Source organism: Pseudomonas lopnurensis (assembly GCF_015070855.1).
In the GTDB taxonomy this organism is placed as follows: domain Bacteria; phylum Pseudomonadota; class Gammaproteobacteria; order Pseudomonadales; family Pseudomonadaceae; genus Stutzerimonas; species Stutzerimonas lopnurensis.
This window is the reverse complement of record NZ_JADDIX010000033.1, coordinates 30,846-88,516: the sequence shown is the minus strand read 5'-3', so window position 1 is coordinate 88,516 and position 57,671 is coordinate 30,846. Positions and strand designations below refer to the sequence as shown.

Sequence of the window (57,671 nt, the reverse complement as noted above, 5' to 3'; positions counted from 1 at the left end):
CGACAGCTCAGTGAAAAAACAAAGCAGCTAGCGAAGGCGAAGCCCGCACCAGGGCAGGAAGGCAAGGCCAAGGCGATCCCGGGCCGCGCCGCTTCGATCGCGACAACAAGAGTTTTTCATTGCTCTGTCCTCCAGCCACACCGGTTGGTTCATGGCGCACCGTCCGTGTCGCCTTCGATACAACAACAGCAGTCCATCGGGAGATGTCATCCATGAACGCCCTCTGGCGCGTCTGGGACCACTTCGAGGAAGCCTTCATCGCCTTCCTGCTGGCCGCCATGACACTGGTGACCTTCGTCTACGTGATCCTCAACAATCTCTATACGCTCTTCTATGATCTCGGCGACCGGTTCGAAGGGACCGCCGATTTCTGGTTCGCCATCGGCGACTTCATCATCGGTCTGGCTCAATCGATGACCTGGAGCACCGCACTGACCAAGGCGCTGTTCGCCTGGCTGATCTTCTCCGGTCTCGCCTATGGCGTACGCACCGCCGGCCATATCGGCGTCGATGCGCTGGTCAAGCTGGCGCCACGACACATCCAGCGCGTCATCGGCATCATCGCCTGCCTGTTCTGCCTGGGCTATGCCGGCCTGCTGACCGTAGCCAGCTTCGAATGGATCCAGACCCTGTTCATCGCCAACATCGGCGCCGAGGACCTGGGCCACATCGGCATCAAGCAGTGGCACATCGGCCTGATCGTGCCGTTCGGCTTCGCCATGGTGTTCATCCGTTTCGCCGAAATCTTCGTGCGCATCCTGCGCAACGAGCAGACCGGACTCGGCCTGGCCGATGAAGCGGCCGACGCGATCAAGCTCGGCGAAGAGGAGCCCAAGTAAATGACCATCCTGTTCCTGTTCGTCGCCCTCTTCGCGCTGATGTTCATCGGCGTGCCGGTGGCCGTCTCCCTCGGTCTGGCCGGTTCGCTGACGATCATGATCTTCAGCCAGGACTCGGTGCGTTCGCTGGCGATCAAGCTGTTCGAGACCTCCGAGCACTACACCCTGCTGGCGATTCCGTTCTTCCTGCTCGCCGGCGCCTTCATGACCACCGGCGGCGTGGCCCGTCGGCTGATCGACTTCGCCAACGCCTGCGTCGGCCACATCCGTGGCGGCCTGGCGATCGGCGCGGTGCTGGCGTGCATGCTGTTCGCCGCGCTGTCCGGGTCGTCGCCGGCCACGGTGGCCGCGGTCGGCTCCATCGCCATCGCCGGCATGGTGCGCTCCGGCTACCCGCAGGCCTTCGGTGCCGGCATCGTCTGCAACGCCGGTACCCTGGGCATCCTGATCCCGCCATCGGTGGTGATGGTGGTCTATGCCGCCGCCACCGAGACTTCGGTCGGCAAGCTGTTCATGGCCGGCGTGGTGCCGGGCATCCTGCTCGGCCTGGCACTGATGGTGGCGATCTACATCATCGCGGTGAAGAAGAACCTGCCGGCCCTGCCGCGCGCATCCTTCCGCGAATGGCTCTCCGCCGCACGCAAGGCGATCTGGGGCCTGCTGCTGATGGTGATCATCCTCGGCGGCATCTACTCCGGTATGTTCACGCCGACCGAAGCGGCGGCCGTGGCGGCGGTGTACTCGGCCTTCATCGCACTGTTCGTGTACAAGGACCTGACCTGGCGTGAATGCCCGAAGGTAGTGCTGGAGTCGGGCAAACTGTCGATCATGCTGATGTTCATCATCGCCAACGCCATGCTCTTCGCCCACGTGCTGACCACCGAACAGATCCCGCAGGCGATCACCGCCTGGGTGATCGAGGCCGGCCTGCAGCCGTGGATGTTCCTGCTGGTGGTGAACATCGTGCTGCTGGTGGCCGGCGCCTTCATGGAGCCCTCGGCGATCATTCTGATCCTGGCGCCGATCCTGTTCCCGATCGCCATCCAACTGGGCATCGATCCGATCCACCTGGGCATCATCATGGTGGTGAACATGGAGATCGGCCTGATCACGCCACCGGTGGGGCTGAACCTGTTCGTCGCCTCGGCGGTGACCGGCATGCCGGTCACCCAGGTGATCCGCGCAGTATTGCCATGGCTGGCGCTGATGCTGAGCTTCCTGGTGATCATCACCTACGTGCCGTCGATTTCCCTGGCACTGCCGAACTGGCTGGGCATGTAGCCGTTCGGACTGCTCTCTTTTTTCATTTTGCCCGGCGTATGCCGGGCTTTTTTTGTCTGGGGGATTTTCACCCGGCGGCACGGACTTTCCACAGGATGCGCTTCGCGCACCACCGGGCTCCGCTGCATGTGGTGCGCATCCTGCTTTGCGCCCCTCATCACGAAGAGCAAATGTCAGGCAACTCGGACTCGAATCCTGTCAGGAGGCCGAGCGGTGCCGGATCGAAACGGAGTCCGGATACCAAAGCCCTCTTTTGGAATCAGAGCGCCAGCACATCGGCCGGGCGCCGTCGAAACCAGCCGGTCAGCGATAGCCGATCAACCTGGGTTTCCAGCACCTCATGGGGGAACTCGCCAGAAAGAAACACCACCAGATTGCCCGCCAGCGGCGGGATGTCCGACTGCGCCCCATCGGCGAAATGCATACGCAGCGCCCCACCGTGCTCTGCCTGCCAGTCCGGATTGAGATAGAGCACCGCGGTGACGCAGCGGCTGTCGTCATCGCGGAAGCGATCCAGGTGCGTCTGGTAGAACGCTCCCGGCGGATAGAAGGCGAAATGGCACTCGAATTCTTCCAGCCCGAGGAACAGCTCGCGGTTCAGCGCCTGCCGCAGCTCGTCCATCAGTTGCAGATAGTCATCGCAAACGGCTGACTGGCCGGCTTCCAGCCACTGGATCTGATCGCCCCGGATGCCTTCGCGCACCGCCTGCGCCTCGCCGCGGCCGACCCCGGCCGGCGCCAGGGCACCCTCAGCCTCGCGCCTGCGGCACTCGTCGGCCAGCTCGTGGGTCACATCACTGGAAAGGAAGGAACGCTGCAGCGACCAGCCGCGCTCGGCCAGGTCGTCGATGATCGAAGAGAACGGCAAGGAAGTGACTCCGAAGGGATACCGAACGAGTCTAGGGTCTGTTGCGACTCCGCCACAAGCTGCGTTGCTGCACTCTCAACAGACACCGGCAACAGCACTTTCGCGCCTCGACAAGCATACGTCGGGGCACTGAAAATAAACCGCCCGCCAGACAGGAGTTTCCATGCGCGCCCTCTTAGCCTGTGTACTGCTGTGCTTCAGCCTCGCCAGCTTCGCCGATATCCATGAAGAGCTCTACGAAACCGCCGGCTGGACCGAACAGCGAGCCAATTTCGCCGATGCCCTGACCGCCGCCCAGCAGCGCTACCAGGAGACCCTGCCGCCGGCGGTGTTCCAGGCGCTGGTCACCAACAGCAACCGCCGCTTCGCCTCTCACGCCATCGATCAGCGCGCGCTGCGGGCGTTACGCGAGAACCTGCAGGAGCCGCAGCCGGCGCTGGCGTTCTTCCAGTCGCCGCTGGGCCGCAAGATCGTCTCGGCCGAAGTGCTCGCCGCCCGCCGCGAGCAACTGGCGCGCCATTCCGGCGGTCTGCCGCGGATGGATGCCGGGAGCAATCGCCAGCTGCTGATCCGCCACCTGGCCCATGCCATTCCGGCCAGCGAGGCCGGCGCCGAGGTCAGCCTGGCGCTTGCCGGCGTCGCCGCCGACAGCCTCAGCCAGATGATGCCCGGCCTGCTCGGCGGGGGGCAGGCGCAGAGCCTGTTGGGCACTCAACGCCAGCGCATGATCGAGCAGATCGATGCCGATCTGGACAACACCCTGCTGTATGTCTATCGCGACCTGTCCGACGCCGAGCTGGAGCAATTCCTGCAGTTCGCGCAATCCGACGCCGGCCAGGCCTATTACCAGGCCGCCCTGCAGGCGCTGCGGGCGGGGCTGGCGGTGGGCATGAGCAGCAGCGACCTGCAGCCGCAGCAGGGCATCTGAGCCGGTGCCGCGCTACTGCAGGCGCTCGCGCAGGAAGTCGAAATAGTCCCGGCGCAGCTCTTCGCGCTCGTTCACCAGGTGATGGCGCGCGTCGGGCAGCCGAAGGATTTCCGCCGCGGCGAACTTGCTTTCCAGCACCGGCAGGTTGTATCGCCAGTCCACGGTCATGTCCGCCTCGCCCTGGATGATCAGCGGCGAGTGGGCGCTGCCCGGTGCATTCTCGATGCGCGGAATCCAGCGTGACAGGGCACCGACCCAGGCCGTGGGCAGGATGTCCGGCTGCAGCGGGTCGCGGCTCTGGATGAACTCGAGAAAGTCCGGATCGCCGGAGTTGTCGCTGAAGGTCCGGGGAATCTGCCTTACGAAACGCCGTACCAGCTCGTAGCTGAGCCGCGAGCGCAGCCAGGCCCGCGGGCGGATCAACGGCGCCAGCAGGATGGTGCGGCCCAGGTCGGGGTTGTCCGCCCGGTGCAGGAGGTGGTCGAGGGCGATGGCGCCTCCCGTGCTCTGCCCGAGCAGATGCCAGGGTCGCGGCAGATCCACCTGCCGTGCCTGTTCGAACAGCCCGGCCAGCACCGCCTGATACTCGTCGAACTCGTTGATGCTGGCCCGCGGGCCGCTGGACAGCCCGTGCCCCGGCAGGTCGCAGGCCAGCACGGCGAAGCCCATCTCTAGCCCCCAGTCCACCACGTGCCGGTACAACCCCATGTGGTCGTAATAGCCGTGCAGGATCAGCAGGCTGGCATGCGGCTGCTCCGGCCACCAGGCCTGGGCGACCACATCGTAGTCGTGCACGCGAAAGCGTCCCAGGCGACGCTGGACATTGCGCCGGCGCGGCAGGTCCAGGCCGTAGTAGGCCTGGTATTCGAGAGTTTCGGCGGATGCTTCGACAGCCTGGGACAACGAGGGCAGGCCGTTGCGCAAGCGCTCGGGCTGGATACGCGCGGGCATGGGTATTCTTTCGGGTTGCGTTGCCTCGGGATATTCAGCTCTGCGCCGCGCCATGGCAAGCTTGCGCACCCGCAAGCAGAGTTCCCCCATGAGTACCCGCCGCAAATACCTGGTCGCCGCACTGATCGCCCTGCTCTGGGCCGGCGCCATGCTGGCCGCCTTCCAGTGGTTCGAAGCGCGCTACCTGCGCACCTTCGAGGGCGAACGCGCCGAACTGTTTTCCGGCGACATGCTGATGCTCCCCAGCGAACTGCAAGGCTCGGGGCCGGTGCGCTTCGTGCATTTCTGGGACCCCGGCTGCCCCTGCAATGTCGGCAACCAGCGGCATCTGGAAGAGCTGCTGGCGCGCTTTCGCGGACAGCCGGTGGCGTTCTACGAGGTGCGCAAGCCCGGCAGCAAGGGCCGCCTGCCCGAACCACTGGCCGCGCTGAAGCCGCTCGAAGGCCTCGCCGGCGCGGAGCAGTTGCCGGCCAGCCCGGCGGTGGGGATCTGGGATACGAGCGGCGAGCTGGTCTATATCGGCCCCTACAGCGAAGGCGCGGTGTGCAGTTCGGACAACAGTTTCGTCGAGCCCATCCTCGAAGCGGTGCTCGCCGGGCGCACGGTTCGCGCCACCCATTCGCTGGCGGTGGCCTGCTTCTGCGACTGGCAGCAATGAGCGCAGCCCAGGCAGCCCTGCCTAGCAGACCCTGATTGCGGACACGTGATAATGACTGGCCAGTGCCCGGCGATCTTCACCGGCGGATGAGCGGCGATCCCGAGCGCCACGTCCACACCATCCATCTTTTCCCCCGATAACGACCAGCGCAACGACCCGTGCAAGGGCGGCGAGGCGCCATCCTGCGCTCTGCCCGTCCAGGACGAATCGAGCTCGGCGGCATACCCTCGTCGCCGGCGCATGCGGTTTCGTGGTCGGGCGCAAGGCCGTGGCGACGGCCTGAGCCAAGAACGCACGTCGGGCGGCCGGTAGCGCTGCATCACAGCTCGCCCCACGGGCGGAGCCGTACGTCGGGTCGGGCGGCGTAGCGCCGAAGCCCAACACACACGGAGGCGATGCACGACCTCCGCTCGTTGGGCTTCGCTACGCTCAGGCTAGGCGCCCCCACCCAACCTGCGACCGATGCCCTCGCGGCTCAGCTATGTGCCGAGGGCGGTACGAGCACCTTGCGGCTGTCGATTGCCTGACGCCATGTCGATACGCCGTTGCCCTCGTCCGCCGCCTGCTGCATGGCGCGGATGCGGCGCTTCTCGGCGCGGCGGGTGAGGTACCAGGCGAGGAAGGTCGCCAGCGACACGGTGAGCAGGATCAGGCTGGCGACGGCGTTGATCTCCGGCTTCACGCCCAGGCGCACGGCGGAGAAGATTTCCATCGGCAACGTGGTCGAACCCGGCCCGGAGACGAAGCTGGCCAGCACCAGGTCGTCCAGCGACAGGGCGAACGACAGCATGCCGCCGGCCGCCAGCGACGGCGCGATCATCGGCATGGTGATCAGGAAGAACACCTTCCACGGCCGCGCGCCGAGGTCCATCGCCGCTTCCTCGATGGACTGGTCCAGCTCGCGCAGGCGCGCCATCACCACCACCGCCACGTAGGCCGAGCAGAAGGTGGTATGGGCGATCCAGATGGTCACCAGCCCGCGTTGCGCCGGCCAGCCGATCAGCTGGGCCATGGCGACGAACAGCAGCAGCAGCGACAGGCCGGTGATCACCTCGGGCATCACCAGCGGCGCGGTGACCAGCCCGCCGAACAGCGTGCGACCGCGGAACACCGGAATCCGCGTGAGCACGAAGGCGGCCATGGTGCCCAGCGCCACCGCGGCGATCGCGGTGTAGGCGGCGATTTCCAGCGAGCGCATCACCGCGCCCATCAGCTGGGTGTTGTCGAGCAGGCCGGCGTACCAGCGCAGCGACCAGCCGCCCCACACCGTGACCAGCCGCGAGGCGTTGAACGAGTAGATGACCAGGATCACCATCGGCAGGTAGATGAACACCAACCCGAGCACCAGGATCAGGTTGGAAAAGCTCCAGCGTTTCATGGCGTGCCCTCGGGAGACGTCGAACGGGCAGGGGCCTCGTAGGCGCGCGCCTGCTTGCGATTGCGGGCGTTCGCGCCATCCGGGATCGCCAGCAAGCTGGTTCCTACGGTCGCGATCATAGTTTGCCCTCCAGCTCTTTGGCCATGCTTCCGGATGAAAAGCCGGTTGAAGAGGACAGGCCACGGTATGGGTCGGTCATAGCTTGCCCTCCAATTCCTTGGCTTGGTTCCGGTTGAAGAGGATGATCGGCACCAGCAGGATCGCCAGCATCACCACCGCCAGCGCCGAGGCCACCGGCCAGTCGCGGTTGTTGAAGAACTCCTGCCAGAGCACCTTGCCGATCATCAGCGTCTCCGGGCCGCCGAGCAGTTCGGGGATGACGAACTCGCCCACCACCGGGATGAACACCAGCATGCAGCCGGCGATGATGCCGTTCTTCGACAGCGGCACGGTGATCTTCCAGAAGCTGGTGATGTTGCGCGCGCCCAGGTCGGACGCGGCTTCCAGCAGGCTGGTATCGTGCTTCACCAGGTTGGCGTAAAGCGGCAAGATCATGAACGGCAGGTAGGAATAGACCACGCCGATGTACACCGCCAGGTCGGTGTTGAGGATCTGCAGCGGCGAATCGATCAGCCCGATGCCCAGCAGCAGGCTGTTGAGCAGGCCATTGCTGCTGAGGATGCCCATCCAGGCGTAGACGCGGATCAGGATCGCGGTCCAGGTCGGCATCATGATCAGCAGCAACAGCACCGTCTGCAGGTCCTTGCGCGCCCGGGCGATGGCATAGGCCATCGGGTAGCCGATCAGCAGGCACAGCAGGGTGCTGAAGAAGGCGATCTTCAGCGAGCCGGCATAGGCGGCCAGGTAGAGGTCGTCCTCGCTGAGGAAGATGTAGTTGCCCAGGTTGATCAGCACCTGCAGCTGCTGCTCGGCGTAGCTGAAGATCTCCGTGTATGGCGGGATCGCCACGTCGGCCTCGGAGAAGCTGATCTTCAGTACGATGGCGAACGGCAGCAGGAAGAACAGCATCAGCCACAGGAAGGGTACGCCGATGACCAGTCGGCGCCCGCTGTTCAGCCGTACCCGGCTCATGCCTGCAGCACCACGCCGCTGTCGCTGAGCCAGTGCAGGTAGACCTGCTCTTCCCAGGTCGGCCATTTCACGTGGCGTTCGGCATTGGCGACGAAGGCCTGCAGCAGCATCCCCGACTCCAGCTTGATGTAGTACACCGAGTGGCCGCCGAGGTAGGCGATGTCGTGCACGGTGCCCTGCACCCAGTTGTAGTCGGGCAGCTCAAGCTCCGGCCGGTCGAGGCTCATCAGCAGCTTCTCGGGGCGCAGGGCGAAGGTCACGCGCTTGTCTTCGGCCCGGGTGCTGATGCCGTGGCCGACATAGATCGGCCGTTCCAGTTGCGGGCAGGCGATCACCGCGTGGTCCTCGGCGTCCTCGATCAGCTCGCCGTCGAACAGGTTGACGTTGCCGATGAATTCGCAGACCAGGCGGCTCGCCGGGGTCTCGTAGATGTCCATCGGGCTGCCGACCTGGGCGATCCAGCCCTGGTGCATGATGGCGATGCGTTCGGCCATGGTCATGGCCTCTTCCTGGTCGTGGGTCACCATCACGCAGGTCACGCCGACGCGCTCGATGATCTGCACCAGCTCCAGCTGCATCTGCGAGCGCAATTTCTTGTCCAGCGCGCCCATCGGCTCGTCGAGCAGCAGCAGCTTCGGCCGCTTGGCCAGCGAACGCGCCAGCGCCACGCGCTGGCGCTGGCCGCCGGAGAGCTGGTGCGGCTTGCGCTTGGCGTACTGGGTCATCTGCACCAGGCCGAGCATCTCCTTGACGCGTTCGGCGATCTCGTCCTTGGCCAGGCCGTCCTGCTTGAGGCCGAAGGCGATGTTCTGCTCCACGCTCATGTGCGGGAACAGCGCATAGGACTGGAACATCATGTTGATCGGCCGCTCGTAGGGCGGCAGGTCGGTGATGTCCTGGCCGTCGAGGAAGATGCGCCCCTCGGTGGGCCGCTCGAAGCCGGCGAGCATGCGCAGCAGGGTCGACTTGCCCGAGCCCGAGCCGCCGAGCAGGGCGAATATCTCACCCTGGTGGATGCTCACCGAGACGTCGTCGACCGCCACCGTTTCGTCGAACTTCTTGGTGACGCGGTCGATCTTCAGCAGCACCTGCTTGTTCTTGCTCCCGCCGCTGAGGGCTTTCTTGTAGGCGCTGGAGGCAACGGCCATGCGCGAACTCCCGAAATGAAAGGTTGGCCCGGCCACGGCCGGATAGAGGTATAGGTTCGGGCGCGAGGCGCCCGAGGGTTCACTTGCCGGATTTGACCTTGGTCCAGCTGCGGGTCATCAGGCGCTGGGTCTTCGGCGAAAGCTCCGCCGAGACGTAGAGACGATCGAGCACGTCCTGCGGCGGATAGATCGATTCGTCCTCGCGCACCTCCTGATCCATCAGCTCGCCCGCCTTGAGGTTGGGGTTGGCGTAACCGACATAGTCGCTCACCGCGGCGATCACCTCGGGGCGCAGCAGGTAGTCGATGAACGCATGCGCTTCCTCGACGTTATCGGCGTCGGCGGGGATGGCGAGCATGTCGAACCAGAGGTTGCCGCCCTCCTTGGGAATGGCATAGGCGATCTCGATGCCCTTGCCGGCTTCCTCGGCTCGCGCGGCGGCCTGGAACACGTCGCCGGAGAATCCGGCGGCGACGCAGATGTTGCCATTGGCAAGATCGGAAATGTATTTGGACGAGTGGAAATAACGCACGTGCGGGCGCACCGCCAGCAGTTTTTCCTCGGCCTTCTGGTAATCGGCCGCATCCTCGCTGTTGGGGTCCAGCCCCAGGTAGTTGAGCATGGCCGGGATCATCTCGTCGGCCGAGTCGAGGAAGGCGATGCCGCAGCTGGCCAGCTTCGCCGCATTCTCCGGCTCGAAGATCACCGCCCAGGAGTCGATCTCGTCGACACCGAGGGCCGCCTTGACCTTCTCGACGTTGTAGCCGATGCCATTGGTGCCCCACAGGTAGGGCGCGGCATGGGCGTTGTCGGGGTCGTTCTTCTGCAACTGCTTGAGCAATGCCGAGTCGAGGTTGCTCCAGTTCGGCAGCTTGCTCTTGTCCAAGGGCTGGAAGGCCCCGGCGCGGATCTGCTTGCCGAGGAAGTGGTTGGACGGCACCACCACGTCGTAGCCGCTGCGGCCAGCCAGCAGCTTGCCCTCGAGGGTCTCGTTGGAGTCGAAGACGTCGTAGACGGGCTTGATGCCGGTCTCCTTCTCGAACTCCTCCAGCGTCGTTTCGCCGATGTAATCGGACCAGTTATAGATATGCACCGAGGCGGCCTGGGCGGTGGCGCTGCCGGCTACGGTGGCGGCGATGATCAATGACTTGAGGGTCGAGCGCATGGAAATCAGTCCTCTTGTTACAGGCCGCGCGTCATCCCGACGGGAAAGGCGGGCTGTTTATTGGAAAAACCTCTGAAAATCAATAGATTTGACACGACTGCCAACACAGTCGCGAAAGGAAAGGGCGCGCAGGAACGGCTAACGGACGGCGGGAAAGGCGTTTCCATCGTTTTTCCTCGCGGTGGCAGCCGCGGCGCGAACCGTGTCGCGCCAGGGCTGTCGGGTCGGCGCCAGGCGACTGGAGCCTGTCCGGCCATGGCCGGGCGCGCATGAAGCACGCAGCCCGGCCGCGGCAGGGTCAACGACCGGATTTGATCTTGGTCCAGCTGCGGGTCATGGTGCGCTGGGTCTTCGGATCGAGGTCCGGGAAGGTGTAGAGCTTCTGCAGTACCGCCTGGCTCGGGTAGATGCCCGGGTCGGTGCGGATCGCCTCATCCACCAGCGGGGTCGCGGCGGCGTTGCCGTTGGGGAACTGCACGTAGTCGGTGATCGATGCCATGACCTCGGGCTTCATCAGGTAGTCGAGGAAGGCGTGGGCATTGTCGACGTTCTTCGCGTCGGCCGGGATCGCCAGCATGTCGAAGAAGCTGCCGGCGCCTTCCTTGGGAATGTTGTAGCCGACGTTGACGCCGTTGGCCGCTTCCTCGGCACGCGACTTGGCCTGGTAGATGTCGCCGGAATAGCCGATGGCGACGCAGATGTTGCCGTTGGCCAGGTCGGAGATGTACTTGGAGGAATGGAAGTAGGCCACGTGCGGGCGAATCTGCATGAACAGGTCTTCGGCCTGCTTCAGCTCGTCGGCCTTGCCGCTGTCCGGCGCGTGCCCCAGGTAGTGCAGCGCCGCGGGGAGGATTTCGGTCGGCGAATCGAGGAAGGAGACGCCGCAGGATTTCAGCTTCTCGATGTTCTCCGGCTTGAACACCAGGTCCCAGGAGTCCACCGGTGCATTGTCGCCGAGCACGGCCTTGACCTTGTCGACGTTGTAGCCGATGCCGATGGTGCCCCACATGTAGGGGATCGAGTACTGGTTGCCCGGGTCGCTCGGCTCCAGCGCCTTGAGCAGGTCCTTGTCGAGATTTTCCCAGTTGGAGAGCTTGGACTTGTCCAGCTTCTGGAACACGCCGGCCTTGATCTGCTTGGCCAGGAAGGGGTTGGACGGCACCACCACGTCATAGCCCGAGCTGCCGGCCAGCAGCTTGGCTTCCAGCACTTCGTTGCTGTCGAAGACGTCGTAGACCACCTTGATGCCGGTTTCCTTGGTGAAGTTCTCCAGGGTATCTTCGGCGATGTAGTCGGACCAGTTGTAGACGTGCAGTACCTTTTCCTGGGCCTGCGCAGCCCCGGCGACGGTGCCGGCCAGCGTCATGGCGATTAGGGTCTTGGCAAAGGGATTCATCCGTGCAGCTCCTGTTGTCATCGTTAATGTCGGGGCAGTGGAACAGGCCATGAACAGCGCGGCGGCCTGGAGGTGTGCCGGCATCGACACACCCCTCGGTAGGTCTGGCCATGAGCACGCGCGCAGTCTGGCAAGGTCGGGGGCGCTTTTTCAACAAGCCGAACGCACACGGGCAGCACAACGACAACCTTAGCCCAGGGCGTCCTTGGCCGTCGCATCCAGGCAGCGCCTGACCTTGTCGATCAGCTCGTCGATCTCGCCTTCATCGATCACCAGCGGTGGCGAGATGATCATGGTGTCGCCGACCGCGCGCATCACCAGGCCATTGCGGAAGCAGTGCTCGCGACAGAGCATGCCCACGCCCGGCTCGGCGAAGCGTTCGCGGGTCCGCTTGTTCTTCACCAACTCCAGCGCGCCGAGCATGCCGACGCCACGGGCCTCGCCCACCAGCGGATGTTCGAGCAGTTCCTGCCAGCGTGACTGCAAATAAGGTGCCGTTTTCGCCTTGACCCGCTCGACGATCTTCTCCTCGCGCAGGATGCGGATGTTTTCCAACGCCACCGCGGCGGCCACCGGGTGCCCCGAGTAGGTGAAGCCGTGGTAGAACTCGCCGCCTTCGTTGAGCGTCTGCACCACTTCGTCGCGCACCACCACGCCGCCCATGGGGATGTAGCCGGAGGTCAGGCCCTTGGCGATGGGCATCAGGTCCGGCGTGAGGCCGTAGTGATCGCTGCCGAACCATTCGCCGGTACGGCCGAAGCCGCAGATCACCTCGTCGGCGATGAACAGGATGTCGTAGCGCGCGAGAATTTCCTTGATCCGCGGCCAGTAGCTGTCCGGCGGGATGATCACGCCGCCAGCGCCCTGGATCGGCTCGGCGATGAAGGCCGCCACATTGTCTTCGCCCACCTCGAGGATCTTGCGCTCCAGTTGCTCGGCGACGCGCACGCCGAATTCCTCCGGGGACAGCTCGTCGCCCTCGCCGTACCAGTAGGGCTGGTCGATGTGCTCGATGCCGGGAATGGGAAAATCGCCCTGGCCGTGCATGGCCTTCATCCCGCCGAGGCTGACGCCGGCGACGGTCGAGCCGTGGTAGCCGTTCCAGCGGCCGATGACCACCTTCTTCTGTGGCTGGCCCTTGATCGCCCAGTAATGGCGCACCATGCGCAGCACGGTGTCGTTGGCCTCCGAGCCCGAGCCGGTGAAGAACACGTGGTTCATGCCCGCCGGTGCGATGTCGGCGATGGCCTTGGCCAGCGCCACGGCCGGCGGGTGCGCGGTCTGGAAGAACAGGTTGTAATAGGGCAGCTCGCGCATCTGTTTCGCCGCCGCCTCGACCAGTTCCTCTCGGCCGTAACCGACGTTGACGCACCAGAGCCCGGCCATGGCGTCGAGGATCTTGTGCCCCTCGCTGTCCCACAGGTAGACGCCGGAGGCCCGGGTGATGATGCGCGTACCCTTGGCGTTCAGCGCCTTGTAGTCGGTAAACGGCGGCAGGTGATGGTCGCGGCTCAGGGCTTGCCAGTGCAGGGTTTGCGAATCGCTCATCGGTCGCCTCCGGGTCGTTGGTGCGGTGCGTTGAAGGTGGATGAAGAAAGCGTCATCCACCCTACGGCTGTGTGTGCTTTATCGGTGGATGGGAAAAGCGCCATCCACCCTACGGTTTTGTTCTTGCTTGCAGCTTGAAGCTTGCCGCTTGAAGCTGCTCTTCAGACCGAGAGCATCAGGAACTCGCGTTCCCAGGAGCTGATCACCCGGTGGTAGTTCTCCTGCTCGGCACGCTTGACCGCGACGTAGCCGGTGATGAATTTCGGACTCAGGTATTTTTCCAGCTCGCGGCAGTTCTCCATGCGCTCCAGCGCCGCTTCCAGGGTCAGCGGCAGGCGCAGGTTGCGCCGCTCGTAGCCGCGGCCCTTGACCGGCTGGCTCGGCGGCAGCTGCTCGACCATGCCGATGTAGCCGCACAGCAGGCTGGCCGCGATGGCCAGATAGGGGTTGGCGTCGGCGCCGGCCAGGCGGTTCTCCACCCGGCGGTTCTGCGGGTCGGAATCCGGCACGCGCAGGCCCACCGTGCGGTTCTCCTCGCCCCACTCGACGTTCACCGGCGCCGAGGTATCGGGCAGAAAGCGGCGGAACGAATTGACGTTCGGCGCGAACATCGGCAGCAGCTCGGGGATGTACTTCTGCAGGCCGCCGACGTGGTGCAGGAACAGCTGGCTCATGGAGCCGTCGGGGTTGGAGAAGATGTTGCGCCCGGTTTCCAGCTCGATCACGCTCTGGTGCAGGTGCATCGCGCTGCCCGGCTCGCCGGTCATCGGCTTGGCCATGAAGGTGGCGGCGACGTTGTGCTTGAGCGCGGCCTCACGCATGGTGCGCTTGAACACCAGGATCTGGTCGGCCAGGTGCAGCGCCTCGCCGTGACGGAAATTGATTTCCATCTGCGCGGTGCCTTCCTCGTGGATCAGCGTGTCCAGGTCCAGGCCCTGGGCCTCGCACCAGTCGTACATGTCCTCGAACAGCGGGTCGAACTCGTTGGCCGCATCGATGGAGAACGACTGGCGGCCAGTCTCCTGCCGGCCGGAACGGCCGATCGGCGGCTGGAACGGCAGGTCCGGGTCCTCGCAGCGCTTGGTCAGGTAGAACTCCATCTCCGGCGCGACGATCGGCTGCCAGCCCTTGTCGGCGTACATCTTCAGCACGCGCTTGAGAATGTTGCGCGGCGACAGCTCGATGGGGTTGCCCATCTTGTCGTAGGTATCGTGGATCACCTGGGCGGTGGGCTCGATGGCCCAGGGCACGAGGAACACCGCGTTGGGGTCCGGGCGGCAGAACATGTCGATGTCCGCCGGATCGAGCAGCTCGTAGTAGATGTCGTCCTCGACGTAGTCGCCGGTCACGGTCTGCAGCAGCACGCTTTCCGGCAGGCGCATGCCACGCTCGTCGAGGAACTTGTTGGTCGGTGAAATCTTGCCGCGGGCGATGCCGGTCAGGTCGCTGATCAGGCATTCCACTTCGGTGATCTTGCGTTCTTTCAGCCAGCCGGTGAGCTGGTCGAGCTGGATACTCATGATGACCTCGAATTGGGGATGGGGCGACCGTCAGCGTGTTCGGGCATGCTCCCGGCAGGCTTCGGCGAAGCCCTGGAACAGCGCCAGGTAGTGCGGGTGCTCATGCACCTTCCATTCCGGATGCCACTGCACGCCCAGGGCGAAGCTGCGTGCATGCTCGACGGAGAACGCCTCGATCAGCCCGTCCGGCGCCAGCGCTTCGATGCGCAGGCCGTCGCCGAGACGCGCGACGCCCTGGCCGTGTACCGAGTTGACGCGGATCTGCGCCGGCAGGCCGAGGCGCTCGAGCAGCCCGCCCGGCTGCACGTGCAAGGCATGGCTGAGGCCGTACTGCACGTCCAGCGGATCATCGGGACGCTCGCGGTGATCCTGATAGGGGCCGGCTTCGTGGACTTTCTGATGCAGGCTGCCGCCGAAGGCCACGTTCATTTCCTGGAAACCACGGCAGATGCCGAACACCGGAATGCCGGCCGCGACCGCGGCGCGGATCAGCGGCAAGGTGAGGCGATCGCGCGACGGGTCGTGTGGGGTGCCCGTCTCGCTCGCCGGCCCGCCATAATGATGGGGCTCGACGTTCGACGGCGAGCCGGTGAACAGCAGGCCGTCGAAGCTTTCCAACAGGGTGGCCGGGTCGATCAGTTCGTCCAGGGCCGGGATCACCAGCGGCACGCCGGCGATCGCCGCGGCGCGCAGGTACTTGTCGCCGGCGATATGGAAAGCGTGGGAACCGATTTGCTTGGTGCAGGCCGAGACGCCGATCAGGGGCATGCGAGGCATGGGATACTCGTTAGTCGGATGAGGCATACCGGAGAGTAGTCTTGTTCATTTTTATAGACAATAGCCCGCAGCCTCGGCTGGCATCCGCCTCTGTCGCGGCGTATCGCGCCAACCCCAGCCGCCCCAAAATAGGCCCAATGTGGGCACTCACGGGGCATCCGGGTGCCGCTATTGACAGCGCAGAGGCTTTTCGATTGACTCGCAGACAAGCATCTGATGATTGAAATTTTTAACAATTAAGGTACTTCATCATGGCCCCGCCGCCGCGTGCCGTTCAGCTCAACGAAGCGAACGCATTTCTCAAGGAACACCCGGAGGTTCAGTACGTCGACCTGCTGATCACCGACATGAACGGAGTCGTGCGCGGCAAGCGCATCGAGCGCGCCAGCCTGCACAAGGTCTACGAGAAGGGCATCAACCTCCCCGCGTCACTGTTCGCCCTGGACATCAACGGCATCACCGTGGAAAGCACCGGGCTGGGCATGGACATCGGTGACTCGGACCGCACCTGCTTCCCGATCCCCAACACGCTCTGCAAGGAGCCCTGGCAGAAGCGCCCCACCGCGCAGTTGCTGATGACCATGCACGAGCGCGACGGCGCGCCGTTCTTCGCCGACCCGCGCGAAGTGCTGCGCCAGGTGGTGAGCAAGTTCGACGAACTCGGCCTGACCATCTGCGCCGCCTTCGAGCTGGAGTTCTACCTGATCGACCAGGAGAACATCAACGGCCGGCCGCAGCCGCCACGCTCGCCGATTTCCGGCAAGCGCCCGCACTCGACCCAGGTCTACCTGATCGACGATCTCGACGAATACGTCGACTGTCTGCAGGACATCCTCGAGGGCGCCAAGGAACAGGGCATCCCCGCCGACGCCATCGTCAAGGAAAGCGCCCCGGCGCAGTTCGAGGTCAACCTCCACCACGTCGCCGATCCGATCAAGGCCTGCGACTACGCCGTGCTGCTCAAGCGGCTGATCAAGAACATCGCCTACGACCACGAGATGGACACCACCTTCATGGCCAAGCCCTACCCGGGTCAGGCCGGCAACGGGCTGCACGTGCACATCTCGCTGCTCGACAAGAATGGCAACAATATATTCGCCACCGAGAACCCGCTGGAAAGCCAGGCGCTGCGCCATGCCATCGGCGGCCTGCAGCAGACCATGCCGGCATCCATGGCCTTCCTCTGCCCCAACGTCAACTCCTACCGCCGCTTCGGCGCCCAGTTCTACGTGCCGAACGCGCCCTGCTGGGGCATGGACAACCGCACCGTGGCGCTGCGCGTACCCACCGACAGCCCCGATGCCGTGCGCATCGAACACCGCGTGGCCGGCGCGGACGCCAACCCCTACCTGCTGCTGGCGGGCATCCTCGCCGGGGTGCACCACGGCCTGACCAACCAGATCGAGCCGGACGAGCCGATCGAGGGCAACTCCTACGAGCAGGTCGAGCAGAGCCTGCCGACCAACCTGCGCGACGCCCTGCGCGAACTGGACGACAGCGAGATCATGGCGCGCTACATCAGCCCCGACTACATCGACATCTTCGTCGCCTGCAAGGAGAGCGAGCTGGCCGAATTCGAGCACTCCATCTCGGACCTGGAATACAACTGGTACCTGCATACGGTCTAAAAGCAGCTGCAAGCTGCAAGCTGCAAGCTGCAAGCTGCAAGCTGCAAGCTGCAAGCGAGTGTAGGGTGGATGTCGCTTCTTACATCCACCGGGTTCCGCTCGTCGGGTCGGTGAAGCGTGACCCGGCCAAGCGGTGGGCTGAAGCCCACCCTACGGCGCTGCAAGCAATTCAGTGCGCGGGCTGTTACCCACGCTCGCCAAGCTTTTTCTTGCGGCTTATGGCTTGCAGCTTGAAGCTGCTCTTTTCCGCTTTTACTTGAAGCTTGTGGCTTGCAGCTTATAGCTGCTCTATCACCTAGAATTCACTCCATTTCCGAAAGCCCAAATCCAGCGAGGCCGTCATGTCCCGTACCGTTACCGTCGCCGCCACCCAGATGGCCTGTTCCTGGGATCGCCAGGCGAACATCGCCAACGCCGAAAAGCTGGTGCGCGAAGCCGCCGCCAAGGGCGCGCAGATCATCCTGATCCAGGAGCTGTTCGAAACCCCCTACTTCTGCCAGAAGCCGAATCCGGAATACCTGCAACTGGCCACCTCGGTCGAGGACAACCCGGCCATCCAGCATTTCCAGAAGGTCGCCGCCGAGCTGCAGGTGGTGCTGCCGGTGAGTTTCTTCGAGCTGTCGGGGCGCGCGCGCTTCAACTCCATCGCCATCATCGACGCCGACGGCACGCTGCTCGGCGTCTATCGCAAGAGCCATATCCCGGACGGTCCGGGCTACCACGAGAAGTACTACTTCAACCCCGGCGACACCGGCTTCAAGGTCTGGAACACCCGCTACGCGAAGATCGGCGTGGCCATCTGCTGGGACCAGTGGTTCCCCGAGACCGCACGCAGCATGGCGCTGATGGGCGCCGAGCTGCTGTTCTACCCCACCGCCATCGGCAGCGAACCGCACGACCCGAACATCACCTCGCGCGACCACTGGCAGCGTGTGCAGCAGGGCCACGCCGGCGCCAACCTGATGCCGCTGATCGCCAGCAACCGCATCGGCACCGAGGAACAGGACGGCTACGACATCACCTTCTACGGCTCGTCGTTCATCGCCGACCAGTTCGGCGCCAAGGTCGAGGAAATGGACCAGACCAGCGAAGGCGTGCTGGTGCATGAATTCGATCTCGATCAGCTCGAGCACATCCGCAGCGCCTGGGGCGTATTCCGCGACCGCCGGCCGAATCTCTACGGCCCGATCAAGACCCTGGACGGCTCGCAGCCCTCCGCCTGAGCCACCGTTTTTGCAATCCTGTGGTGGAAAAGTCCTCTGCCGTTTTCCACCCTATTCACGGACATCGCCATGACTACCCTGACCACCACGCCGCGCACCGACGGCTACTTCATGCCCGCCGAATGGGCGCCGCACAGCCAGACCTGGATGGTCTGGCCACAGCGCCCGGACAACTGGCGCGAGCAGGGCGCGCCGGCGCAGGCCGCCTTCGCCGCGGTGGCAAAGGCCATCGCCCGCTTCGAGCCGGTGACCGTCTGCGCCACGGCCGAGCAGTACCACACCGCCCGCGCGGCGCTCGACGATCCTCGTATCCGCCTGGTGGAAATGAGCACCGACGACGCCTGGGTGCGCGACACCGGCCCGACCTTCGTCATCGACGGCAAGGGCGGGCTGCGCGGTGTGGACTGGACATTCAACGCCTGGGGCGGGCTGGAAGGCGGGCTCTACGCCGACTGGCAGCGCGACGACGAAGTGGCGCAGAAGATCCTCGAGATCGAACGCTGCGACCGCTATCGCACCGAGGGCTTCGTGCTCGAGGGCGGCTCGATCCACGTCGACGGCGAAGGTACCCTGATCACCACCGAGGAATGCCTGCTCAACCGCAACCGCAACCCGCATCTTTCGCGCGAACAGATCGAGCAGGTGCTGCGCGAGCACCTGGCGGTCGACACCATCATCTGGCTGCCGCACGGCCTGTACAACGACGAGACCGACGGCCACGTCGACAACTTCTGCTGTTTCGTGCGCCCCGGCGAGGTGCTGCTGGCCTGGACCGACGACCCGGCCGATCCCAACTTCGAACGCTGCCAGGCCGCCATGGCGGTGCTCGAGCAGGCCCGGGACGCCCGCGGCCGGACGCTCAGCGTACACCGGATGCCGATCCCCGGCCCGCTGCATGCCAGCGCCGCGGAATGTGCCGGCGTGGCGGCGCTGGACGGCAGCCAGCCGCGCGATCCGTCCATCCGCCTGGCCGGCAGCTACGTGAACTTCCTGATCGTCAATGGCGGCATCATCGCGCCAGTCTTCGGCGACCCGCTGGACGGCGAAGCGGAACGTATCCTCGCCGAGGTCTTCCCGCAGCATCAGGTGGTGATGGTGCCCGGCCGCGAAATCCTCCTCGGCGGCGGCAATATCCACTGCATCACCCAGCAGCAACCGGCACCGCTCGCGCGCTGACGAACCCGCGGCGCCCGCGCGCGTCCAATGCCGCATGCAGGCGCTTGCGGACGCGCAAGGGGGATGGAATGGATTTCCTGGTCAATCTCGACGTGGACGACCTGGAGCGGGCCGTCGACTTCTACAGCGCGGTGTTCGGCCTGCGGGTCGGGCGCCGCCTGGGCAGCTTCGCCGTCGAGCTGCTCGGCGGCCCGGCGCCGATTTATCTGCTGCTCAAGGAAGCCGGCACGCCAGTCTCGCCCACGGAAAATACGCAGCTGCGCAGCTATGAGCGCCACTGGACGCCGCTCCACCTGGATTTCGTCGTCGAGGATATCGACGCCACGCTGCGCAACGCGATTGCCCACGGCGCACGACTCGAACAGCCGGCGACGAGCCACGCATGGGGCAGGCTGGCGCTGCTGGCCGACCCCTTCGGCCACGGCTTGTGCCTCATCCAGTTCCTCGGCCGCGGTTACGACGAACTCGGGGTAGCCGGGATGAGGACGTAGGTTGGGTCGGGCGCGTAGCCTGAGGAGCGCAGCGACGAAGCCCAACACGTTTATGCCCATGCCTGTTGGGCTTCGCTGCGCTCAACCCAACCTACGCGGCCGATCAACCCACGCCATCCATCGTGACCCGTATCAGGCCACGATCACCTGGTTCTTGCCCAGGCGCTTGGCCTTGTACATCGCCGCATCGGCGCGGGCGAACACCGCGCTCAGCTCGGCGTCGCTGGCCTTGAGGTAGGTCAGGCCCAGGCTGGCGGTGACGCGGAAGCGCTCGCCGTTGGTGGCGGTGAACGCCACCCGTTCGATCTCGCGCTGCAGCCGCTCGGCGATCTGCTCGGCCAGGTCCGGCTGGCAGCCCGGCAGCAAGGCGGCGAACTCCTCACCGCCGATGCGGCCGAACAGGTCGCTCTGGCGCAGCACCGCGGCGCCACAGCGGGCGACCTTCTGCAGCACCTGATCGCCCATCTGGTGGCCATGGGTGTCATTGATGCGCTTGAAGTCATCGATATCCAGCAAGAGGAACGCCAGCGGCGTGGCGAACTGCCGGGCATGGTCGAATTCGCGGCGGGCGCATTCGAAGAAGTGCCGGCGGTTGCTGCTCTGGGTCAGCACGTCGGTGGTGGCCAGGCGCTGCAGCTCGCCTTCGAGCTGCTTCTTCTCGGTGATGTCCTCGGCGATGCCGACGATGATCGGACCCTGGCCCTGCTCGGCGCGGCGGCCGAGGAAGCACTTGTCACTCAGCCAGCGCAACTGGCCGTCGCCACGGATGATGCGGTACTCGCGGGTTTCCACGGCGCCTTCGTCGAGCACGGCGAGCAGGCTCTTCTGCGCGTATTCCGCATCGTCGGGATAGATCGCGTTGCGCCATTCGCCGTAGTCGGCCAGCAGCAGGGCCGGCGAGCGGCCGAAGATGCGCTCGTAGGCGGGGCTGACGTAGATCATGCGCTGGGCCTGCCAATCGAAGGCCCAGAGCACCGCATTGACCCCGCCCAGCAACGTGCTGAACAGCTGCTCGCGCTCGCCCAGGCGCGCGGCTTCGGCCCGTGCATGCATCAGCGCCAGCAAGGTCTGCGCGTCGCCGCCCGGCAGCATGCCCATTCCCGTGTCACCCCGATTGCTCGCCAACTGCATGATTTTCTTCCTGAACGACCGCCGCGCATGGGCAGCGGTACTGCATTGATTGGAATGCTGTTCAGAGAGTCGGCAAGCGGCAAAGTTCCTAGCCCCGGCCGGCAGGCGCGCCGACGGTCAGGCGGGCACGACGGACGGCCGCAGCGAATAGGTCCGCAGGTGCTCGGCGAATTCGCGCAGCGACTGGATGCCGCTGGCTTCGGCTTCATGCACCCACTGCTTGATCGCCGCCAGCATGTCATGGCCGTTGGCACTGGTGCGCGTCCAGATCTGCTGCAGCGCCAGGCGTTTCTCGTAGATCACCTTGAGCGCCTGGCTCTGCGCCAGCATGGCCTCGATATGCGCCTGCTGCTCCTGCTGCAGCAGGCTCGGTTCCCGCGCCAGCAGGCGCTTGGCGCGGCGCAGCTGATGGCGCACCGAGGCATCGGCGCGGTCGAGCTCCTGGCGCACCAGCGGCACGATGACCAGCTTGCGGTACTGCGCCATGATCTGGAAGCGGTTGTTGAGGATCGCCATGGCGCTGTCCATGTCCAGATGGTGCTTGCCCTCCACCCGATGGGCGATCGGTGCGGTACGGTTGACCCTGGCCAGACCGAGCAGGCTGAACAGGCGAATCCAGGCCCAGCCCATGTCGAATTCCCACTTGCGCACCGAGAGCTTGGCCGAATTCGGATAGGTGTGGTGGTTGTTGTGCAGCTCCTCGCCACCGATGAGGATGCCCCAGGGCACCAGGTTGGTCGCCGCGTCGCGGCATTCGAAGTTGCGGTAGCCGACGGCATGGCCGAGGCCGTTGACCACGCCGGCGGCCCAGAACGGAATCCAGATCATCTGCACCGCCCAGATGCTCAGGCCGATGACGCCGAACAGCGCCAGGTCGATCGCCAGCAGCAGCACGATGCCGAGGTTGGGAAAGCGCGCGTAGAGGTGGCGCTCGATCCAGTCGTCCGGGCAGTTCTTGCCGTAGATGCGCAGCGTCTGCTCGTTCTTCGCTTCCGCCATGTACAGCTCGGCACCCTTGCGCAGCACCGTGCCCAGGCCCTTGTGCACCGGGCTGTGGGGGTCGTCGGGGGTTTCGCACTTGGCGTGGTGCTTGCGGTGGATGGCGGTCCACTCGCGGGTGTTCATCGCCGTGGTCAGCCACAGCCAGAATCGGAAGCAATGCTTGAGCGCGGGGTGCAATTCCAGCGCGCGATGCGCCGAATAGCGATGCAGATAGACCGTGACGCTGACAATGGTGACATGCGTCAGCAACAGCGTGGTCGCGATGAGCTGCCAGATCGACAGGTCGAGTAAACCGGTGTGCCACATATACGTGTGCCTCGCGTGTGCCTCGGAAGTCTTGAACGAGGATTCATGGAAATCTTTCAAGCGTCACTCGCAGCCTAACACTCCCACATCCCGGGTCGAGCCTGCCAACCGTCGCATAACTGATGATTTTTTAGCCAGATTCGGCTGCAATCGCCAGCGCCTCGCGAAAGGCCGTGTCCTGGCTCGTTTGCTACCGACACGAGCGTCGATCGCTATCGACGGAGATGGCATAGCGCTATCATTCTTCTTTTTTCATTCCTGGAAAAATACGGCTCATGCATCCGTCGTACGTTGAGCACTGCCTTGGGCGCCTGACCCGCTGCGTACTGCCGAGCGACGCCGGGCACAGCCGCGCGAGTCGCCGATCGGCATGAACACTTCCGGTATCTCCACGCCCCACTGGACATTCGCACTCGGCAGCCTGCTGCTCGTCCTGCTGTTCGGCAGTCTGGCCTGCAACGACTTCCGCGCCCGTGATGTGGCCTGGCAACTGGAAATCGAAACCCACGGCGAACTGCAGAGCCTGGCGCTGCAGAGCGCACAGTTCAATCAGCGCCGGCAGGCCGACATGGTTGCCACCGCCCTGGCCGGTAACGCCGAAGTGCTGCGCCGGATGCGCCGCATCGACAAGGCACTGCGCGACGGTGAAGCCCTGGACGACGCCCATGTCGGCGTGCTGCGCCAGCGCCTGCGGGCCGCGCTGACCCCTGCCTGGAAGTCGATGCAGCGTCATCAGGCGCTGCAGTTGCAGGTGTTCTGGGGCACGCCGGGGATCGCCGTGCTGCGCATGCAGCAACCCGACGCCTTCGGCGACGCGGTCGCAGCGCAGCGGCCGCTGCTGCGCCGCGCGCTGGAGGAAGGCGTCGCGCAATCCGGGCTGGAAGTCGACCCGCAGGGCGCCAGCAGCCGCACCATCGTCCCGCTGCGTGCCAGCGAAGAGCCCGACAGCCCGATCATCGGTGCGCTGGAAGTCGGCTACGACGCGCTGCCGAAGCTGGACGATCTCGGCGATCAATTGGCCGCCGGGCTCGCCCTGATCGTCGATCAGCGGGCGTTGCGCGCGGCACAGGTCGACCCGCCGAGCGGTGTACGGCTGAGCAGCGACAGCAACTGGCTGCTGGTCGGTCTTTCGGCCACCCAGATCCTGCATTGGGCCGAGATGGACATGTTGCCCGCACCGGAGAGCGGCATGGCGTTGCGCCTGCTCGAAGCCGACGGGCGCACCTTCCTGCTCAACCAGATTCCGTTGCACGACAGCCGTCCCTCCGAGCCGCGCCGGCCACCCAAGGCCGCGGCGCTGGTATGGCGCGACATCAGCGCAATGCAGCACGAACATCGCCAGGCCGAACGACGGCTGCTGGTGAAATGGAGCCTGGCCTGGCTGATCGCCGAAGCCCTGCTGCTGTTGCTGGCGATCCTGCTGCAACGGCGCATCGCCGTGCACCGACAGCACCGCCTGGAACAGCGACAACAGGCCCGCCGCCGCCAGCGCCTGCTCGATCGCGCCCGGAAGATCGCCAGCCTGCTGCCGGGCATGGTGTTCCAGCTCAAACGCTTCGCCAATGGGCGCTATGCCTTTCTTTACGTCAGCGAAGGAGCCCATGAGCTCTTCGGCATTCAGCCGGCATTGCTGATCGAAGATGCCGCGCGGGCCCTGATCGACGTGCATCCGGATGACCTGCCACGCCTGCGGGCCGCCCTGCTGCGCCTGGCCGTCGCCCCCGGCAGCGGCACGATCGAGTTCCGCATCCATCATCCGCAGCGCGGCCTGCTCTGGGCCGAGGGTCGCGCCACGGCCGAACGCCTGAACGACGGCTCGGTGGTCTTGCACGGCTTCATCACTGAGATCAGCGAGTTGATGGAGGCCACCCGCGCGCTGCAGAAGAGCGAAAGCCGCTTCCGCGCGATGGTCGGCAACCTCCCGGGCGTGGTCTATCGCTGCCGCAACGACGGCCAGCGCAACATGAGCTACCTGAGCGACGGCATCGAACGGCTGACCGGCTATCCTGCCAGCGATTTCGTCGGCGACCAGATGCGCAGCTATGCCAGCCTGATCCATCCCGACGATCGCCCGCTGGCCCGGCAGAACCCGGAGCAGGACGTGTTCGAGGGCATCTACCGGCTGATCAACGCCGACGGCCAGACCGTCTGGGTGCGCGAAAAGGCCCGCGTGCTGCGCGAGCGCGACGACCCGACCGGCTGGTGCGACGGCTTCATCTGGGACATCACCGCCCAGGCGCTGGCCCAGGAGGAGATGCGCGAGCGCGAGCACTACCTGAGCATGCTGATCGCCAACGTGATCGACGCCATCGTCATCATCGACGCCCGCGGCATCATCGAGACCTTCAACCACGCCGCCGAACGGATCTTCGGCTACAGCGCGCAGGAGATGATCGGTCGCAACCTGTCGATGCTGATGCCCGAGCCGGATCGCTCCGCCCATGACGGCTACCTGGCCGCCTATGCGCAGCGCGGCACGCCGCGCGCTCTGGAACAGAACCGCGAGCTGACCGCCCTGCGGCGCAATGGCGAGACCTTCACCATCGAACTGCGCGTTTCGCAGATCACTCACCACGGCCAGCGCAAGTTCATCGGCCTGGTGCGCGATATCACCGAGCGCAAGCGCATCGAGCGGATGAAGAGCGAGCTGGTGTCCATCGTCAGCCACGAACTGCGCACACCGCTGACTTCGATATCCGGCGCCCTCGGCCTGATCGTCGGCGGCGCACTGGGCGAACCGCCGGCAGCGATGCGCCAGATGCTGGTGATCGCCCACCAGAACAGCCTGCGCCTGGGCCGGCTGATCGACGACCTGCTGGACCTGGACAAGCTGGTCGCCGGCAAGATGACGCTCGAACTCCACGCGCATTCGCTGACGGCGCAGCTGGAGCAGGCAATCGACAGCAACCAGGGTTATGCCGCGCAGCACGACGTGCGCCTGATCCTGCTGCCGGTGGCGGATCTGCAGATCGTCGCGGACGACGACCGGTTACAGCAGGTACTGGCGAACCTGATCTCCAATGCGGTCAAATTCTCGCCCAAAGGCGGGGTCGTGACGCTGAGCGGCGAACACCGAGGCGACTGGGCGCGGATCGGCGTTCGCGACCAGGGGCCGGGCATCGCGCCGGAATTCCATGCGCGCATGTTCCAGAAGTTTTCCCAGGCGGATTCCTCCGACACCCGACAGAAGGGCGGGACCGGTCTCGGCCTGGCCATCAGCAAGGAACTGGTCGAACACATGCACGGGCGCATCGGCTTCGAATCCGAGCCCGGGCATGGCGCCTGTTTCTGGTGCGAGCTGCCGCTCGCTCCCGCAGCCCCCGAACAACCTTGAACGATCCGCAAGATGCGGCCGCACGACACCACCCCGACCACGGAGAAGTAATGGCCGAGCTAAGGCGCATCCTGCATATCGAAGACGACCCCTCCATCCAGGCGGTGACCAAGCTGGCCCTGGAAGCGATCGGCGGCTACGAGGTCCTGTCCTGTTCCTCCGGCGCCCAGGCACTGGAGGAAGTCGAACGCTTCGCGCCCGATTTCATCCTGCTGGACGTGATGATGCCGGGCATGGACGGCCCGGAAACGCTGGCCAGGCTGCGTGAACGAATCGATCTGCAGCGAATTCCGGTAACATTCATGACCGCCAAGGTGCAGCCCGGCGAGATCGAGCACCTGCGCAAGCTGGGCGCGCGCGACGTGATCGTCAAGCCGTTCGATCCGATGCGGCTGCCCGAGCAGATTCGCAGCATCTGGGCCGCTGGCCGCTAGCGTTTCATTGCGGTCGCGCCGGAGCCCGGCGCACACCGAAGCGCTGACCCGGCACCCCGCTCGTCGGGCCTCGCCGGGCTCGCCCTCGGCGCCCCAGCCAACCTGCAATGCGACGAATCCGTGCCCGTCGGCCCGGGTGACATTCAACGAATCGGTAAGGCCTCACGATGGAGTCACCGCAAGCGAGTCCGGCGTCACCGCCAGCCACGTCCCAACCGCGCGAGCTGTCGCGCCTGGCCGCGCTGCTGCGCTACGAGATCCTCGACACCCCCGAGGAAGCCGACTTCGACGACTTCACCGAACTGGCCGCCCGCCTGTGCGGCACGCCCATCGCGCTGATCTCGCTGGTCGACGAGCGCCGCCAGTGGTTCAAGAGCCGTGTCGGCCTGGAAGTCAGCGAAACCCCGCGAGAAATCTCCTTCTGCACCCATACCATCCTCGGCCAGGAAATCTTCGAGGTGGCCGACGCCCGGCAGGACCCCCGCTTTCGACAAAACCCGCTGGTGACCGGCGATCCGCACATCCGCTTCTACGCCGGCACGCCGCTGACCTCGCCCGACGGCCACAATCTCGGCACCCTCTGTGTCATCGACCGCCAGCCACGCCAACTGACCGCCGAGCAGCGCGACACCCTCGAACGCCTCGCCCGCCAGGTCATCCGCCTGTTCGAGCAGCGCCTGCTGGCACGCCGCCACGCCGAACAGGCCGCACTGCAGCAGGCGATTCTCGACAGCGCCTCCAGCGCGGTGCTGGTGACCCGCCCCGACGGTATCGTCAGCAGCGTCAACCCGACCGCCGAGCGCCTGCTCGGCTACAGCGAACAGGCGTTGCTCGGCCACCCGCTGACTTCGGCGCTGTTCCAGCCGCAGGCACTACAGCGGCGCGCCGCGATTCTGTCGAGTGAACTGGGAGTGCCGGTCGAAGCCGACTTCGCGGTGCTGATCGCCCCCTTGCACCAGGGCCGCCGCGAGATGTCCGAGTGGCGCCTGCGCCACCACAACGGCAGCGAGGTACCGGTACTGCTCGGCGTGACGGCGATCCGCGACGAGCAGGAGCGGCTGCGCGGCTATCTGGTCAATGCCTACGACCTGGCCTACCAGGAACAGCTGCAACTGCGCCTGCAGCAGATCGCCGCGCAGGTGCCGGGCATGCTCTTCCAGTTCCACTGGCGGCCCGATGGCGCCGGCGGCTTCCCCTACGTCAGCGAGGGCATCGAACAGACCTACGGCCTGAGCCCGGCGCAACTGGCCAGCAGCTTCGCGCCGATCTACGCCCGGGTCCACACGACCGACCGCGCCCAGTTGCTGGCCGGCATCCGTCAGGCCGCCAACAGCCTGACGCCCTGGCACAGCGAGCATCGCGTCGAGCATCCGCGCAAGGGCCTGATCTGGGTCGAAGCCCATGCCAAGCCACTGCGCCAGCCCGACGGTTCGATACTCTGGCACGGCTTCGTCACCGACATCACCGCGCGCAAGGCCGAACAGCTGGAGCTGGACAAGCAGCAGGAAATGAACCGGCGCCTGCTCGAGGCGCTGAGCGAGGCGGTCATCGCCTGCGATGCCGACGGTTGCCTGACCCTGTTCAACGACAGAGCCAAGCAGTGGCACGGCGCCGATACCGCGCCGATCTCGCCAGCCGATTGGGCCCGGCACTATCGGCTCTACCAGCCCGATGGCGTCACCCCGCTGCAGGCCGAGCAGATTCCGCTGATGCGTGCGCTGCACGGCGAACACGTCAGCGACCATGAAATGGTGCTGCTCGGCCAGGACGCGCCGCGCTATGTGCTGACCAATGCCGACCCACTGTACACCTCGGACGGTCAGCCGATGGGCGCGGTCGCGGTGATGCACGACATCACCGAGCGCAAGCGCATCGAGCGCCTGCAGCGCGAATTCATCTCCACCGTCAGCCACGAACTGCGCACGCCGCTGACCTCGATCACCGGCGCACTGACGCTGATCTGCTCCGAAGTCATGGGCGAAGTCCCGACGCAGCTGCGCGAACTGCTGGAAATCGCCCGCCAGAACAGCCAGCGCCTCAGCGCGCTGATCGACGACCTGCTCGACATGGACAAGTTGCATGCCGGCCAGATGCGCTTCGACCTGATCCGCCAGCCGCTACGCCCGCTGCTCGAGCAGGCCCTGCATAGCAACCAGAGTTATGCCGAGCAGCACGGGGTGAGGCTGCACGTCGGCGAATGCCCACCGGTGCAGGTGGACGTCGATGCCATGCGCCTGCATCAGGTGCTGAGCAACCTGCTCTCCAACGCGGCTAAATTCTCGCCGCCAGGCGAACGGGTCGACCTGTCGGCCGAATTCGGTGACGCCCGGGTGCGCGTCAGCGTCCGAGATCAAGGACCGGGCATTGCCGCGGAATTCCATGAACGCGTCTTCCAGAAGTTCGCCCAGGCCGATTCGTCGGACAGCCGCCCGCAGGGCGGTACCGGCCTCGGCCTGGCGATCAGCAAGGAACTGGTCGAGCGCATGGGCGGGCGCATCGGCTTCGACTCCGAGCCCGGCCAAGGCGCCTGCTTCTGGTTCGAGTTGCCCTGTAGCGAGCGGCCCGTCGCGGCCAGCGAGAGTCAGCCATGAAACAGCTCAAGCGCATTCTGCATGTCGAGGACGTCCCGTCGATCCAGGTCGTGACCCGCATCGCCCTGGAAAAGCTCGGCGGCTTCGAAGTGCTCAGCTGCCCTTCCGGCCAGGCGGCGCTGGAACAGGTGCGGGCCTTCGCCCCGGACCTGATCCTGCTCGACGTGATGCTGCCGCAGATGGACGGGATCGAGCTGGTGCGCCAGCTGGCGGACGTGGTGGATCTCAAGCATATCCCGGTGGTGTTCCTCACCGGCCACCTGCAGCCCGAGCGCCTCGACGCGCTGCGCCAGCTCGGCGTGCGGCGGGTGCTGAACAAACCTTTCGACCCCCTGCAACTGGCCGACCAGTTGCGCGAAATCTGGGAGGCCGAGCATGAATGACCAGGCCCACCTCGAACTGCAGAAGCAGCTCGAACGGCTCAACCAGCAATTCGCCCAGCGGCTGCACAGCGATCTCGCCGAACTCGCCGGCCTGGCCGACGAGCTGCGCCGCAGCTGCACCGCAGACAGCCGCCGGCAGCGGATGCTGGCGCTGCGCGAGCGTCTGCACCGGCTGGCCGGTGCCGCCGGCACCTTCGGCTTCGACCCGCTCGGCGAGCGCGCAAGACGGCTGGAGCAGCGCGCCGATCGCTGGCTGGAAGCGGCCAGGCCCACGACCCGAACGCTCGAGGCCCTGGCCCGCGCGATCGAGCAGCTGGCGCGCGAGACGCCAGGCAAGGCGCTGCAGGCCGCGGTGCTGGAACCCCGGGAAAATCCGGACGAGCAGCCACCCGCCTGCCGTATCTACCTGCTGGAGACGGACCCCGAGGCCGGCGCCAACATGGCGCTGACACTGCGCAACTTCGGCTACCTGGTCAGCCCCCTGCGCGATTTCACGGCCCTGCAGGACGCCGTCGACGCCCGGTTGCCCGATGCGCTGATCGTCAGCGTGCAGCAGGACAGCGAGCTCGAGCGGGTCGCGCAGTTGCAGCAGCAACTGAAAGCTCCGCTGCCGCTCTTGGTGATTCACGACCACTTCGACTTCGCCAGCCAGCTCGCCGCGGTGCGTGCCGGCGCCCAGGGGTTCTTCGCGCGGCCACTGGACATCACCCAGCTGGAGAACAGCCTGGAACGCTGCCTGGACCGCCAGCAGGAACCCTTCCGCGTGCTGATCGTCGACGACGATGCCGAGCTGGCGGCACGCTATAGCCTGGTGCTGCGCAACTCGCAGATGCAGGTGCAGATCCTCGCCGAGCCCACCCGGCTGTTCGACACCATGCGCAGCTTCAATCCCGAGGTGCTGCTGCTCGACGTGAACATGCCCGGCTGTTCCGGCCCGGAGCTTGCGCAGATGATCCGCCTGCATGACGAGTGGTTGCGAGTGACCATCATCTACCTCTCCGCGGAAACCGACATCAAGCGGCAGATGGCGGCGCTGCTGCAGGCCGGCGACGACTTCATCACCAAACCGATCAGCGACAACGCACTGATCGCCTCGGTGTATTCCCATGCCCAGCGCGCCCGCTCGCTGAGCACGGCGCTGGCGCGCGACAGCCTGACCGGGCTACTCAAGCACGCCGACATCAAGGAGCAGCTGGCGCTGGAAGTGCAGCGGGCCACCCGCAGCGGCAAGCCGGCCAGCGTGGTGATGCTCGACCTCGACCATTTCAAGCAGGTCAACGATCGCTTCGGGCATGCCGCTGGCGACAACGTGATCCGCGCGCTGGCCAACCTGCTGCGCCAGCGCCTGCGACGGATCGACAGCCTCGGCCGCTATGGCGGCGAAGAATTCGTCGCGGTGCTGCCGGAGTGTTCGGCGTTGCAGGCCAGGCGCATCTTCGACGAGATCCGCGGGCGCTTCGCCGCGCTCAGCTTCAACAGCGGCGACGCGCGCACCTTCAGCGTCACCTTCAGCGCCGGCATCAGCGAAACCGACGGCCGCACCGCCCCCGGCATCCTGCTGGAACGCGCCGACCAGGCGCTCTACGTCGCCAAGCACAGCGGCCGCAACCAGGTGCAGGTGGCGCAGCAGTAAGCTGCAAGCTGCAAGCTGCAAGCTGCAAGCTGCAAGCTGCAAGCTGCAAGCGAGCGTAGGGTGGATGTCGTTTTTCACATCCACCGTGACTCCGCTCGCCGGGTCGGTGAAGCGTGACCCGACCTACAGCTGCAAGCGAATCAGTGTGCGGGACGGAGCCCAAAGCCCGTCAGCTTTTCCGCTCTGGCATCTACTTGCCGCTTGCAGCTTATGGCTTGCCGCTTGAAGCTGCTCCTAAAGCTTTATCCAGGTCGCCTTCAGCTCGGTGTACTTGTCGAACGCATGCAGCGACTTGTCGCGGCCGTTGCCGGACTGCTTGAAGCCGCCGAACGGCGCGGTCATGTCGCCGCCGTCGTACTGGTTGACCCACACGCTGCCGGCACGCAGGGCGCGTGCGGTGCGGTGCGCCCGGGACAGGTCGGCGGTCCACAGCGCGGCGGCCAGGCCGTAGGGGGTGTCGTTGGCGATGGCGATGGCCTCTTCGGCGCTGTCGAAGGTGATCACCGACAGCACCGGGCCGAAGATTTCCTCCTGGGCGATCTTCATCGCATTGTCGACGCCATCGAAAATGGTCGGCTCGACGTAGAGCCCGCCGGTTTCCTCCAGGGTGCGCTGGCCGCCGACCAGCACCTGCGCCCCGGCCTCCCGCCCGGCATCGATATAGCCAAGCACGCTGTTCAACTGCTGGGTATCCACCAGCGCGCCGACGTTGGTCGCCGGGTCCAGCGGGTTGCCCGGCCTCCACATCTTGAGCGCCTCGACCACCATGGGCAGGAAGCGCGCCTTGATCGAACGTTCCACCAGCAGCCGCGAACCGGCGGTGCAGACCTCGCCCTGGTTGAAGGCGATGGCGCTGGCCGCCGCCTGGGCCGCCGCCTGGAGATCCGGCGCATCGGCGAAGACGATGTTCGGGCTCTTGCCGCCGGCCTCCAGCCAGACACGCTTCATGTTCGACTCGCCGGCGTAGATCATCAGTTGCTTGGCCACGCGCGTGGAGCCGGTGAACACCAGGGTATCGACGTCCATGTGCAGCGCCAGCGCCTTGCCCACGGTGTGACCGTAGCCCGGCAGCACGTTGAGCACGCCGGCGGGAATGCCCGCCTCGAGCGCCAGACGGGCGATGCGGATCGCCGTCAGCGGCGATTTCTCGGACGGCTTGAGCACCACCGAGTTGCCGCTGGCCAATGCCGGGCCGAGCTTCCAGCAGGCCATCATCAACGGGAAATTCCATGGCACGATGGCCGCCACCACGCCCACCGGCTCACGGGTGACCAGGCCCAACTGATCGTGCGGCGTGGCCGCCACCTCGTCGTAGAGCTTGTCGATCGCTTCGCCGCTCCAGCGCAGCGCCCGCGCCGCGCCGGGGATGTCCACCGCCAGCGAGTCGCCGATCGGCTTGCCCATGTCGAGGGTTTCCAGCAGCGCCAGCTCCTCGCGGTGCGCTTCCAGCAGGTCGGCGAAGCGGATCAGCACCGCCTTGCGCCTGGCCGGCGCCAGCTTCGCCCACACGCCGGCCTCGAATGCCACCCGCGCGCTGGACACCGCGCGGTCGGCATCGGCCTGCTCGCAGGCGGCCACCTGCACCAGCAGCCGCCCGTCCACCGGGCTGATGCAGTCGAAGCGGCCGCCCGCCACCGCGTCGAGGTATTCACCCTGGATGAAGGCGCGACCTTCGATGCGCAGGTCGCGGGCACGCTGTTGCCAGTCGGCGAGGGTCAGGGTGGTCATGGAGCGTCCTCTTCTTCGGTATCGGGGCTACTGGAAGGGGCACCCTAAACCAGTGGCTCGGGGCGTATCAATATTTTTTACGAACGAGCGCTTTATGCCTTGTTTTGTTCGTTTTATTAAACATAGACTCGGCGCATCCGCTGTGCTATCGCCACAGCATAGCCGCCACTCGCATCCCTGCCGGAGCTCACCATGGCCAACGATTTCCACCCCAGCGCATCGCCCGACCATTTCTGGATGCCCTTCACCGCGAACCGCCAGTTCAAGGCCAGCCCGCGCCTGCTGGAGAGCGCCGAAGGCCTGTATTACACGGCGAGCGACGGCCGCAAGATTCTCGACGGCACCGCCGGCCTCTGGTGCTGCAACGCCGGCCATGGCCGGCGCGAGATCAGCGAGGCGGTGAGTCGGCAGATCGCCAAGATGGACTTCGCGCCGACCTTCCAGATGGGCCATCCGCTGCCCTTCGAGCTGGCGGAGAAGCTCAGCACCATCAGCCCCGAAGGCCTCGACCGGGTGTTCTTCACCAACTCCGGCTCGGAATCGGTGGACACTGCGCTGAAAGTCGCGCTGGCCTACCAGCGTGCCATCGGCCAGGGCACCCGTACCCGCCTGATCGGCCGCGAGCTGGCCTACCACGGCGTCGGCTTCGGCGGCATCTCGGTCGGCGGCATGCCGAACAACCGCCGCGCCTTCGGCGCCTTGCTGCCCGGCGTCGACCATCTGCCGCATACCCTCGACCTGCAGCGCAACGCCTTCAGCAAGGGCCTGCCGCAGTATGGCGTGGAAAAGGCCGACGAGCTGGAGCGCCTGGTGACCCTGCACGGCGCGGAGAACATCGCCGCGGTGATCGTCGAGCCGATGTCCGGTTCGGCCGGCGTGATCCTGCCGCCGCTGGGCTACCTGCAGCGCCTGCGCGAGATCACCGCCAGGCACGGCATCCTGCTGATCTTCGACGAGGTGATCACCGGCTTCGGCCGCGTCGGCGAGCCCTTCGCCGCGCAGCGCTGGGGCGTTACGCCGGACATCCTCACCTGCGCCAAGGGCCTGACCAACGGCGCAATACCGATGGGCGCGGTGTTCGTCGCCGACAAGCTGTTCGAGGCCTTCATGACCGGGCCGGAAAGCGCCATCGAGTTCTTCCACGGCTACACCTATTCCGGCCATCCGGTGGCCTGCGCGGCGGCCCTGGCGACCCAGGAGATCTACCAGCGCGAGAACCTGTTCCAGAAGGCCATCGAGTTGGAATCCTACTGGCAGGACGCGCTGTTCAGCCTCAAGGACCTGCCCAACGTGACCGACATCCGCACCGTCGGCCTGGTCGCCGGCGTGCAGTTCGCGATGCACGCCGACGGCGTCGGCAAGCGCGGCTACGAGGTGTTCCGCGAGTGCTTCGAGAACGGCCTGATGGTGCGCGCCAGCGGCGACACCATCGCCCTGTCGCCGGCGCTGATCATCGAGAAACCACAGATCGACACGATGATCGCGCAGTTCGCCGACGGCATCCGCCAGGCCGGCTGAAAGACCGGCCCCTCACGTTAGGTAGGTGGGCGTAGGTTGGGTTGAGCGCAGCGAAGCCCAACGATGTGCCAGGCAACGCTTCGGCGTGAGTTGGGCTTCGGCGCTGCGCGCCTCAACCGCAACCTACAGGCTATGGGCATCACAGCGAATCCAGGCAGTCGGCCAGGGCGTTGCCGAGGCCTTCGAGCAGCCGCTCGTAGCCCTGGGCATCGGCTGCCACGCCGACGCCGAGCACGTCCAGTTCGGCCATCTTCACCGGCAGGCCGCTGGTCAGCGTTTCGGCCAGGCGCGGGCGCGTCGGCGGTTCGCTGAATACGCAGCTCGGCCCGGCCTGCTGCAATCGTTCGCGCATGGCCGCGACATGCCGCGCCCCCGGCTGCGCCTCGCCGCCAGCGCTGAACACGCCGGTGTGGCGCAGGCCGTAGGCGGCCTCGAAGTAGTCGTAGGCCTCGTGGAAGACGAAGTACGGCTTGTCCCGCACCCCGGCGAAGCGCTGTGCGAGGCGCGCGTCCAGCGCCTCCAGTCGCTCTGCGAAGGCCTCGCTGTTCGCCCGGTAGCGCTCGGCATTGGCCGGGTCGGCGGCGGCGAAGTCGGCGGCCATGCGTCCGGCGATCACCCGCGCATTGGCCGGCAGCAGCCAGAGGTGCGCATCGAGGCTGCCGGGGCGATGATCGTGGTCAGGCTCGTCGACAGGCGCAGCGTGATCGTGGCCATCATGTTCATGATGATCGCCCTGCGCGTCGCCGAAATGCCGCAGTGTCAGCCCCGGTAGCTCCTGCACGGCGAGACTCGGGCCCTTGCGCCCGTCCAGCGCACGCGGCAGGAAATTCTCCAGATCCGGGCCGATCCAGTAGAACAGTTCGGCATCGCGAAGGCGCCGTACGTCGGATGGGCGCAGCGCATAATGGTGCGCAGAGGCACTGGCCGGCAGCAGCACGTCGGGTTCGCCGACACCGTCCTGCACCGCTGCGGCAATCAGCTGCAGCGGTTTGATGCTGGCCAGCACGCGGACTTCGGCATGGACGGTCGCGGTGCCAACGAGCAGCGCGGCAAACAGCGAAAGGGAAAAAAGACGGCTCACGGGCATCACTCGAAGGGAGGAAATTGGTACATAATAACGTCTCTTCACCACGACGTCGCCGCCCATGCCCAAGACCCCTCTGGCCTGCACGCCCCATGACCACCACCACTGCGTCAGCCATGCGCTGGCCGAAGCCGATACGCTCTGCGCGCGCCAGGGCGTGCGTCTGACCGCCCTGCGCCGGCGCGTGCTGGAGCTGGTCTGGCAGAGCCACAAGCCGCTCGGCGCCTACGACATCCTCGCCGTGCTGAGCAAGCAGGACGGCCGACGCGCCGCCCCGCCGACCGTCTACCGGGCGCTGGATTTCCTGCTGGAAAACGGCCTGGTGCACCGCATCGCTTCGCTCAACGCCTTCATCGGCTGCAGCCATCCGGAGCATCCGCACCAGGGCCAGTTCCTCATCTGCCGCAACTGCCACACCGCCATCGAGCTGGAGCAGCCGGCCATCGCCGAAGCCATCGACGCCGCCGCCCGCACCGTGGGTTTCGCCGTCGAGGGCCAGACCGTGGAAGTAGTCGGCCTCTGCGCGCCGTGCCGGAGCGCAGCATGAGCGAAGTGCTGTTGCGGCTGGACGACATCCATGTGCATTTCGCCAGGCAGGCGGTGCTGGAAGGCGCGCAGCTGCAGGTGCATCGTGGCGAGATCGTCACCCTGATCGGCCCCAACGGCGCCGGCAAGACCACCCTGGTACGCACCGTACTGGGCTTGCTCGAGCCCGATCGCGGGCTGGTCTGGCGCAAGCCGAGGCTGCGCATCGGCTACATGCCGCAGAAACTGCACGTCGATGCCACCCTGCCGCTGTCGGTGCTGCGCTTCCTGCGCCTGGTGCCCAGGGTCGACCGCACCCGCGCCCTCGCCGCGCTTCACGAAGTCGGTGCCGAGCACGTCATCGACAGCCCGCTGCAGAAGATTTCCGGCGGCGAAATGCAGCGCGTGCTGCTCGCCCGCGCGCTGCTGCGCGAACCGGAGCTGCTGGTGCTGGACGAGCCGGTGCAGGGTGTCGACGTCGCCGGCCAGGCCGAGCTGTACCGGCTGATCGGCGTGCTGCGCGACCGCTACCACTGCGGCGTGCTGATGGTCTCCCACGACCTGCACCTGGTGATGAGCGCCACCGACCAGGTGGTCTGCCTGAACCGCCACGTCTGCTGCTCGGGCCATCCGGAACAGGTCAGCAGCGACCCGGCCTTCGTCGAGCTGTTCGGCCAGGATGCGCGCAGCCTGGCGATCTACCATCACCAGCACGACCACAGCCACGACCTGCACGGCAGCGTGGTGGTCGGCAAACCCCACGTCCACGGCCCGAACTGCAAGCACTAACAGAGCCTCAGATGCCCGATTTCCTTCTCAACGCCCTGCTCGCCGGGCTCGCCCTGGCGCTGGTCGCCGGCCCGCTCGGCTCTTTCGTGGTCTGGCGGCGCATGGCCTATTTCGGCGACACCCTGTCCCATGCCGCGCTGTTCGGCGTCGCCCTCGGACTGATGCTGGACGTCAACCTGACCCTGGCGGTGACGGTCGGCTGCGTGCTGCTCGCCCTGCTGCTGGTGACCCTGCAGCAGCGCCAGCCGCTGGCCTCGGACACCCTGCTGGGCATCCTCGCCCACAGCACGCTGTCGCTCGGCCTGGTCTCGCTGAGCTTCATGGACGATGTGCGCATCGACCTGATGGGCTATCTGTTCGGCGATCTGCTGGCGGTCGGGCCGGCGGAGCTGGCCTGGATCGTCGGCGGCAGCGCGCTGGTGCTGCTGATGCTGATTCCGCTGTGGCGGCCGCTCTTGGCGATCACCGTGCACGAGGAACTGGCCAAGGTCGAAGGCCTGCCGGTGGCGGCGATCCGCCTGGCGCTGATGCTGCTGATCGCCGTGGTGATCGCGGTGGCGATGAAGATCGTCGGCGTGCTGCTGATCACATCCTTGCTGATCATCCCCGCCGCCGCCGCGCAGCGCCATGCGCGCACGCCGGAGCAGATGGCCCTGGGCGCGAGCCTGCTGGGCATCGTCGCGGTGTGCCTGGGCCTGGCATTGTCCTGGTTCGAGGACACCCCGGCCGGCCCGTCGATCGTGGTCAGCGCCGCCGCGCTGTTCCTGCTCAGCTTCGCCTGGCCGAAGCGTTAGTGGCCTGTTTGGTAAGTTCAGTTGGTCAATTTCGGCGCCCATGGCCCCGATACTGCGTTGCTGCTCCTCGCCATAGCCCCGCTATGATTCGTCGCAGCGCCTTGTCTCGGAACCATGTTCATCCGAACTTGCCTCAACCAACTCACCGCACAGGCCACAGGCCATGACCGATCTCAAGTACCTGCGCGGCTATCCTGAAGCGCTGCTGGCGCAGGTTCGCCAGCTGATCGCCGAGGAGCGCCTGGGCGACCATCTGGCCCGGCGCTATCCGGAACGGCATCAGGTGCAGAGCGACAAGGCGCTGTACGGTTATGTCCAGCAGTTGAAACAGGCGCATCTGAAAAGCGCCCCAGCGATCGACAAGGTGCTCTACGACAACCGCCTGGACCTCACCCACCGCGCCCTCGGCCTGCACACCGCGGTGTCGCGGGTGCAGGGCGGCAAACTGAAGGCGAAGAAGGAGATCCGCGTCGCCGCGCTGTTCAAGGACGCCGCGCCGGAGTTCCTGCGGATGATCGTGGTGCACGAGCTGGCCCACCTGCGCGAGAGCGAGCACAACCGCGCGTTCTACAAGCTGTGCGAACACATGCTGCCGGGGTACGGACAGATCGAGTTCGACCTGCGTCTGTTCCTGCACTGGCGCGAGCTGGGCGACCGCTGAACCGCCTCGGAGCCTGTCCACGATCTGCCGCGTGTCGGCCCTGCGGCGATAAGGAACAGCCGCTCAGATCCAGCCCAGCCAGCGCCACCAGGTCACCGCGAACAGCAGCATGCTCAGGTAGCCGATCAGGGTCAGCAGCAGGCCCACCTTGGCGAACTGCCGCGCGGTGAAGGTTTCGGTACCCAGGCAGACCATGTTCTGCGGTGCGTTGATCGGCAGGATGAAGCCATAGCTGACCACGAAACCGAGCAGCATGGTCATGCCCAGGCGGCTGAACTCCTCCGGCAGGCTGAGCAGCACCGAAATCAGGATCGGCAGCATCGCCGAGGTCAGCGCCGTCGCACTGGCGAAGCCCAGGTGGATGACGATGAGAAAGGCCGCGAGGATGGCGAAGATGCCCAGCGGACCGACCACGCCGAGCCCGGTGTGCGCCACCACCTGGGCGCCGAGCCACTGCCCGGCCTGGGTGGCGAGCAGCACCGTGCCGAGGCTGATGCCGACCCCGAAGACGATCACCGTACCCCAGGGTACTCGCGCCTGCACCTGCTTCCAGTTCATTACGCCGATGCGCGGCAGCATCAGGATCACCAGCCCGGCGTAGGTGGTGCTGGTGGTATCGAAACTGTGCAGCTTGCCCTCGCTGGCCCAGCACAGCAGCAACCCGATGGAAACCGCCAGCAGGCGCTTCTGCACGGGCGTCATCGGGCCCAGCTCGGCGAGGGCGCGCGCCACGGCCTCCTTGCCGCCGGCAATCCGCTCGGTTTCCGGCGGCAGCAGCCGCAGCACCACGGCCAGCAGCACGCCGGACATCAGCACCGCCCATGGCGCGCCGGCGATGAGCCAGTCGATCCAGCTCACCCGCTCGCCGAGCAGCTTGTCCATGAAGCCCACCAGCAGCAGGTTCTGCGCCGCCGCGGTCTGGATACCGATGTTCCAGATGCTGGTGCCCTGGGCGACGATGATCATCATGCCGACGGCGAAGTTCGAGCGCTTGTCGATGCCGAACGCGGCGATGATGCCGAGCATGATCGGCACCACGCAGGCGGCGCGCGCCGTGGCGCTGGGCACCACCAGGCTGAGCAGCACGATGACCACCAGGGTACCGGCCAGGATGTGCCGCGAACGGGTGCCCACCTTCGACAGGGTGACCAGGGCGATGCGCCGGTCGAGCCCGGTCAGGGTCATCGCCGCAGCGATGAACAGCGCGCCGGCCACCAGCGCCAGGGCCGGGTTGGCGAAACCGGACAGGCCCATGCCGATGGCCCTCGAGGTACCGTAGACGACGTCCGGGTTGTCCACCGTGGGCGCCGTGCCGACGAGAAAGGCCAGCAGCGCGGTGATCATGATCGCGCTGACCTCGTAGGACACCGCTTCGGTGATCCAGACGATCACCGCGAACACCAGGATCGCCAGCACGCGCTGGCCGGCGACCGGCAGATCGGCCGGCAACGGCAGCAGCAGCACGCCGACCAGCGCCAGGACGGCCACCACGAGGCCGGTCGGGATGCCCAGCAGGCCGTGGCGGGTTGCGGTAGGGGTTTCGCTCATGGCGAGGCTCCATCGGCTGACAGAAAGTGCCTCCAGCATGGGCGAGCCATGCACGCGCGGTCATGACATGGGTCTATGACGCGCCTTTGCGACTCAAAAAAAGCCGCACGAAGGCGGGCCACGACGCCACTGCGTTCGACCGGCGTTCCGATGGACGGGAGAAACCGGGAAGGGCCCGCCCGGGCACGAAGCCCGGACCGGGCCCAGCAGGCATCAGGCCGGAATGCTTTCGGCCATTGCCTCGCGCGCCCAGATGCGATGCTGCCCCAGCGCCTGGACGAAATTGCCGAACACGCCGGCCACGTCATCGCCCTCCAGCAGTCCCGCATCGGGCTGCAGGGCCAGCGCGGCGAGCAACTGACGCGCTTCGCCGAGCACGGCGATCGGCTTGAGGTGCTTGTAGGCCTCCAGCAGGTAGTGCTTGGCCACGCCGTTCTTGCTCATGGCCTCGACACTCGCGGCGCCCCCCGGCACGAACACCGCATCGAAGGCGATCGAGGGCATGCCATCCATCGCCGCATCGGTCACCAGTTGCTTGCCGTCGGCCGTGGTCACGGGTGCCGGCGAGGGACCGATCAGCTTGGCCAGCGCGCCCTGCTTGGCGAGTTCGGCCTTGAACGCATCCACCGCCGCGCCGTCGACGCCGTCGGCGACCAGGATGGCGACCTTGCGCGACTTGATATTGCCCGAAAGGTGGTTCATCAGGCTCAACGCCGGCGAGCTGGGCGGCGTCGGCTCCTTCTTCGGCACAGAGGGTTTCGTCGGCGCCGGCAAGCCGAGGTTCTCGGCGACCCGGCGAGCCAGTTCCAGATCGATATTGGCGAGGATCTCGTTGACCTGGCGCTCGCGGATGAATATCCGCTCCACCTTGCCCAGCTCGAAGGTGTAGGCGCCGATGATGTGTTCCTTCTCCGGCTCGCTCATGCTGTTCCAGAACAGCGTGGCCTGGGAGAAGTGGTCGCCGAAGGATTCGCTGCGGTTGCGGATCTTGTGGCCCTCGACCCGCTCCGGGTAGCTCTCGAAACCGCCGCCGCTGGCCGCCGGCGGGGTTTCCTTGGGCCAGCCGGCGTCGATGGAATTGGGCTCGTAGCTGGCGCGGCCCTTGTGGATGGTCTGGCGGTGGAAGGCATCGCGCTGGTTGTTGTGGAACGGGCAGACCGGCCGGTTGATCGGAATTTCGTGGAAGTTCGGCCCGCCCAGGCGCAGCAGCTGGGTGTCGGTATAGGAGAACAGCCGGCCCTGCAGCAGCGGATCGTTGCTGAAGTCGATGCCCGGCACGATATGGCCGGTGTGGAAGGCGGCCTGCTCGGTCTCGGCGAAGAAGTTGTCCGGATTGCGGTTGAGGGTCATCCTGCCGAGTTTCCGCACCGGCACCAGTTCCTCGGGAATGATCTTGGTCGGGTCGAGCAGGTCGAAGTCGAAGCTGTGCTCGTCGGCCTCCTCGACCACCTGCACGCCCAGCTCCCACTCGAAGTAGTCGCCCATCTCGATGGATTCCCACAGGTCGCGGCGGTTGAAGTCCGGGTCCTTGCCGGCCAGCTTGAGGGTTTCGTCCCAGACCAGCGAGAAGGCCCCGGCCACCGGCTTCCAGTGGAACTTGACGAAGCGGCTGACGCCCTCGACATTGACCATGCGGAAGGTATGCACGCCGAAGCCTTCCATCGCCCGGTAGCTGCGCGGGATGCCGCGGTCGGACATGACCCAGAGCACCATGTGCGCCGACTCCGGGGTCAGCGAGACGAAATCCCAGAAGGTGTCGTGGGCCGACTGGCCCTGGGGGATCTCGTTATGCGGCTCGGGTTTCACCGCATGGACGAAGTCGGGAAACTTGATCGCGTCCTGGATGAAGAACACCGGCATGTTGTTGCCCACCAGGTCGAAGTTGCCCTCGTCGGTGTAGAACTTGGTGGCGAAGCCGCGCACGTCGCGCACCGTGTCGGCCGAGCCGCGCGAGCCCTGCACCGTGGAGAAGCGCACGAACACCGGGGTTTCCTTGTCTTCGGCGGCGAGGAACGCGGCCTTGGTCAGCCAGCTGTGGTCGCCATAGCTGACGAACACGCCATGCGCCGCGGCGCCGCGCGCGTGGACGATCCGCTCGGGGATGCGCTCGTGGTCGAAGTGGGTGATCTTCTCGCGCATGATGAAGTCTTCGAGCAACGACGGCCCCCGGCCGCCGGCCTTCAGCGTGTTCTGGTTGTCGGCGATCTTCACGCCCTGGTTGGTGGTCAGCGCCTCGCCGGTGGCATCGGCGCGAAAGCGTTCCAGCTGGTCGAGCTTGGCGTTGTGGTTGGCGCGGTCGACGGTATCGGTGCCGGCGAGTTCGCTCTGCGTGGGAGTCTTGTCCGTCATGATGGGCCTCGGTTAGCGGGTGGGCTGAACCGCGAACGATCGGACCGCATGCGGGGCCTGGTACGTGATCGATTCACGGCGTACCGGTTAGTGACCACGCCCGGAAGAACAAGGTTGCTGCGCCGCATGATTTCCTTTGTCTATCCCGACGATTTGCGAAAACTATGGTCCTGCGACCCGCGATGCAGCCGTTCGAAGAACTTGACCGGCCACATGAGCCCTTTCGCCACATGCGGTAGAATGCCGGGCTTTCGCCGGACACCCCGGTACCGAACGACCGCACCCACAAGGTTCGCCCGTGATCGAATTCCACCAAGTCCACAAAACCTATCGGGTCGCGGGCCGTGATGTCGCCGCACTGCAGCCGACCGCGCTGCAGATCGCTTCTGGCGAGGTATTCGGCCTGATCGGCCATTCCGGCGCCGGCAAGAGCACCCTGCTGCGCCTGATCAACCGCCTCGAGGAGCCTTCCGGCGGGCGCATCCTGGTCAACGGCGAAGACGTCACCGCGCTGGATGCCGATGACCTGCGGCGCTTCCGCCAGCGCGTCGGGATGATCTTCCAGCACTTCAACCTGCTGATGTCCAAGACCGTGGCGGACAACGTCGCCATGCCGCTGCGCCTGGCCGGCAGCTACTCGCGCGCCGAGATCGACCAGCGCGTCGCCGAACTGCTCGAGCGCGTCGGCCTGCGCGACCACGCGGGCAAATACCCGGCGCAGCTGTCCGGCGGGCAGAAGCAGCGCGTCGGTATCGCCCGCGCCCTGGCGACCCGCCCGGACATCCTGCTCTGCGACGAGGCCACCAGCGCCCTCGACCCGCAGACCACCGCCCAGGTGCTGCAGCTGCTGGCCGAGATCAACCGCGAGCTGCAACTGACCATCGTCCTGATCACCCATGAGATGGACGTGATCCGCCGGGTCTGCGACCGGGTGGCGGTGATGGACGGCGGCGTCATCGTCGAACAGGGTCCGGTCACCGAGGTGTTCCTGCATCCCCAGCACCCGACCACCCAGCGTTTCGTGCTGGAAGACGAGGCGGTCGACGAGAACGAACAGCGCGACGACTTCGCCCATGTGCCGGGGCGCATCCTGCGCCTGACCTTCCAGGGCGAGGCCACCTACCAGCCGCTGCTGGGCACCGTGGCACGCGAGACCGGGGTGGATTTCAGCATCCTCTCGGGGCGTATCGACCGCATCAAGGACACCCCCTACGGCCAGCTGACCCTGGCGCTGGTCGGTGGCGACATGACCGCGGCGCTGGAACGCCTGGATGCCGCCGACGTACACGTGGAGGTGCTGCGCTGATGGAAGCTCTGTTCGGCTCCTTGTTTACGAACGTCGACTGGTACGAGATCTGGCTGGCGACGCTGGACACCCTGCTGATGCTCGGCGGCTCGCTGCTGTTCACCATCCTGCTGGGCCTGCCGCTGGGTGTGCTGCTGTTCCTCAGCGGCCCGCGCCAGCTGTTCGAGAACGGCCCGCTGTACGCGCTGCTGTCGTTCATCGTCAACGTGCTGCGTTCGCTGCCGTTCATCATCCTGCTGATCGTGATGATCCCCTTCACCGTGCTGCTGACCGGCACCTCGCTGGGCGTCGCCGGGGCGATTCCACCGCTGGTGGTGGGCGCCGCGCCGTTCTTCGCGCGGCTGGTGGAGACGGCCCTGCGCGAAGTGGACCGCGGCATCATCGAAGCGACCCAGGCGATGGGCGCCAGCACCCGGCAGATCATCTTCAGTGCATTGCTGCCCGAGGCGCGTCCGGGCATCATCGCCGCCATTACCGTCACCGCCATCACCCTGGTGTCCTACACCGCGATGGCCGGTGTGGTGGGGGCCGGCGGCCTGGGCGACCTGGCCATCCGCTTCGGCTACCAGCGTTTCCAGACCGACGTCATGGTGGTCACCGTGGTATTGCTGCTGGTCCTGGTGCAGGTGCTGCAGAGCGTCGGCGACAAGCTGGTCACCCATTTTTCGCGCAAATGAACCGCAACGAGGGCGAGCGAACCATCGCACCCCGCTCAATCCCTGAAGGAACCGAACGATGAAAAAACTGATTGCCGCCCTGGCCGCCGTCGCGGCATTTTCCGCCCAGGCCGCCGACACCCTGACCGTCGCCGCCACCGCCGTGCCGCACGCCGAACTGCTGGAATTCGTCAAGCCGGCCCTGGCCGAGCAGGGCGTCGAGCTGAACGTCAAGGTATTCACCGACTACGTGCAGCCGAACATCCAGGTCGCCGAGAAGCGCCTGGACGCGAACTTCTTCCAGCACCAGCCGTACCTGGACGAGTTCAACAAGGGCAAGGGCACCGAACTGGTCAGCGTCGCCGGCGTGCACATCGAGCCCTTCGGCGCCTACTCGAGCAAGCTGAAGTCGCTGGACGAAATGCCCGACGGCGCCACCGTAGTCATCCCCAACGACGCCACCAATGGCGGGCGCGCCCTGCTGCTGCTGGCCAAGGCCGGCGTGATCGGCCTCAAGGAAGGCGCCGGCATCACCGCCACCGTCAAGGACATCGCCGAGAATCCCAAGCGCATCAAGATCCGTGAACTGGAAGCGGCCACCCTGCCGCGCGTGCTGACCCAGGTCGACCTGGCGCTGATCAACACCAACTATGCGCTGGAAGCCAAGCTCAATCCCACCGAGGACGCGCTGGTGATCGAAGGCAGCGACTCGCCCTACGTCAACATCCTGGTCGCCCGTGCGGACAACAAGGACAGCGACGCCATGCAGAAACTCGCCGCCGCGCTGCACAGCGAAGCCGTCCGCCAGTTCATCGAAGAGAAGTACCAGGGCGCCGTGGTACCGGCGTTCTGACCGCCGGGGGCATACCGTAGGTTGCGGTTGAGGCGCGCAGCGCAGAAGCCCAACTCATGCAAAAGCGCCGTCTGATGCATCGCCCGTTGGGCTTTCGCTTCGCTCAGGCAAGGCGCCCCCACCCAACCTACGCCGATCCGTCCACATCCCCATGTGGGGCCATGCCGTAGGTTGCGGTTGAGGCGCGCAGCGCCGAAGCCCAACTCGCGCCAAAGCGCCGCCTGACGCACCGCCCGTTGGGCTTCGCTGCGCTCAACCCAACCTACGATCTGCCCCCGGAACCCCGCCCCGTGCGACGTTCTTCGTCTCAGGGCACCAGCACTGCGGCACCCTGGAAACGTCCGTGGCGCAGGTCGTCCAGCGCCTGGTTGGCCTGTTGCAGCGGGTAGGCATGGGTCTCGGTACGGATGCCGGCCTGCGCCGCGATCGGGAAGAATTCCAGGCCGTCTTGGCGCGTCAGGTTGGCCACCGAGACCACTTCGCGCTCCTGCCAGAGGATGTCGTAGGGAAAGCTCGGGATGTCGCTCATGTGGATCCCGGCGCAGACCACCCGACCGCCCTTGCGCACCGCGCGCAGGGCCGCCGGCACCAGTTCGCCGGCCGGCGCGTAGATGATCGCCGCATCCAGCGGCACCGGCGGCGGCTGCGTCGAGTCGCCGGCCCAGAGCGCGCCGAGCGAACGGGCGAAGTCCTGCGCAGCAACGTCGCCGGGGCGGCTGAAGGCGTAGACGTCGCGCCCCTGCCAGCGCGCCACCTGCATGACGATATGCGCCGCGGCGCCGAAACCGTACAGCCCCAGCCGCTTGCCGGTGCCGGCCTTGACCAGCGAACGCCAGCCGATCAGCCCGGCGCAGAGCAGCGGCGCCAACGCCACGTCGTCGCCTTCCTCGCCCAGGGCGAAAGTGAAACGCGCATCGGCCACCACGAGCTCGGCATAGCCCCCGGGCCGCGTGTAACCGGTGAACTGCGGCGCATCGCAGAGATTCTCCTCGGCATGCTGGCAATAGCTGCACACCCCGCAGGTATGCCCGAGCCAGGGAATGCCCACCCGCTGGCCCAGCTCGAAGCCGCTCACCCCCTCGCCCAGCGCATCGACGCGGCCGACGATCTCGTGGCCGGGGATGATCGGCAGCGGCGCCGCCGGCAACTCGCCATCGACCACGTGCAGGTCGGTGCGGCAGACACCGCAGGCCAGCACCCGCACACGCAGCTCGCCCGGGCCGGGTTGCGGGTCGGGCAGTTCGCGCCAGCGCAACGGCGCGCCGACGCAATCGAGGACCATGGCATGCATAACGGACGCTCCCTGTGGCTCTACCTGCTGCATTAAAGCGCAAGTAGCGCCCCACGTGTGCTCAGCGCGGAAGCCGAGCGGAACGGGCCCGCTCCGGCCGGCTCCAGATCCAGGTGGCACCGCAGGCCATGCCGGCGGCGGCGAAGGCCACCGAGGGCCGGTGGGAGACGGTCAGCGCCAGGACCGTCAGGCTTGCCAGCATCGCCAGGCTGGCGATGACCTTGGTGCGCCGCGCGACCACCCCGCCCCGGCGCCAGTCGCGCAGGGTCGGGCCGAACAGCCGGTGATGCTCAAGCCAGGCCGCCAGCCGCGGCGAGCTGCGCGATGCGGCCCAGGCGGCGAGCAGCACGAATTCGGTGGTCGGCAGGCCCGGCAGCACCACGCCCAGCGCCGCCAGGCCGATCGCCAGATAGGCGACGATCAGCCACAGCCAGCGCAGCCGGCCAGGCGCCGGCTCAGGCAAAGCAGCGCTCCAGATGCACGGCGAAGCGCTCGAAGGCCTCGATGGCCGCGGCGTCCGCCCGGCGCTCCTGCTCGGAGTCCAGCTCGACGCCGTCGAGCGCCTTGACGAAACCTTTCCAGCCCTGTGCGCGGCCGCCCTTCGGCGCAGCCAGATGGCGGGCGCCGAAGCCTTCATCCAGCCGGAGTGCGGCGGCCTTCTGGAACAGGAACTCGGCACCGAGCTTCGAGCCTTCGGAAACGAACAGCCAAGCCAGCGCCTCGCCGACGCACATCTCGCGTGAGCGGATGGCCTCGTCGCCCGCCGGCACCGGCACGCCGAAATCGGCCAGGTCCAGACGCGCCGCCTCGACCCGGCAGCGGGACGGCAGGTCTTCCACCAGCGCCATCAGGCGCGGGTCCCGATAGAGTGTCTGCAGGTCGTACTGGAACAGGTACTGGGCGGTGACGAAGCGGGCGAAATTCTCCCGGCTGGCGAACGGTTCATGGGCCTTGACCAGCGCTTCGAGGCGCTCGTGGGGCTCATGGGTCAGGGTGTTCAGGCGCTGCGAACGCAGCGGGTGGGACAGGTGCGATGATGCGCTCATGGGAAGGTCTCGTGTTATCGGTCCAGGGAGTACGGGTTCGACCCGCTGTAGATAAAGACGAATCAGCCGCGCCGAGGCAGTAAATCACGCAGCGGATTCCTGGCGTGACCAGCAACCTCAGCCGTCATTCGTCCCGCTGGAAGTACCGCGCCAACGTGTGCAGGTCCTCGCCGTTCAGTACGCCCGCGCCGTGGCGCAGGTTAAGCCAGGCCTGCAGCCAGCCATGGCGAGCTTCGGCCAGGTCGCGGCGGGCGGCGTAGAGTTGCTGCTCGGCGTCCAGCACGTCGAGGTTGACCCGCTCTCCACCCTGCACGCTGCGCCGCGTCGCCTCGATCAGCAGGCTGGCGGACTCGACGGCCATGCGGTAGGCGCCGATCCTGGCCCGGCTGCTCTGTGCAAGGTTGAACTGACGCTTGAGTTCGTTGAGGGTGTCCGCCGTCTGCGCATCCAGCTCGTGGCGCGCCTGTTCCAGCCGGCTGGCGGCCTGGCGCACCGAGGCTGAGGTGGCGCCTCCGGCGAATAGCGGCAGGCTGATCTGCACACCGATGCTGTTGGTGTCGTACTTCTGGTCGTAGGCGCTTTCTGAATCGGAACTGGTCTTGCGGCTGCTGGCGTACAGGCTGACCTTGGGCAGGTGGCCGGCGCGATTGCGTGCCACATCGTATTCGCTGGCGCTCAGGCCGTGGCGCTGGGCTGCCAGCGCGGGGTTGTTGCGCAGCGCCAGTTCACGCCAGGCGTGGAAGTTGGCGGGCTGCAACGGCTGCGGCTCGAAGACCTCGGCCAGCGGCGCCAGTTCGTCGATAACCAGGGAACGGCCAAGCATTGCCTGCAGCGTGCGCAGAGCGTCGTCCAGGGCGTCCTGCGCCTCGATTTCCTCGGCCAGCGCCAGGCTGTGCCGCGCCTCGGTCTCGAGGATATCGGTACGGGTGCCCTCGCCCTTGTCGAACAGCCGCCGGTTGAGCCGCAGCCGCTCGGCATAGGCGCGCCGCTGGGCGCGACTCAGCTCGATCCGTTCGCGGGCCAGCAACGCCTGGCTGTAGGCGGCCAGCAGCCGCACGGCCAGCTCCTGGCCCTGTGCGCGATACTGTTCGTCGGCCAGCAGCGCCTGGGCCACCCCCTGGCGATAGCGGGCCCAGGCCTCGTAATCGAGCAGCGGCTGCTGCAGGGTCAGGGTGGAGGCGTAGCTGCGGTAGTCGCGTTCGATCGTCGCGTCGCCGGCCCTGACCTCGGAGCCGTTCTCGGAGTTGCTGTAGCTCCAGGACAGGTTGGGCAGCAGCCCGGCACGGCCGATCGCGCGATTCTCCTGGCCGACCGCATGCGCCTGGATCGCCGCCTGGAAGTTCGGATCGTGGTGCAGCGCCAGGTCGTAGGCTTCCAGCAACCCCAAGGCCCAGGCGGAAGGCGTGAAGGCCAGCAGGCCAACCAGCAGCAGGTATCGGGTCCGAGCCATGTCAGTCTTCCACCAGCGCCAGGTGGGTGCGGTCCAGTAACGGCTTGAACAGGTAGTTGAGCAGCGAGCGCTCGCCGGTACGGACGAAGGCTTCCACCGGCATGCCCGGGCGGATCGCCAGCCCGGCCAGTTGCCGCATGCCGTCCTCGCTGACCCTGGCGCGCAGGTTGTAGTAGGGCTCGCCGGTGGTCTCGTCGACCAGCCGGTCCGCCGACACCGTCTGCACCTCGCCGGCGATACGCGGCGTGGTGCTCTGGTTGAAGGCGGAGAAGATCAGCTCCACCGGCAGTCCCGGATGCACCTTGTCGATCAGGTTGACCGGCACCTGGCCCTCCACCAGCAGCGGCTCGTGCTCCGGCACGATTTCCATCAGCGCCTGGCCGGGGGCGATCACGCCGCCGTCGGTGAACACGTTCAGCCCCACCACGATGCCGTCCGCCGGCGCCCGTACCTGGCTGCGCGCCAGCTCGAACTCGGCGCCGACCAGGCGGTGGCGCAGATCTTCGGCCTGGGTGCGCGTCTCGGCCAACTGGCTGCGCACCTCCTTCTGATACTCCTCGCGACGCTGGCCGAACTTCAGGCGCATTTCCAGGATCTGTCGCTGCAACTGGCCGATGCGGCCGAGCTCCTCGGCCAGCGCACCGTCGAGTTCGGCGTACAGCCGTTCGCTGTCGAGCAGGCGGTTGCGCGCGACGTAGCCCTCCCGGGCCAGGTCACGCAAGCCCGCCAGTTGCTCTTCCAGGGCCTGCTTCTGCCGCGTCCTGCTCTGCCTGAGCGCGCGCAGGCCGCGCAGTTGCTCCTCGGCTCCGGCGATACCCTCGCGCAAGCCGTCCAGCTCCATGGCCAGGGCCTGTCGACGGCTGTCGAACAGTTGCCGCTGCAGAGCCAGCGACGCCGCCACCAAAGGCTCGTCGCTGCGCGCCAGCAGGTCGGCGGCGAAGAGGATCTGGTCGGCCCCGTCGCGTTCGGCGCTCAACCGGCCTTCCATGCTCCGCGCACCGACATACTGGGCACGCAGCGATTCCATCTGGGCACGCTGGGCGGTTTCGTCCAGCCGCACCAGCACCTGGCCAGCCGTCACCCGCTCGCCGTCGCGCACCAGGATGCGTTCGACGATACCACCGCTGGCGTGCTGCACGGCCTTGCGATTGCCCGAGACCATCACCTTGCCGGACACCGGCACGCCCTTGTCCAGCGGCGCCAGGGCGGCCCACAGCAGGAAGCCGGCGAAGCCCAGTAGCACCAGCCACCAGCCGATGCGCGTGTGGCGCCTGTCGTCCAGCACCGTGCCGAGCGACGCCTGCCCGTCCGGCAGGTGCTCCACAAGCGCCTTGTCGTTGTCCGCCACCAGAGCGATGCGTGCGGCGTTCATGTGGTTTCTCCCGGCACGTTGAGGCGATAGCTGACGTTCATGCCCATCGGACTGGCGGTGGTCGGCGCCACCGGGGCCGGCCGCGTCGCCTGTTGCAGCTCCTGCAGCACCCGCGCGGCTGGGCCGAAGGCCTGCATCTGTCCACCGCGCAGCACCAGCAGCTTGTCCGCCCCGGCCAGCAGCGCCGGCTTGTGGGTGATCAGCACCAGCGTACGGCGCTGCGCATTGAGCCGGGCGATGGCCGCCAGCAGGGCCTTTTCCCCCTCCTCGTCGAGGTTGGCATTGGGCTCGTCGAGCACGATCAGCGCCGGCAGGCCGTAGAGCGCACGGGCCAGGCCGACACGCTGCTTCTGTCCTCCGGAAAGTCCCGCCCCGCCCTCGCCCAGGCGGGTGTCGTAGCCCTGCGGCAGACGCAGGATCAATTCATGGACGCCGGCCAGTTGCGCGGCCTGCACCACCTTGTCGGCATCCACCTCGGCGAAGCGGGCGATGTTCTCGGCGATGCTGCCGGCGAACAGCTGCACGTCCTGCGGCAGGTAGCCGATATGCGGGCCGAGCTCGGCCTTGTCCCACTGGTGCAGGTCGGCACCGTCCAGGCGGACCTTGCCGGCCAGCAGCGGCTGCGCCGCCACCAGCACGCGGGCCAGGCTCGACTTGCCGGAGCCGGAGGGGCCGAGCACGCCGAGCACCTCGCCGGCCTCCAGGGCGAAACCGACATTGCTCAATACCGGAGTCCGCCCGCCGGGTGCGGCGGCGATCACTCTTTCCGCCTGCAGGCAGCCCTGGGGGGCCGGCAGCAGCATGCCCCGCTCACGTGCCGGACAGTCGGCGAGCAGTCGAACCAGGCGCTCGTAGGCCAGGCGCGCCGAGGCCCACTGCTTCCAGGCGCCGATCAGTTGATCCAGCGGACCCAGCACGCGACCGACCAGGATCGAACCGGCGATCATCATCCCCGGGGTGATCTCGCCGGCCACCGCCAGCAACGCCCCCAGGCCGAGCATCAGCGACTGCAGCGCCAGGCGCACGCCCTTGGACCAGGCGCCGACCACGGCGGTCTTCTCGCTGGCCAGGCCCTGCTGGGCGAGGAACCCCTGGTGCCCACGCAGCCAGCGCTGGCGCAGTGCGCCGAGCATGCCCATGGCCTCGATGGCCTCGGCATTGCGCAGGTCGGCCTCAGCCTGCTGGGTGGCCTGGATCGACAATCGGCCGGCCTCGGCCAGCGGCTCCCGCGACAGCCACTGGTTGAGCCAGGCCAGCCCCATCAGCAGGCAGGCCCCGGCCAGGGCCAACGCCCCCAGCCAGGGATGGAAGAGGAAGATCACCAGCAGGTAGACGGGAAACCAGGGCGCATCGAAGAAGGCGAACAACGCATTGCCGGTGGCGAACTGGCGCAGGCTGGTCAGGTCCTTCAGCGCCTGGCCGGCCGACTGCCGATTGCCCTTCAGGTTGGCGGCGAAGGCGGCGTCGTAGATGCGCTGGTTGAGGCGCACGTCCATCCGCGCGCCGAGGCGGATCACCACGAAGCTGCGCACCCACTCCAGTGCACCCATGAAGGCATACAGGCCGACCACCATCAGCGTCAGCATCGCCAGGGTCATCGGGTTGCCGGAGGCCAGCACCCGGTCGTAGACCTGCAGCATGTAGACGGCCGGCGCCAGCATCAGCAGATTGATGATGGCGCTGAACAGCCCGATGCTGAAGAAGCCGCCCTTGTAGGCGCCCAGGGCGGAAAGGATTTCGTTGCGGGGTTCGCTCATGGCAGCAGGTTCCGAGGGGGCGTGAAGATGGGCATTGCCACCGTGCCTGGACCGGCGGCGAGCCCGTCGAGCGATGCGATCGACGTCCGAGTGAAGACAGAGCGTTGACGCCTCTTCATTCGGTATATATCTTCGATATCTATCAATCGGACAGAGGAGGCGCTGAGCATGTCTCTTGCCAAGGTATTCATGTCTGGCCGCAGCCAGGCCGTGCGCCTGCCCAAGGAGTTCCGCTTCAAGGGCAGCAGCGTGGAAATCTTCCGCCGGGGAGACGAGGTCGTCCTGCGTGAACGCCCGGAGCGCGCGCTGGCCATCTTCGAGGCGCTCGGCCAGTTCCCCGAGGATTTCATGGCCGAGGGCCGCCAGGATTCGCCACCGCAGGAGAGGGACAGCCTGTAATGAGCGTGCGCTACCTGCTCGATACCAACATCTGCATCTACATCATCAAGCACAATCCCGAGCAGGTACGGCAGCGCTTCGCCCGCCATCGCGCGGAGGAGTTGGTCATGTCGGTGATCACCCTGGGCGAACTGCGCCATGGCGCGGAGAAGAGCCAGTCCCGAGAGAGGGCGATGCAGGCCATCGACCACCTGCTGGCCTGCATTGGCCTGGATGACCTCGATGCTCCGGTCGCCGATCACTACGGCGATATCCGCGGCACGCTCGAACGCCAGGGGCGAATCATCGGCAACAACGACCTCTGGCTCGCGGCCCACGCAAGGGCACGCGGCTGGGTGCTGGTCACCAACAACGAAAGGGAGTTCGTCCGGGTCGAGGGCTTGCCGGTAGAGAACTGGGCGCATTAGCCGAAACGACGAATCCTGGGCTGCAATAAACGCTATGCCCGCGGAGACAACCAGCCGGCAGCTCATCGGGTATCCCCCTCTTGCGCCTGCTGCGGTCGGGGCTCGGCCTGGCTGCCGTAGGACAGCGAATACTCACCGCTAGGGACTGCCTGCCAACTGCTGAGGCTGGGATGGGCGGTCACTGGGGCGCGTGGCAGCTCCTTCTGCCGCTGGCGGGCCTGGTGACGGGCCAGCAGGGCGGCGAGCGATAGGGGCTCCGGGCGAGCGCGCACCGCCAGTGCGAGCGGCGCCTTCTTCAGGGCAAACGGCGGAGGCTCAAGAACTAGCGGCCCTCTGCGCGTATGAGAATCATTAACGAATAGGCGCAAGGCGGATTTAGCCCTTGCCCCTGTCTTTTTGCGAGACATGATTGACCTGCCTGAGAAGAACCGGGAGTATCCCCCCGGTCCCGACACGACCCGCGTCCGCGAAAACTCAGGCCGTGCCGGGTGTTTCAGGGGCGGATGGAAGAGCGATCTTTCATCCGCTTTTTACTGCGTGGCGATCAGGCTGCCAGCAGGTAGTCGTCGAACTCCGGAACGCCGACCAGTTCAGCACCGCAGTCACAGTCCTCGAACGCCGTACCGAGATCCTCAATGCTATCGCTGAGATCCACGTTGTAGACATCTTCCAGCACCGCATAGAGACCACCGTAGCCACCCGCGGGCGTGCCGAGCAGAGTGCTGCCATAACCAGTCAGCGACCCATTCATCAGACCCCAGACGACGTCGTGAACCGAGTAGGCGCCGATATTGGTGGCATCGCTGGTGATCGGCTCGTCGAAGCAGATGGTCAGGAACGGATCGATGACCGTGCCATCGGTATCCAGGCCACCGCCGAAGCTGATCTTCTCGATGGTGCCGTACAGGGTATGGGACTGGGCACCGGGGATGGTTCCGCCACTGAGCGGCGGGAAGTAGTAGTCCAGGTCGCCATAGACCGAGAAGGCATAGCCACTGCCGGTCGAGAAGCCATAAGTGTCGCCCGACAAACCGGAGCCCACGCCACCGGTGAAGAAGCCGCCGGTGTTGCCCGGATGAGTGCCGGGAATGCCGTCCGATGCCCAGGCATCCAGTACGTCTTCGAGGGTATCGGTCCAATCGGTGAACGCCGGATAGAGATCCTCATTCGTGCTGTAGCAGAAAGTTGCGATGGTAGCCATGATAAGTCTCCATGTATTTCACTTGGCCAGTGATTGGCCGGTTTCAAGTAGCGCCGAAGCGCTTCCCATTCAAACGGCTTTGCTGCTTGCCATTATTCCAACAGACGATCAACCGCCTCGCCTCTTCAGAATCTGATTTCCACTCCTGCCTGCACGGTGCGGCCGGGCGCATAGGTGCGCGCTAGCATGTCCGAATAGCCGCCCAAGTAGTTCTCGTCGCGGATGTTCTCCACCGCTAGGCTCACCGCCAGGTTCTGCGTGGGCTGGTATTTGCTGTAGAAGTCCCAGGTGGTGTAGGAATCCCACAGGTTGTCAGCGGTGCTCCAGTTGCTGGGGGCGTCGCCCTTGCTGCGGTTGTAGCGGATGCCCATATCCAGCTTCTTGCCGAAAAGGCGAATCCCCAGGGTAGCGCCATGGCGGTCCATCGGCATCGCGCGGGTGGCGTTCATCACCGTGTCGATACCACAGTAGGCTCGGCTGTCCAGCATCTCCTGATAAGAGCTGTAGCCCGCGGCAATGGCTTGTAGGTGCTGCGCCGTCATCGAACCGTCCTCATTCGGTTGGTCGTAACGGATCATTTGGCTGCCCAGGGGCCACACTTTGGAGCAGAAGTCGTTTTCACTGCTCAGGTACTTGGTGAAGTTGACGCCCGCGTACCAGCGCTGCGCATCGTAGCTGCCTTCCAGTTCGATGCCGCGGAACTTGGTTTCCGCCAAGTTGTTCACGAAAAAGTTATTGCCCAAACCGCCGGCATTAACACCTGGCAATGTGTTGTCTATGGAAGTGAATACAAAGTCGTCCACCTTGGTGGCGAAATAAGCCGCCTTTATCCCCAGGCGATCATCTGCTTTCAGGACATTCTGACGCAGGATATTGAAGCCCACCTCCCAAGTGGTGGAACGTTCCGAGTCGAGCAAGGGGTTGGGGTACATGTGCTCGGAGCCACCACCGGGATGGGCGCCTTCCCAGAGGGTCTCGGCCAGGGCCGGCGGGCGGAAGCCCCTGCCCCAGTTGCCGAAGAACTCCAGCCAGTCCAGCGGCTTGTAGGCGGCGGAAAGAAAGGGCGAAAACCGGCCCATGCTACGGTCGACCTCGTATTCATACCTGACGGCTTCATCTGTCCACTGTTCTCCCCAGCGCGTTGTCGTCCAGTAGCTGGTTGACTGGTTGGCCTCCCACCATGCAACGGCGCCCGCTTCTCCACCATTCAACCCCGCCTGGCAACCCGCATAGTTTGTAGCGTTGGTTTGTGGGCGATTACACCAGTAGCTCAGGTAGCTATCGAAACGACTCTGATAGCTGCTTTCCACCCCCGGCACCGTGGTCTTCCCCCGCAAGTGATACCAGTCATAACGCAACCCGGCTTTCAGGGTAAAAGGGTCTTTACTGAAGGTCAGCGAGGCGAAGGCGCTGGCCACATCGCGCCGTCCATTGGGGTTCAGGTTGTTCCCCGTGAGCCCATCTATATAGCTGGTGGTTACCCCGTTGCGATCAGACGTGTTGCCAGACTTGCCTTCATCCTGAAACCACTCGATGCCATAGTTGGCCGCCCACTCGGCGCCAGGCAAGGCGGCGAGTTCAAAGCGCGAGGTGTTCTCCAGTTGCAGTCCCCAGGTGTCGGTGCGGCTGCGGGTGGTATTGCTCAAGCCAGACAAGCAGGCACTCTGCCAGCTCGACGAAATGGGGTTCTGCAGGCAGTAGCCATTGTTCCAGACGAAGTCCGTCAGGCTGGTAGGGGTGGCACCGTTGATGCGCTCGTTCTCGGTGCTGACGAAATAGACCTTGGCCTTCAGGTCGATCAGCGGGTTATCGTTCGGGGCAAAGGCATAGTCCAGAGCATAGGAATCGTTTTTTGCCTCGGCTGCACCATAGGATCTATTGCCATTGGCATTGGCCTGGCTCCAGTCCGAGGTGTTGCTGTAGGAAAGCTCCGTCCCCGTATAAGTGAATTGCACACTTTGGTCATCGTTGAGTTTCAGCCGAGCCTTGGCCAGCCAGGAGTCCTGCTTCTGGTCGGAATAGCGCATCTCGCTGATTTCCTGCTGGCCCAGCGATAATGACTCGGTGTGCCAGGTACGCCCGCGATCCCCAATCTCATAGGCCCCCAGATTCTTCTGGCTGCGCGCCGCCAGCAGTTCCAGGCGATCCTCGAAACGCCCGGCCACCGCCGCGCTGCCGAGGAAATTCACGCCATTGGCATAGCCACCGATACCCGTGGTGCCGCGCAGGCGTACGCCGTGGTCCTGGCCCGGCAGGATGATGTCGTCGTAGTCCAGGGTCTGGAAGTTGGCGCTACCGGCGATGGCGTTGGCGCCGTACACACCGGCGTTCGGCCCTTTCTCGATGACCACGCTGCTGAGCAGTTCGGAGTCGATATACATCTCGCCATTGCGCTGCTGGTGACCGCTTTCCACATGGTTCTGGCGCATGCCGTCAATCATCATGTTGACCCGGCCGAAGTCCTGCATGCCGCGAATATTCACCGACAGGGACGGGTTGTTGCGGTCGACCGCGCTGGTCACGCCGGGGGTGTCCGCCAGCATGTCGGCCACATGCCGCGGCGGGCGCCTGTCGATCTGTTCGCGATCGATCACCGATACCGAACGCGGTTGCAGGTAGGTCTGTTCCTTCTCGCTGAGCCAGTCCCGGACCGTTATGTCGGGCAGCTCGAATACGCCCCCATCGCTTTCTCGCTGACTGAGCGTGACTTGGCGCCCGCCCTCGAAGAAGCGATAGTTCACCGGTGCGGCGGCAAGCAGCCGCTGCAACGCTTCCTCCAGCGAATAGCGCCCCTGTACGGCCCCACCCTGCAGGCCGGCGAAGCGCTCGCTATCGAAAAACACCTGGACGCCGCTCTGCCGGGCGAAGGCCAGCACGCCGGAGCTGAGCGGCTGCGCCGGAATGTCGAAATCGATGGCGGCCGGCACGGCCTGGGTCGCGTTCGCCGCTTCCACCGCCACGGCCAGTGGCGATGCCAGCGCCATCAGGCAGCTGCCGATGGTCATGCCCAGGCACAATGCCGCGCGGCCGCGCCGGGACGTTCTCTGTTTCTTGCGTTTCATCACTTTCCTCAGATCGCTCGTGTTGGCTGTTTTTCTGTTTTATCGAGTGACAGCTAATGAAAATCACTCTCAATAAAGCAGACGAGCGGAGCGGTGAAAGTCGGTAATTCCGGGAAAGTTTTTTATGCAGCATCGTGCTGACGCGACGCAGGGCGGGCAGCCTGGCGCCATTCGATAACTACCGGGGCCTTTCGAAGGGTTCGCTCCGCGCACTAGCGCGTAGGTTGGGTTGAGGAGCGACGAAGCCCAACACGTTCGTGCCCAATCCCTGTTGGGCTTCGCTGCACTCAGCGCCAACCTACCCGCTAGCGCCCGATCGCTCGAACATCGGCTGTTGCAAGAAGTCCGAGCCAGACACTTCCAGCGAGGCTCTGCAACACATAACGGGGACATGGCCTTTTCGTAGACCGCGCTCCGCGCACCAGGATTTGCCGACAATGCGGCGCCATGGCGGTGCGCGGAGCGCACCCTACAGTTCCACGAAGCCCGACACCCGGAGCGTCAGGTGGCGGAAGCGGTGGGATGGGAATGTCGGACTTCGGCGCTACGCAGCTCAGCGGGGCGCGGCCCGAACCAACCGAGGTGCGTGCCACGTAGAGCGGAACGCGCCTTGGCGCCTGACGTGGTGGGGTTGGTTGCACATCGACGCATTGCACGCCTGTGCACCGAGGTTCAATGCAGGCTGAAGACGTCTTCCAGCGTCTGCGCATCCAGCACGTTGTCCGCCCAGCGCCCCAGCGTTTCGCTGTCGGCCTGCCGCAGGCGCTGCTCCACCTCCGCCGGCAACGGCCCGAAACGATGCACCAGCTGGCGCGACAGCACGTCCCGGAGGCTTTGCAGCCGCCCCTGTTCCAGCCCTTGCTCTAATCCTTGCCTCATCCCTTGCTGGATGCCCTTCTGCATCCCTTCTTCCAGCAAACGTTCTGTCAGTCCGGCCATGCCGCTGTCCTCCTGTGGGTAGCGCTCCCGGTAGAGTCGCCTTTCATTCTCGTCC

The 57,671-nt window shown here is 65.9% G+C and carries 49 protein-coding genes; 23 read left to right on the top strand and 26 right to left on the bottom strand.

Annotation, left to right across the window (positions count from 1 at the left end; all coding sequences use genetic code 11):
• Positions 1-212: 212 nt before the first annotated feature.
• Both IN820_RS07040 and dctM read left to right on the top strand, forming a co-directional pair.
• Complete coding sequence (locus IN820_RS07040; RefSeq protein ID WP_193680290.1) at positions 213-839, top strand: TRAP transporter small permease; 627 nt, start codon at positions 213-215, stop codon at positions 837-839.
• On the top strand, positions 840-2,120 hold the full coding sequence (dctM, locus tag IN820_RS07035) for a C4-dicarboxylate TRAP transporter large permease protein DctM (protein WP_193680289.1): 1,281 nt from the start codon (positions 840-842) through the stop codon (positions 2,118-2,120).
• Between the two features lie 259 nt (positions 2,121-2,379).
• On the opposite strand, the gene IN820_RS07030 is transcribed toward dctM, so the two are convergent.
• The gene (locus IN820_RS07030; RefSeq protein WP_193680288.1) at positions 2,380-2,988 is read right to left on the bottom strand and encodes a 2OG-Fe(II) oxygenase; all 609 of its coding nucleotides are present in this window, start codon (positions 2,986-2,988) and stop codon (positions 2,380-2,382) included.
• A gap of 163 nt (positions 2,989-3,151) precedes the next feature.
• Between IN820_RS07030 and IN820_RS07025 the strand changes: the two genes are divergently transcribed.
• Positions 3,152-3,916: a DUF2059 domain-containing protein gene (locus tag IN820_RS07025; RefSeq protein ID WP_193680287.1), complete on the top strand. Its 765-nt coding sequence runs from the start codon at positions 3,152-3,154 to the stop codon at positions 3,914-3,916.
• A gap of 12 nt (positions 3,917-3,928) precedes the next feature.
• Here the strand turns inward: IN820_RS07025 and IN820_RS07020 are convergent, their stop codons facing one another.
• A complete protein-coding gene (locus tag IN820_RS07020) occupies positions 3,929-4,867 on the bottom strand; it encodes a phospholipase BipL (RefSeq protein WP_193680286.1) in 939 nt (312 codons plus the stop codon).
• Positions 4,868-4,955: 88 nt separating this feature from the next.
• On the opposite strand from IN820_RS07020, the gene IN820_RS07015 reads away from it, so the two are divergent.
• The gene (locus tag IN820_RS07015) at positions 4,956-5,525 is read left to right on the top strand and encodes a DUF6436 domain-containing protein (protein WP_193680285.1); all 570 of its coding nucleotides are present in this window, start codon (positions 4,956-4,958) and stop codon (positions 5,523-5,525) included.
• Between the two features lie 475 nt (positions 5,526-6,000).
• On the opposite strand, the gene IN820_RS07010 is transcribed toward IN820_RS07015, so the two are convergent.
• The 9 genes from IN820_RS07010 to IN820_RS06975 all read right to left on the bottom strand — a co-directional run bounded on the left by IN820_RS07010 (position 6,001) and on the right by IN820_RS06975 (position 15,549).
• Positions 6,001-6,903: an ABC transporter permease subunit gene (locus IN820_RS07010; protein ID WP_193680284.1), complete on the bottom strand. Its 903-nt coding sequence runs from the start codon at positions 6,901-6,903 to the stop codon at positions 6,001-6,003.
• Positions 6,900-7,022, bottom strand: coding sequence for a hypothetical protein (locus tag IN820_RS22765; RefSeq protein WP_268939438.1), 123 nt, complete (start codon positions 7,020-7,022; stop codon positions 6,900-6,902). Before IN820_RS22765 ends, IN820_RS07010 begins: the two co-directional genes overlap by 4 nt.
• Before the next feature lie 76 nt (positions 7,023-7,098).
• Positions 7,099-7,995, bottom strand: a complete 897-nt coding sequence (locus tag IN820_RS07005; RefSeq protein WP_376779350.1) for an ABC transporter permease subunit — start codon at positions 7,993-7,995, stop codon at positions 7,099-7,101.
• Positions 7,992-9,143, bottom strand: a complete 1,152-nt coding sequence (locus IN820_RS07000; RefSeq protein WP_193680283.1) for an ABC transporter ATP-binding protein — start codon at positions 9,141-9,143, stop codon at positions 7,992-7,994. Before IN820_RS07000 ends, IN820_RS07005 begins: the two co-directional genes overlap by 4 nt.
• 79 nt (positions 9,144-9,222) lie before the next feature.
• Entirely contained in the window at positions 9,223-10,308 is a 1,086-nt protein-coding gene (locus IN820_RS06995; protein WP_193680282.1) for a polyamine ABC transporter substrate-binding protein, read from the bottom strand.
• Between the two features lie 298 nt (positions 10,309-10,606).
• Positions 10,607-11,704, bottom strand: a complete 1,098-nt coding sequence (locus IN820_RS06990) for an extracellular solute-binding protein (protein ID WP_193680281.1) — start codon at positions 11,702-11,704, stop codon at positions 10,607-10,609.
• 189 nt (positions 11,705-11,893) lie between these two features.
• Positions 11,894-13,252 carry an aspartate aminotransferase family protein gene (locus tag IN820_RS06985; protein WP_193680280.1) on the bottom strand — a complete coding sequence of 453 codons (1,359 nt, stop codon included), beginning with the start codon at positions 13,250-13,252 and terminating at the stop codon, positions 11,894-11,896.
• Between the two features lie 161 nt (positions 13,253-13,413).
• The gene (locus IN820_RS06980; RefSeq protein ID WP_193680279.1) at positions 13,414-14,772 is read right to left on the bottom strand and encodes a glutamine synthetase family protein; all 1,359 of its coding nucleotides are present in this window, start codon (positions 14,770-14,772) and stop codon (positions 13,414-13,416) included.
• A gap of 30 nt (positions 14,773-14,802) precedes the next feature.
• Positions 14,803-15,549 (bottom strand): gamma-glutamyl-gamma-aminobutyrate hydrolase family protein, encoded by a 747-nt coding sequence (locus IN820_RS06975; protein ID WP_193680278.1) that lies wholly within the window; start codon positions 15,547-15,549, stop codon positions 14,803-14,805.
• Positions 15,550-15,800: 251 nt separating this feature from the next.
• Between IN820_RS06975 and IN820_RS06970 the strand changes: the two genes are divergently transcribed.
• The 4 genes from IN820_RS06970 (at position 15,801) to IN820_RS06955 (ending at position 20,067) form a co-directional block, all read left to right on the top strand.
• The gene (locus tag IN820_RS06970; protein ID WP_193680277.1) at positions 15,801-17,177 is read left to right on the top strand and encodes a glutamine synthetase family protein; all 1,377 of its coding nucleotides are present in this window, start codon (positions 15,801-15,803) and stop codon (positions 17,175-17,177) included.
• Positions 17,178-17,518: 341 nt separating this feature from the next.
• Entirely contained in the window at positions 17,519-18,400 is an 882-nt protein-coding gene (gene aguB, locus IN820_RS06965) for an N-carbamoylputrescine amidase (protein WP_193680276.1), read from the top strand.
• Between the two features lie 69 nt (positions 18,401-18,469).
• Positions 18,470-19,576, top strand: a complete 1,107-nt coding sequence (gene aguA, locus IN820_RS06960) for an agmatine deiminase (protein ID WP_193680275.1) — start codon at positions 18,470-18,472, stop codon at positions 19,574-19,576.
• Between the two features lie 68 nt (positions 19,577-19,644).
• Entirely contained in the window at positions 19,645-20,067 is a 423-nt protein-coding gene (locus IN820_RS06955) for a VOC family protein (RefSeq protein WP_193680274.1), read from the top strand.
• A 132-nt stretch (positions 20,068-20,199) separates the two neighbouring features.
• Here IN820_RS06955 and IN820_RS06950 read toward each other — a convergent pair whose 3' ends face one another.
• Together IN820_RS06950 and desA are read right to left on the bottom strand one after the other, a co-directional pair.
• A complete protein-coding gene (locus IN820_RS06950; protein WP_193680273.1) occupies positions 20,200-21,198 on the bottom strand; it encodes a GGDEF domain-containing protein in 999 nt (332 codons plus the stop codon).
• 117 nt (positions 21,199-21,315) lie between these two features.
• Positions 21,316-22,506 (bottom strand): delta-9 fatty acid desaturase DesA, encoded by a 1,191-nt coding sequence (gene desA, locus IN820_RS06945; RefSeq protein WP_193680272.1) that lies wholly within the window; start codon positions 22,504-22,506, stop codon positions 21,316-21,318.
• Positions 22,507-22,876: 370 nt separating this feature from the next.
• On the opposite strand from desA, the gene IN820_RS06940 reads away from it, so the two are divergent.
• The 5 genes from IN820_RS06940 (at position 22,877) to IN820_RS06920 (ending at position 30,881) form a co-directional block, all read left to right on the top strand.
• Positions 22,877-25,840: a PAS domain S-box protein gene (locus IN820_RS06940; protein WP_193680271.1), complete on the top strand. Its 2,964-nt coding sequence runs from the start codon at positions 22,877-22,879 to the stop codon at positions 25,838-25,840.
• A gap of 50 nt (positions 25,841-25,890) precedes the next feature.
• Positions 25,891-26,274 carry a response regulator gene (locus IN820_RS06935; RefSeq protein ID WP_193680270.1) on the top strand — a complete coding sequence of 128 codons (384 nt, stop codon included), beginning with the start codon at positions 25,891-25,893 and terminating at the stop codon, positions 26,272-26,274.
• Positions 26,275-26,441: 167 nt separating this feature from the next.
• A complete protein-coding gene (locus IN820_RS06930; protein WP_193680269.1) occupies positions 26,442-28,865 on the top strand; it encodes an ATP-binding protein in 2,424 nt (807 codons plus the stop codon).
• Positions 28,862-29,248, top strand: a complete 387-nt coding sequence (locus IN820_RS06925) for a response regulator (RefSeq protein ID WP_193680268.1) — start codon at positions 28,862-28,864, stop codon at positions 29,246-29,248. The genes IN820_RS06930 and IN820_RS06925 overlap by 4 nt, the downstream gene beginning before the upstream one ends.
• Positions 29,241-30,881 carry a diguanylate cyclase gene (locus tag IN820_RS06920; RefSeq protein WP_193680267.1) on the top strand — a complete coding sequence of 547 codons (1,641 nt, stop codon included), beginning with the start codon at positions 29,241-29,243 and terminating at the stop codon, positions 30,879-30,881. Before IN820_RS06925 ends, IN820_RS06920 begins: the two co-directional genes overlap by 8 nt.
• 234 nt (positions 30,882-31,115) lie before the next feature.
• Here IN820_RS06920 and IN820_RS06915 read toward each other — a convergent pair whose 3' ends face one another.
• Positions 31,116-32,609: an aldehyde dehydrogenase gene (locus tag IN820_RS06915; RefSeq protein WP_193680266.1), complete on the bottom strand. Its 1,494-nt coding sequence runs from the start codon at positions 32,607-32,609 to the stop codon at positions 31,116-31,118.
• A 192-nt stretch (positions 32,610-32,801) separates the two neighbouring features.
• Here IN820_RS06915 and IN820_RS06910 point away from each other — a divergent pair, with 192 nt between their 5' ends.
• Complete coding sequence (locus IN820_RS06910) at positions 32,802-34,127, top strand: aspartate aminotransferase family protein (RefSeq protein ID WP_193680265.1); 1,326 nt, start codon at positions 32,802-32,804, stop codon at positions 34,125-34,127.
• A gap of 139 nt (positions 34,128-34,266) precedes the next feature.
• Here the strand turns inward: IN820_RS06910 and IN820_RS06905 are convergent, their stop codons facing one another.
• Positions 34,267-35,208 (bottom strand): zinc ABC transporter substrate-binding protein, encoded by a 942-nt coding sequence (locus IN820_RS06905; RefSeq protein ID WP_193680264.1) that lies wholly within the window; start codon positions 35,206-35,208, stop codon positions 34,267-34,269.
• Between the two features lie 64 nt (positions 35,209-35,272).
• Here IN820_RS06905 and zur point away from each other — a divergent pair, with 64 nt between their 5' ends.
• From zur to IN820_RS06885, 4 genes are all read left to right on the top strand, one after another.
• Positions 35,273-35,758 (top strand): zinc uptake transcriptional repressor Zur, encoded by a 486-nt coding sequence (zur, locus tag IN820_RS06900; protein ID WP_193680263.1) that lies wholly within the window; start codon positions 35,273-35,275, stop codon positions 35,756-35,758.
• Positions 35,755-36,525, top strand: coding sequence for a zinc ABC transporter ATP-binding protein ZnuC (gene znuC / locus IN820_RS06895; protein WP_193680262.1), 771 nt, complete (start codon positions 35,755-35,757; stop codon positions 36,523-36,525). The genes zur and znuC overlap by 4 nt, the downstream gene beginning before the upstream one ends.
• 11 nt (positions 36,526-36,536) lie before the next feature.
• Entirely contained in the window at positions 36,537-37,319 is a 783-nt protein-coding gene (gene znuB, locus IN820_RS06890; protein WP_193680261.1) for a zinc ABC transporter permease subunit ZnuB, read from the top strand.
• Between the two features lie 163 nt (positions 37,320-37,482).
• Positions 37,483-37,980: a YgjP-like metallopeptidase domain-containing protein gene (locus IN820_RS06885; protein WP_193680260.1), complete on the top strand. Its 498-nt coding sequence runs from the start codon at positions 37,483-37,485 to the stop codon at positions 37,978-37,980.
• A 63-nt stretch (positions 37,981-38,043) separates the two neighbouring features.
• On the opposite strand, the gene IN820_RS06880 is transcribed toward IN820_RS06885, so the two are convergent.
• Entirely contained in the window at positions 38,044-39,528 is a 1,485-nt protein-coding gene (locus IN820_RS06880; protein WP_193680259.1) for a DASS family sodium-coupled anion symporter, read from the bottom strand.
• A 213-nt stretch (positions 39,529-39,741) separates the two neighbouring features.
• Entirely contained in the window at positions 39,742-41,877 is a 2,136-nt protein-coding gene (gene katE, locus IN820_RS06875) for a catalase HPII (protein WP_193680258.1), read from the bottom strand.
• 298 nt (positions 41,878-42,175) lie between these two features.
• On the opposite strand from katE, the gene IN820_RS06870 reads away from it, so the two are divergent.
• The 3 genes from IN820_RS06870 to IN820_RS06860 are packed head-to-tail and all read left to right on the top strand — an operon-like array spanning position 42,176 to position 44,692.
• The gene (locus tag IN820_RS06870) at positions 42,176-43,183 is read left to right on the top strand and encodes a methionine ABC transporter ATP-binding protein (protein ID WP_193680257.1); all 1,008 of its coding nucleotides are present in this window, start codon (positions 42,176-42,178) and stop codon (positions 43,181-43,183) included.
• Positions 43,183-43,860 (top strand): methionine ABC transporter permease, encoded by a 678-nt coding sequence (locus tag IN820_RS06865; protein WP_193680256.1) that lies wholly within the window; start codon positions 43,183-43,185, stop codon positions 43,858-43,860. Before IN820_RS06870 ends, IN820_RS06865 begins: the two co-directional genes overlap by 1 nt.
• 58 nt (positions 43,861-43,918) lie before the next feature.
• Positions 43,919-44,692: a MetQ/NlpA family ABC transporter substrate-binding protein gene (locus IN820_RS06860; RefSeq protein ID WP_193680255.1), complete on the top strand. Its 774-nt coding sequence runs from the start codon at positions 43,919-43,921 to the stop codon at positions 44,690-44,692.
• Positions 44,693-44,999: 307 nt separating this feature from the next.
• On the opposite strand, the gene IN820_RS06855 is transcribed toward IN820_RS06860, so the two are convergent.
• The 6 genes from IN820_RS06855 to IN820_RS06830 form a co-directional block, all read right to left on the bottom strand.
• A complete protein-coding gene (locus IN820_RS06855; protein ID WP_193680254.1) occupies positions 45,000-45,983 on the bottom strand; it encodes a zinc-dependent alcohol dehydrogenase family protein in 984 nt (327 codons plus the stop codon).
• Positions 45,984-46,044: 61 nt separating this feature from the next.
• On the bottom strand, positions 46,045-46,446 hold the full coding sequence (locus IN820_RS06850; protein WP_193680253.1) for a YbaN family protein: 402 nt from the start codon (positions 46,444-46,446) through the stop codon (positions 46,045-46,047).
• Positions 46,439-47,029: a biliverdin-producing heme oxygenase gene (locus IN820_RS06845; protein WP_193680252.1), complete on the bottom strand. Its 591-nt coding sequence runs from the start codon at positions 47,027-47,029 to the stop codon at positions 46,439-46,441. The genes IN820_RS06850 and IN820_RS06845 overlap by 8 nt, the downstream gene beginning before the upstream one ends.
• Before the next feature lie 124 nt (positions 47,030-47,153).
• Positions 47,154-48,479 (bottom strand): TolC family outer membrane protein, encoded by a 1,326-nt coding sequence (locus tag IN820_RS06840; RefSeq protein WP_193680251.1) that lies wholly within the window; start codon positions 48,477-48,479, stop codon positions 47,154-47,156.
• 1 nt (position 48,480) lies between these two features.
• Positions 48,481-49,851, bottom strand: coding sequence for an HlyD family type I secretion periplasmic adaptor subunit (locus tag IN820_RS06835; protein WP_193680250.1), 1,371 nt, complete (start codon positions 49,849-49,851; stop codon positions 48,481-48,483).
• Positions 49,848-51,608: a type I secretion system permease/ATPase gene (locus IN820_RS06830; protein ID WP_193680249.1), complete on the bottom strand. Its 1,761-nt coding sequence runs from the start codon at positions 51,606-51,608 to the stop codon at positions 49,848-49,850. The genes IN820_RS06835 and IN820_RS06830 overlap by 4 nt, the downstream gene beginning before the upstream one ends.
• A 168-nt stretch (positions 51,609-51,776) precedes the next feature.
• Between IN820_RS06830 and IN820_RS06825 the strand changes: the two genes are divergently transcribed.
• Together IN820_RS06825 and vapC are read left to right on the top strand one after the other, a co-directional pair.
• Positions 51,777-52,007, top strand: coding sequence for an antitoxin (locus IN820_RS06825; protein WP_193680248.1), 231 nt, complete (start codon positions 51,777-51,779; stop codon positions 52,005-52,007).
• The gene (gene vapC / locus IN820_RS06820; RefSeq protein ID WP_193680247.1) at positions 52,007-52,414 is read left to right on the top strand and encodes a type II toxin-antitoxin system tRNA(fMet)-specific endonuclease VapC; all 408 of its coding nucleotides are present in this window, start codon (positions 52,007-52,009) and stop codon (positions 52,412-52,414) included. The genes IN820_RS06825 and vapC overlap by 1 nt, the downstream gene beginning before the upstream one ends.
• Positions 52,415-52,958: 544 nt before the next feature.
• Here vapC and IN820_RS06815 read toward each other — a convergent pair.
• From IN820_RS06815 to IN820_RS06805, 3 genes are all read right to left on the bottom strand, one after another.
• Positions 52,959-53,615 (bottom strand): heme acquisition protein HasAp, encoded by a 657-nt coding sequence (locus tag IN820_RS06815; protein WP_193680246.1) that lies wholly within the window; start codon positions 53,613-53,615, stop codon positions 52,959-52,961.
• Between the two features lie 125 nt (positions 53,616-53,740).
• Positions 53,741-56,677 (bottom strand): TonB-dependent receptor, encoded by a 2,937-nt coding sequence (locus tag IN820_RS06810; protein ID WP_193680245.1) that lies wholly within the window; start codon positions 56,675-56,677, stop codon positions 53,741-53,743.
• A gap of 672 nt (positions 56,678-57,349) precedes the next feature.
• Positions 57,350-57,671, bottom strand: a 322-nt coding sequence (locus IN820_RS06805; RefSeq protein ID WP_207793524.1) for a DUF4351 domain-containing protein, incomplete at its 5' end; no start/stop codon positions are given.

Coding starts and splice junctions, on each gene's coding strand:
- IN820_RS07040 (WP_193680290.1), top strand. CDS start 213: ATGAACGCCCTCTGGCGCGTCTGGGACCACTTCGAGGAAGCCTTCATC.
- dctM (WP_193680289.1), top strand. CDS start 840: ATGACCATCCTGTTCCTGTTCGTCGCCCTCTTCGCGCTGATGTTCATC.
- IN820_RS07025 (WP_193680287.1), top strand. CDS start 3,152: ATGCGCGCCCTCTTAGCCTGTGTACTGCTGTGCTTCAGCCTCGCCAGC.
- IN820_RS07020 (WP_193680286.1), bottom strand. CDS start 4,867: ATGCCCGCGCGTATCCAGCCCGAGCGCTTGCGCAACGGCCTGCCCTCG.
- IN820_RS07015 (WP_193680285.1), top strand. CDS start 4,956: ATGAGTACCCGCCGCAAATACCTGGTCGCCGCACTGATCGCCCTGCTC.
- IN820_RS07010 (WP_193680284.1), bottom strand. CDS start 6,903: ATGAAACGCTGGAGCTTTTCCAACCTGATCCTGGTGCTCGGGTTGGTG.
- IN820_RS22765 (WP_268939438.1), bottom strand. CDS start 7,022: ATGATCGCGACCGTAGGAACCAGCTTGCTGGCGATCCCGGATGGCGCG.
- IN820_RS07005 (WP_376779350.1), bottom strand. CDS start 7,995: ATGAGCCGGGTACGGCTGAACAGCGGGCGCCGACTGGTCATCGGCGTA.
- IN820_RS07000 (WP_193680283.1), bottom strand. CDS start 9,143: ATGGCCGTTGCCTCCAGCGCCTACAAGAAAGCCCTCAGCGGCGGGAGC.
- IN820_RS06995 (WP_193680282.1), bottom strand. CDS start 10,308: ATGCGCTCGACCCTCAAGTCATTGATCATCGCCGCCACCGTAGCCGGC.
- IN820_RS06990 (WP_193680281.1), bottom strand. CDS start 11,704: ATGAATCCCTTTGCCAAGACCCTAATCGCCATGACGCTGGCCGGCACC.
- IN820_RS06985 (WP_193680280.1), bottom strand. CDS start 13,252: ATGAGCGATTCGCAAACCCTGCACTGGCAAGCCCTGAGCCGCGACCAT.
- IN820_RS06980 (WP_193680279.1), bottom strand. CDS start 14,772: ATGAGTATCCAGCTCGACCAGCTCACCGGCTGGCTGAAAGAACGCAAG.
- IN820_RS06975 (WP_193680278.1), bottom strand. CDS start 15,549: ATGCCTCGCATGCCCCTGATCGGCGTCTCGGCCTGCACCAAGCAAATC.
- IN820_RS06970 (WP_193680277.1), top strand. CDS start 15,801: ATGGCCCCGCCGCCGCGTGCCGTTCAGCTCAACGAAGCGAACGCATTT.
- aguB (WP_193680276.1), top strand. CDS start 17,519: ATGTCCCGTACCGTTACCGTCGCCGCCACCCAGATGGCCTGTTCCTGG.
- aguA (WP_193680275.1), top strand. CDS start 18,470: ATGACTACCCTGACCACCACGCCGCGCACCGACGGCTACTTCATGCCC.
- IN820_RS06955 (WP_193680274.1), top strand. CDS start 19,645: ATGGATTTCCTGGTCAATCTCGACGTGGACGACCTGGAGCGGGCCGTC.
- IN820_RS06950 (WP_193680273.1), bottom strand. CDS start 21,198: ATGCAGTTGGCGAGCAATCGGGGTGACACGGGAATGGGCATGCTGCCG.
- desA (WP_193680272.1), bottom strand. CDS start 22,506: ATGTGGCACACCGGTTTACTCGACCTGTCGATCTGGCAGCTCATCGCG.
- IN820_RS06940 (WP_193680271.1), top strand. CDS start 22,877: ATGAACACTTCCGGTATCTCCACGCCCCACTGGACATTCGCACTCGGC.
- IN820_RS06935 (WP_193680270.1), top strand. CDS start 25,891: ATGGCCGAGCTAAGGCGCATCCTGCATATCGAAGACGACCCCTCCATC.
- IN820_RS06930 (WP_193680269.1), top strand. CDS start 26,442: ATGGAGTCACCGCAAGCGAGTCCGGCGTCACCGCCAGCCACGTCCCAA.
- IN820_RS06925 (WP_193680268.1), top strand. CDS start 28,862: ATGAAACAGCTCAAGCGCATTCTGCATGTCGAGGACGTCCCGTCGATC.
- IN820_RS06920 (WP_193680267.1), top strand. CDS start 29,241: ATGAATGACCAGGCCCACCTCGAACTGCAGAAGCAGCTCGAACGGCTC.
- IN820_RS06915 (WP_193680266.1), bottom strand. CDS start 32,609: ATGACCACCCTGACCCTCGCCGACTGGCAACAGCGTGCCCGCGACCTG.
- IN820_RS06910 (WP_193680265.1), top strand. CDS start 32,802: ATGGCCAACGATTTCCACCCCAGCGCATCGCCCGACCATTTCTGGATG.
- zur (WP_193680263.1), top strand. CDS start 35,273: ATGCCCAAGACCCCTCTGGCCTGCACGCCCCATGACCACCACCACTGC.
- znuC (WP_193680262.1), top strand. CDS start 35,755: ATGAGCGAAGTGCTGTTGCGGCTGGACGACATCCATGTGCATTTCGCC.
- znuB (WP_193680261.1), top strand. CDS start 36,537: ATGCCCGATTTCCTTCTCAACGCCCTGCTCGCCGGGCTCGCCCTGGCG.
- IN820_RS06885 (WP_193680260.1), top strand. CDS start 37,483: ATGACCGATCTCAAGTACCTGCGCGGCTATCCTGAAGCGCTGCTGGCG.
- IN820_RS06880 (WP_193680259.1), bottom strand. CDS start 39,528: ATGAGCGAAACCCCTACCGCAACCCGCCACGGCCTGCTGGGCATCCCG.
- katE (WP_193680258.1), bottom strand. CDS start 41,877: ATGACGGACAAGACTCCCACGCAGAGCGAACTCGCCGGCACCGATACC.
- IN820_RS06865 (WP_193680256.1), top strand. CDS start 43,183: ATGGAAGCTCTGTTCGGCTCCTTGTTTACGAACGTCGACTGGTACGAG.
- IN820_RS06860 (WP_193680255.1), top strand. CDS start 43,919: ATGAAAAAACTGATTGCCGCCCTGGCCGCCGTCGCGGCATTTTCCGCC.
- IN820_RS06855 (WP_193680254.1), bottom strand. CDS start 45,983: ATGCATGCCATGGTCCTCGATTGCGTCGGCGCGCCGTTGCGCTGGCGC.
- IN820_RS06845 (WP_193680252.1), bottom strand. CDS start 47,029: ATGAGCGCATCATCGCACCTGTCCCACCCGCTGCGTTCGCAGCGCCTG.
- IN820_RS06840 (WP_193680251.1), bottom strand. CDS start 48,479: ATGGCTCGGACCCGATACCTGCTGCTGGTTGGCCTGCTGGCCTTCACG.
- IN820_RS06835 (WP_193680250.1), bottom strand. CDS start 49,851: ATGAACGCCGCACGCATCGCTCTGGTGGCGGACAACGACAAGGCGCTT.
- IN820_RS06830 (WP_193680249.1), bottom strand. CDS start 51,608: ATGAGCGAACCCCGCAACGAAATCCTTTCCGCCCTGGGCGCCTACAAG.
- IN820_RS06825 (WP_193680248.1), top strand. CDS start 51,777: ATGTCTCTTGCCAAGGTATTCATGTCTGGCCGCAGCCAGGCCGTGCGC.
- vapC (WP_193680247.1), top strand. CDS start 52,007: ATGAGCGTGCGCTACCTGCTCGATACCAACATCTGCATCTACATCATC.
- IN820_RS06815 (WP_193680246.1), bottom strand. CDS start 53,615: ATGGCTACCATCGCAACTTTCTGCTACAGCACGAATGAGGATCTCTAT.
- IN820_RS06810 (WP_193680245.1), bottom strand. CDS start 56,677: ATGAAACGCAAGAAACAGAGAACGTCCCGGCGCGGCCGCGCGGCATTG.